The 57,671-nt window shown below is 53.9% G+C and carries 45 protein-coding genes and 1 riboswitch (2 of these 46 only partly in view); of the genes, 26 read left to right on the top strand and 19 right to left on the bottom strand.

Annotation, left to right across the window (positions count from 1 at the left end; all coding sequences use genetic code 11):
• Window positions 1–773: the 3' portion of a threonine synthase gene (gene thrC / locus GC087_RS19410; RefSeq protein ID WP_006117624.1), read on the top strand. Its footprint begins 511 nt before the window's first position; only the last 773 of its 1,284 coding nucleotides appear in the window; its start codon lies beyond the left edge, outside the window; the stop codon is at window positions 771–773.
• A gap of 52 nt (window positions 774–825) precedes the next feature.
• Here thrC and yaaA read toward each other — a convergent pair whose 3' ends face one another.
• A complete protein-coding gene (yaaA, locus tag GC087_RS19405; RefSeq protein ID WP_054634518.1) occupies window positions 826–1,599 on the bottom strand; it encodes a peroxide stress protein YaaA in 774 nt (257 codons plus the stop codon).
• A gap of 207 nt (window positions 1,600–1,806) precedes the next feature.
• Between yaaA and tal the strand changes: the two genes are divergently transcribed.
• The 6 genes from tal (at window position 1,807) to nhaA (ending at window position 9,854) form a co-directional block, all read left to right on the top strand.
• Window positions 1,807–2,760 (top strand): transaldolase, encoded by a 954-nt coding sequence (gene tal, locus GC087_RS19400; RefSeq protein WP_006117626.1) that lies wholly within the window; start codon window positions 1,807–1,809, stop codon window positions 2,758–2,760.
• 116 nt (window positions 2,761–2,876) lie between these two features.
• Window positions 2,877–3,464, top strand: a complete 588-nt coding sequence (gene mog, locus GC087_RS19395) for a molybdopterin adenylyltransferase (protein ID WP_006117627.1) — start codon at window positions 2,877–2,879, stop codon at window positions 3,462–3,464.
• A 104-nt stretch (window positions 3,465–3,568) separates the two neighbouring features.
• Window positions 3,569–4,876 carry an MFS transporter gene (locus GC087_RS19390; RefSeq protein ID WP_058702080.1) on the top strand — a complete coding sequence of 436 codons (1,308 nt, stop codon included), beginning with the start codon at window positions 3,569–3,571 and terminating at the stop codon, window positions 4,874–4,876.
• 407 nt (window positions 4,877–5,283) lie between these two features.
• Entirely contained in the window at window positions 5,284–7,194 is a 1,911-nt protein-coding gene (dnaK, locus tag GC087_RS19385; RefSeq protein ID WP_039338776.1) for a molecular chaperone DnaK, read from the top strand.
• Between the two features lie 102 nt (window positions 7,195–7,296).
• A complete protein-coding gene (gene dnaJ / locus GC087_RS19380) occupies window positions 7,297–8,439 on the top strand; it encodes a molecular chaperone DnaJ (RefSeq protein WP_006117631.1) in 1,143 nt (380 codons plus the stop codon).
• 236 nt (window positions 8,440–8,675) lie between these two features.
• Window positions 8,676–9,854 carry a Na+/H+ antiporter NhaA gene (gene nhaA / locus GC087_RS19375; RefSeq protein ID WP_058702079.1) on the top strand — a complete coding sequence of 393 codons (1,179 nt, stop codon included), beginning with the start codon at window positions 8,676–8,678 and terminating at the stop codon, window positions 9,852–9,854.
• A 344-nt stretch (window positions 9,855–10,198) separates the two neighbouring features.
• Here the strand turns inward: nhaA and rpsT are convergent, their stop codons facing one another.
• Window positions 10,199–10,462 (bottom strand): 30S ribosomal protein S20, encoded by a 264-nt coding sequence (gene rpsT / locus GC087_RS19370; protein WP_006117633.1) that lies wholly within the window; start codon window positions 10,460–10,462, stop codon window positions 10,199–10,201.
• Window positions 10,463–10,779: 317 nt separating this feature from the next.
• On the opposite strand from rpsT, the gene ribF reads away from it, so the two are divergent.
• From ribF to folA, 11 genes are all read left to right on the top strand, one after another.
• Window positions 10,780–11,706: a bifunctional riboflavin kinase/FAD synthetase gene (gene ribF, locus GC087_RS19365; protein ID WP_006117634.1), complete on the top strand. Its 927-nt coding sequence runs from the start codon at window positions 10,780–10,782 to the stop codon at window positions 11,704–11,706.
• A 29-nt stretch (window positions 11,707–11,735) separates the two neighbouring features.
• Window positions 11,736–14,555, top strand: coding sequence for an isoleucine--tRNA ligase (ileS, locus tag GC087_RS19360; RefSeq protein WP_324029083.1), 2,820 nt, complete (start codon window positions 11,736–11,738; stop codon window positions 14,553–14,555).
• Window positions 14,555–15,058 carry a signal peptidase II gene (gene lspA / locus GC087_RS19355; RefSeq protein ID WP_006117636.1) on the top strand — a complete coding sequence of 168 codons (504 nt, stop codon included), beginning with the start codon at window positions 14,555–14,557 and terminating at the stop codon, window positions 15,056–15,058. The genes ileS and lspA overlap by 1 nt, the downstream gene beginning before the upstream one ends.
• Before the next feature lie 3 nt (window positions 15,059–15,061).
• Window positions 15,062–15,532 (top strand): FKBP-type peptidyl-prolyl cis-trans isomerase, encoded by a 471-nt coding sequence (gene fkpB / locus GC087_RS19350; RefSeq protein WP_006117637.1) that lies wholly within the window; start codon window positions 15,062–15,064, stop codon window positions 15,530–15,532.
• Window positions 15,513–16,463: a 4-hydroxy-3-methylbut-2-enyl diphosphate reductase gene (gene ispH / locus GC087_RS19345; protein WP_324029081.1), complete on the top strand. Its 951-nt coding sequence runs from the start codon at window positions 15,513–15,515 to the stop codon at window positions 16,461–16,463. The genes fkpB and ispH overlap by 20 nt, the downstream gene beginning before the upstream one ends.
• 212 nt (window positions 16,464–16,675) lie before the next feature.
• Window positions 16,676–17,491, top strand: a complete 816-nt coding sequence (dapB, locus tag GC087_RS19340) for a 4-hydroxy-tetrahydrodipicolinate reductase (protein ID WP_185199924.1) — start codon at window positions 16,676–16,678, stop codon at window positions 17,489–17,491.
• A 469-nt stretch (window positions 17,492–17,960) separates the two neighbouring features.
• A complete protein-coding gene (carA, locus tag GC087_RS19335) occupies window positions 17,961–19,109 on the top strand; it encodes a glutamine-hydrolyzing carbamoyl-phosphate synthase small subunit (RefSeq protein ID WP_006117640.1) in 1,149 nt (382 codons plus the stop codon).
• 13 nt (window positions 19,110–19,122) lie between these two features.
• On the top strand, window positions 19,123–22,353 hold the full coding sequence (carB, locus tag GC087_RS19330; RefSeq protein ID WP_006117641.1) for a carbamoyl-phosphate synthase large subunit: 3,231 nt from the start codon (window positions 19,123–19,125) through the stop codon (window positions 22,351–22,353).
• A 674-nt stretch (window positions 22,354–23,027) separates the two neighbouring features.
• The gene (locus GC087_RS19325; RefSeq protein ID WP_324029079.1) at window positions 23,028–23,927 is read left to right on the top strand and encodes a GNAT family protein; all 900 of its coding nucleotides are present in this window, start codon (window positions 23,028–23,030) and stop codon (window positions 23,925–23,927) included.
• Between the two features lie 295 nt (window positions 23,928–24,222).
• On the top strand, window positions 24,223–25,362 hold the full coding sequence (locus tag GC087_RS19320; RefSeq protein WP_033740230.1) for a porin: 1,140 nt from the start codon (window positions 24,223–24,225) through the stop codon (window positions 25,360–25,362).
• A gap of 231 nt (window positions 25,363–25,593) precedes the next feature.
• On the top strand, window positions 25,594–26,076 hold the full coding sequence (folA, locus tag GC087_RS19315; RefSeq protein ID WP_006117643.1) for a type 3 dihydrofolate reductase: 483 nt from the start codon (window positions 25,594–25,596) through the stop codon (window positions 26,074–26,076).
• 40 nt (window positions 26,077–26,116) lie between these two features.
• On the opposite strand, the gene apaH is transcribed toward folA, so the two are convergent.
• From apaH to lptD, 6 genes are read right to left on the bottom strand one after another with little or no spacing between them, the layout of a single operon-like run.
• Window positions 26,117–26,989 (bottom strand): bis(5'-nucleosyl)-tetraphosphatase (symmetrical) ApaH, encoded by an 873-nt coding sequence (apaH, locus tag GC087_RS19310; RefSeq protein WP_324029077.1) that lies wholly within the window; start codon window positions 26,987–26,989, stop codon window positions 26,117–26,119.
• A gap of 55 nt (window positions 26,990–27,044) precedes the next feature.
• Window positions 27,045–27,422 carry a Co2+/Mg2+ efflux facilitator ApaG/CorD gene (gene apaG, locus GC087_RS19305; RefSeq protein ID WP_006117645.1) on the bottom strand — a complete coding sequence of 126 codons (378 nt, stop codon included), beginning with the start codon at window positions 27,420–27,422 and terminating at the stop codon, window positions 27,045–27,047.
• A 3-nt stretch (window positions 27,423–27,425) separates the two neighbouring features.
• A complete protein-coding gene (gene rsmA, locus GC087_RS19300) occupies window positions 27,426–28,247 on the bottom strand; it encodes a 16S rRNA (adenine(1518)-N(6)/adenine(1519)-N(6))-dimethyltransferase RsmA (protein ID WP_033740232.1) in 822 nt (273 codons plus the stop codon).
• Window positions 28,240–29,232, bottom strand: a complete 993-nt coding sequence (pdxA, locus tag GC087_RS19295) for a 4-hydroxythreonine-4-phosphate dehydrogenase PdxA (RefSeq protein ID WP_054634510.1) — start codon at window positions 29,230–29,232, stop codon at window positions 28,240–28,242. The genes rsmA and pdxA overlap by 8 nt, the downstream gene beginning before the upstream one ends.
• Window positions 29,222–30,517: a peptidylprolyl isomerase SurA gene (gene surA / locus GC087_RS19290; protein ID WP_324029075.1), complete on the bottom strand. Its 1,296-nt coding sequence runs from the start codon at window positions 30,515–30,517 to the stop codon at window positions 29,222–29,224. The genes pdxA and surA overlap by 11 nt, the downstream gene beginning before the upstream one ends.
• Window positions 30,518–30,571: 54 nt before the next feature.
• Window positions 30,572–32,944, bottom strand: a complete 2,373-nt coding sequence (gene lptD / locus GC087_RS19285; RefSeq protein ID WP_324029073.1) for an LPS assembly protein LptD — start codon at window positions 32,942–32,944, stop codon at window positions 30,572–30,574.
• 182 nt (window positions 32,945–33,126) lie between these two features.
• On the opposite strand from lptD, the gene djlA reads away from it, so the two are divergent.
• Entirely contained in the window at window positions 33,127–33,939 is an 813-nt protein-coding gene (gene djlA / locus GC087_RS19280) for a co-chaperone DjlA (RefSeq protein WP_006117650.1), read from the top strand.
• 55 nt (window positions 33,940–33,994) lie between these two features.
• Here the strand turns inward: djlA and rluA are convergent, their stop codons facing one another.
• The 3 genes from rluA to polB form a co-directional block, all read right to left on the bottom strand.
• On the bottom strand, window positions 33,995–34,648 hold the full coding sequence (gene rluA / locus GC087_RS19275) for a bifunctional tRNA pseudouridine(32) synthase/23S rRNA pseudouridine(746) synthase RluA (RefSeq protein WP_006117651.1): 654 nt from the start codon (window positions 34,646–34,648) through the stop codon (window positions 33,995–33,997).
• Window positions 34,649–34,685: 37 nt separating this feature from the next.
• Window positions 34,686–37,592 carry an RNA polymerase-associated protein RapA gene (gene rapA / locus GC087_RS19270; RefSeq protein WP_324029071.1) on the bottom strand — a complete coding sequence of 969 codons (2,907 nt, stop codon included), beginning with the start codon at window positions 37,590–37,592 and terminating at the stop codon, window positions 34,686–34,688.
• Window positions 37,593–37,747: 155 nt separating this feature from the next.
• Window positions 37,748–40,108 carry a DNA polymerase II gene (gene polB, locus GC087_RS19265; RefSeq protein WP_324029069.1) on the bottom strand — a complete coding sequence of 787 codons (2,361 nt, stop codon included), beginning with the start codon at window positions 40,106–40,108 and terminating at the stop codon, window positions 37,748–37,750.
• A 167-nt stretch (window positions 40,109–40,275) separates the two neighbouring features.
• Here polB and GC087_RS19260 point away from each other — a divergent pair, with 167 nt between their 5' ends.
• Window positions 40,276–41,040, top strand: coding sequence for a DedA family protein (locus GC087_RS19260; protein ID WP_006117654.1), 765 nt, complete (start codon window positions 40,276–40,278; stop codon window positions 41,038–41,040).
• Here the strand turns inward: GC087_RS19260 and thiQ are convergent.
• The 4 genes from thiQ to sgrR all read right to left on the bottom strand — a co-directional run bounded on the left by thiQ (window position 41,037) and on the right by sgrR (window position 46,139).
• Entirely contained in the window at window positions 41,037–41,738 is a 702-nt protein-coding gene (gene thiQ, locus GC087_RS19255) for a thiamine ABC transporter ATP-binding protein ThiQ (RefSeq protein WP_006117655.1), read from the bottom strand. The genes GC087_RS19260 and thiQ overlap by 4 nt on opposite strands.
• The gene (thiP, locus tag GC087_RS19250; protein ID WP_324029067.1) at window positions 41,722–43,332 is read right to left on the bottom strand and encodes a thiamine/thiamine pyrophosphate ABC transporter permease ThiP; all 1,611 of its coding nucleotides are present in this window, start codon (window positions 43,330–43,332) and stop codon (window positions 41,722–41,724) included. Before thiP ends, thiQ begins: the two co-directional genes overlap by 17 nt.
• Window positions 43,308–44,294, bottom strand: a complete 987-nt coding sequence (thiB, locus tag GC087_RS19245) for a thiamine ABC transporter substrate binding subunit (protein ID WP_039339092.1) — start codon at window positions 44,292–44,294, stop codon at window positions 43,308–43,310. The genes thiP and thiB overlap by 25 nt, the downstream gene beginning before the upstream one ends.
• Before the next feature lie 43 nt (window positions 44,295–44,337).
• A riboswitch (TPP riboswitch) is annotated at window positions 44,338–44,442 on the bottom strand.
• A 35-nt stretch (window positions 44,443–44,477) separates the two neighbouring features.
• Entirely contained in the window at window positions 44,478–46,139 is a 1,662-nt protein-coding gene (gene sgrR / locus GC087_RS19240; protein ID WP_324029065.1) for an HTH-type transcriptional regulator SgrR, read from the bottom strand.
• Between the two features lie 253 nt (window positions 46,140–46,392).
• Here sgrR and GC087_RS19235 point away from each other — a divergent pair, with 253 nt between their 5' ends.
• The gene (locus GC087_RS19235) at window positions 46,393–47,571 is read left to right on the top strand and encodes an MFS transporter (protein ID WP_033740244.1); all 1,179 of its coding nucleotides are present in this window, start codon (window positions 46,393–46,395) and stop codon (window positions 47,569–47,571) included.
• A 73-nt stretch (window positions 47,572–47,644) separates the two neighbouring features.
• On the opposite strand, the gene leuD is transcribed toward GC087_RS19235, so the two are convergent.
• From leuD to leuA, 4 genes are read right to left on the bottom strand one after another with little or no spacing between them, the layout of a single operon-like run.
• On the bottom strand, window positions 47,645–48,250 hold the full coding sequence (leuD, locus tag GC087_RS19230) for a 3-isopropylmalate dehydratase small subunit (RefSeq protein ID WP_324029063.1): 606 nt from the start codon (window positions 48,248–48,250) through the stop codon (window positions 47,645–47,647).
• Between the two features lie 10 nt (window positions 48,251–48,260).
• Window positions 48,261–49,658: a 3-isopropylmalate dehydratase large subunit gene (gene leuC, locus GC087_RS19225; protein ID WP_006117660.1), complete on the bottom strand. Its 1,398-nt coding sequence runs from the start codon at window positions 49,656–49,658 to the stop codon at window positions 48,261–48,263.
• Window positions 49,659–49,662: 4 nt separating this feature from the next.
• Window positions 49,663–50,754, bottom strand: coding sequence for a 3-isopropylmalate dehydrogenase (leuB, locus tag GC087_RS19220; protein WP_006117661.1), 1,092 nt, complete (start codon window positions 50,752–50,754; stop codon window positions 49,663–49,665).
• A 2-nt stretch (window positions 50,755–50,756) separates the two neighbouring features.
• On the bottom strand, window positions 50,757–52,319 hold the full coding sequence (gene leuA, locus GC087_RS19215; protein ID WP_006117662.1) for a 2-isopropylmalate synthase: 1,563 nt from the start codon (window positions 52,317–52,319) through the stop codon (window positions 50,757–50,759).
• Window positions 52,320–53,222: 903 nt separating this feature from the next.
• Between leuA and ilvI the strand changes: the two genes are divergently transcribed.
• From ilvI to rsmH, 5 genes are all read left to right on the top strand, one after another.
• Window positions 53,223–54,947, top strand: a complete 1,725-nt coding sequence (ilvI, locus tag GC087_RS19210) for an acetolactate synthase 3 large subunit (RefSeq protein WP_006117663.1) — start codon at window positions 53,223–53,225, stop codon at window positions 54,945–54,947.
• A gap of 2 nt (window positions 54,948–54,949) precedes the next feature.
• A complete protein-coding gene (gene ilvN, locus GC087_RS19205; protein WP_006117664.1) occupies window positions 54,950–55,441 on the top strand; it encodes an acetolactate synthase small subunit in 492 nt (163 codons plus the stop codon).
• Between the two features lie 186 nt (window positions 55,442–55,627).
• Window positions 55,628–56,638: a catabolite repressor/activator gene (gene cra / locus GC087_RS19200; protein WP_006117666.1), complete on the top strand. Its 1,011-nt coding sequence runs from the start codon at window positions 55,628–55,630 to the stop codon at window positions 56,636–56,638.
• A 493-nt stretch (window positions 56,639–57,131) separates the two neighbouring features.
• Window positions 57,132–57,590, top strand: coding sequence for a division/cell wall cluster transcriptional repressor MraZ (gene mraZ / locus GC087_RS19195; RefSeq protein WP_006117668.1), 459 nt, complete (start codon window positions 57,132–57,134; stop codon window positions 57,588–57,590).
• 2 nt (window positions 57,591–57,592) lie between these two features.
• On the top strand, window positions 57,593–57,671 hold the start of the coding sequence (rsmH, locus tag GC087_RS19190; protein WP_324029062.1) for a 16S rRNA (cytosine(1402)-N(4))-methyltransferase RsmH. It continues 863 nt past the right edge of the window; 79 of the gene's 942 nt are visible here — the first part of the coding sequence; its start codon is at window positions 57,593–57,595; the stop codon falls past the right edge of the window.

The following is a 57,671-nucleotide window of genomic DNA, read 5'->3' as shown; positions in this document are numbered from 1 at the left end:
TCTGTACGCTGGGCGGCAACATCGAAACCATTGCGATTGACGGCGATTTTGATGCCTGCCAGGCATTGGTCAAACAGGCCTTTGATGATCAGGAACTGAAGAAAGCTATCGGCCTGAACTCAGCCAACTCCATCAACATCAGCCGTCTGCTGGCGCAGATTTGTTATTACTTTGAAGCCGTCGCGCAGCTGCCGCAGGAAAAACGTAATCAACTGGTCGTCTCTGTACCAAGTGGCAACTTTGGTGATTTGACGGCAGGTCTGCTGGCGAAGTCACTTGGGCTGCCGATCAAGCGGTTTATTGCGGCAACGAATGCCAATGACACGGTGCCGCGCTTTCTTGGCAACGGCGAATGGCAGCCTAACGCGACCGTCGCGACATTGTCGAACGCCATGGATGTGAGCCAGCCGAATAACTGGCCGCGCGTTGAGGAGCTGTTCCGTCGCAAAACCTGGCGCCTGAGTGATTTAGCCTACGGCGCGGTATCCGACGCGGTGACGCGCGAAGCGATGCGTGATCTGGCGAAACTGGGTTACGTATCAGAGCCGCACGCGGCGATTGCCTGGCGCTTGCTGCGTGACCAGTTACAGGACGGCGAGTACGGCTTATTCCTTGGCACGGCGCACCCGGCGAAGTTCCTGGAGAGCGTGGAAAGTATTCTGGAGCAGAAGCTGGCGCTGCCGACTGAACTGGCAGAGCGTGCCGATCTGCCGTTGCTGTCGCATACCATGAAGGCAGATTTTGCCTCACTGCGTGCCTTTTTGCTGAAATAAAAGAAAGGTGGCTCGTGCCACCTTCCTGCATTCCGTCGCGCGTCGGGCAGGTTTACTGTTCGGCGCGTTTAAACACCAGTTCGTTGTCTCTGCTTTCCTCTGCTGCAAACCGATAACCCTCAAGGTCAAACCGGGTTAACTGCTCAGGTTGGGTCAGGCGCTGCTGAATAATAAAGCGGCTCATCAATCCCCGGGCCTTCTTCGCATAGAAACTGATGACTTTATATTTGCCGTTTTTCTCATCCAGAAACACCGGCTTGATCAGGCGCGCCTGCAGCTTTTTCGGTTTGATCGCTTTGAAGTATTCGTCTGACGCCAGATTAATCAATACGTCATCGCCCTGGCGGGCAAGGGCTTCATTCAGTTTTTCAGTGAGCAGGTCGCCCCAGAAGCTGTAAAGATCCTGGCCTGCCGGATTCGCCAGCTTGATGCCCATCTCCAGGCGATACGGCTGCATCAGATCCAGCGGACGCAGTAAACCGTATAAGCCCGACAGCATCCGCAGATGTTGCTGCGCAAAGTCGAAATCGTGTTCGCTAAAGGTTTCAGCCTGCAAACCGGTGTAGACATCGCCTTTGAACGCCAGAATAGCCTGACGGGCATTGTCCAGGCTGAAATCGGGATGCCAGCTATTGAAACGTTCGGCGTTCAGATGGGCCAGTTTATCGCTGATACTCATTAATGACGCGATCTGCGCAGGCGACAGCGTACGCGCAATCTGAATCAACTGTTGTGACTTTTCTAACAGGGCAGGTTGGGTAAAGTGCTGCGTGGCCAGGGGGCTTTCATAATCCAGCGTTTTGGCGGGCGAGATCACCATCAACATCGTCGCGTCCTCAGTAAGTCCCTTTCAGAAAGGGGAGAGCCAGTCATTGTTGCTGCGAGTGTAGCAAAAAAGCCGCAAGGATCGGCAAATCACTCCCATTCGTTCGCGCTATCGTAAACGGCATTCCCCGACCTTGCACCGCCGTTGCCGCGTGATATTATCCCAACAGCCTTTTATCACCCTGACAGTTAACTAAGAGAAAAGAACATGACGGACAAACTGACCTCCCTGCGTCAACTGACCACCGTAGTGGCCGACACCGGTGATATCGCAGCGATGAAGCTGTATCAACCCCAGGATGCCACCACCAACCCTTCTCTGATTCTTAACGCTGCTCAAATCCCTGAATACCGTAAACTGATTGATGAAGCGATCGCGTGGGCACGTCAGCAGAGCAACGATAAAGAGCAACAACTGCAACTGGTCTCTGACAAACTGGCCGTAAACATTGGTCTGGAAATCCTTAAACTGGTCCCGGGCCGCATTTCGACCGAAGTGGATGCGCGTCTTTCTTACGACACAGAAGCCAGCATTGCCAAGGCACGCAGCCTGATCAAACTCTATAACGATGCCGGTATCAGCAACGATCGTATCCTGATCAAACTGGCGTCAACCTGGCAGGGTATTCGTGCAGCAGAACAGCTGGAAAAAGAAGGCATCAACTGTAACCTGACGCTGCTGTTCTCCTTCGCCCAGGCGCGTGCCTGTGCGGAAGCGGGCGTGTATCTGATTTCGCCTTTTGTAGGCCGTATCCTCGACTGGTACAAAGCGAACACCGATAAAAAAGAGTACGCGCCACACGAAGATCCAGGCGTGGTATCCGTCTCTGAAATCTATAACTACTACAAGCAACACGGTTATGAAACGGTGGTTATGGGGGCAAGCTTCCGTAACGTCGGTGAAATCATTGAGCTGGCTGGCTGTGACCGTCTGACCATTTCACCTGCGCTGCTGAAGGAGCTGGCTGAAAGCGAGGGCTCGCTGGAGCGTAAGCTGAGCTACAGCGGTGAAGTGAAAGCGCGTCCGGAGAAAATGACCGAGTCAGAGTTCCTGTGGCAGCACAACCAGGATCCGATGGCGGTGACCAAGCTGGCGGAAGGTATCCGCAACTTTGCCATCGACCAGGGCAAACTTGAGAAGATGCTGGCAGAAATGCTGTAATCGTTCACCGTGGCGGCACCGTCGCCACGGTTTTCCCTTTCCGTCACGGTTTGTTATTCTTTTCACTACGTCCTTTCCTTATCACCGCACTGCGGTAAACCACAGCGAACAACATCATGAACACATTACGTATCGGATTGATCTCGGTTTCCGATCGCGCAGCGAACGGCATTTATCAGGATCAGGGCATTCCGGCTCTGGAAGCCTGGCTGAGCGGTGCGATCAGCACGCCTTTTGAACTGGAAACGCGACTGGTCCCGGATGAGCAGCCCATGATTGAGCAGGCCATTTGCGAGCTGGTGGACGAACGCTTCTGTCATCTGGTGCTGACCACCGGTGGAACCGGCCCGGCCCGTCGTGATGTGACGCCGGATGCGACGTTAGCGGTGGCCGATCGCGAGATGCCAGGATTTGGCGAGCAGATGCGGCAAATCAGCCTGAAGTTTGTGCCGACCGCGATTTTATCGCGCCAGGTGGGCGTGATTCGTAAACAATCCCTGATCCTTAACCTGCCCGGTCAGCCGAAATCCATTAAAGAAACGCTGGAGGGGCTGAAAGACGCGCAGGGCAACGTCCTGGTCCCAGGAATTTTTGCAGCTGTACCTTATTGTTTACAGTTGCTCGACGGACCTTATGTCGAAACCCACGCGGAATGCGTAGCAGCTTTTCGCCCAAAAAGCGCCATACGTGAGATAAATAACTAAATATTCTGCTTTTCAGGAATAAGCTACAGCCTGGCTGGTGTGGTGATAAATTGACGGTATAGTAAGCACAGCTTTACAACCGTTCTCTTTATCTCTGGACGCCTATGACCACACTTGAGACGCCGCGCCTGAAACCTCAGGACTATAAAACGCTGGCACTGGCTGCGCTGGGTGGCGCGCTGGAATTTTACGACTTTATCATCTTCGTTTTTTTCGCCGCCGTTATCGGTGAACTCTTCTTTCCCGCCGATATCCCCGACTGGCTTCGCCAGTTACAGACGTTCGCCATTTTTGCCGCGGGTTATCTGGCGCGTCCGCTTGGTGGCATCATCATGGCGCACTTTGGCGACAAAGTGGGCCGTAAAAAAATGTTCAGCCTGAGCATATTGCTGATGGCCTTACCCACCCTGGCAATGGGCGCGTTGCCCACCTGGTCGTCGATTGGTCTTGCCGCGCCGCTGTTGATGCTGCTTCTGCGCATGCTGCAGGGGGCGGCTATCGGTGGTGAAGTGCCTGGTGCATGGGTGTTTGTGGCGGAGCATGTACCTTACAAACGCATTGGTATTGCCTGCGGCACGCTGACCGCCGGCCTGACGATTGGCATCCTGTTGGGATCGGTGGTGGCAACCTTAATTAATACAACGCTGACGCAGCAGGCGATTCACGATGGTGGCTGGCGCATTCCTTTCTTTCTGGGCGGGGCGTTTGGCTTAGGCGCCATGTATTTACGCCGCTGGCTGCATGAAACGCCGGTTTTCGTGGAGATGCAGCAGCGCAAAACGCTGGCGCAGGAACTGCCGCTGAAAACCGTGGTCATGAAACATCGAAAATCGGTAGCGATTTCAATTCTGCTGACCTGGATGCTGTCGGCCTGTATCGTTGTGGTGATTTTGATGGCACCGGTCTGGTTGCAGAAACAGCATGGAATGGTGCCGGCGCTGACCTTAAAAGCCAACAGCATTGCGATTATTATGCTGTGTGTGGGCTGTATCTTATCCGGACTGCTGGTGGACCGCTTCGGTACCAGCCGGACATTAAGCACAGGAAGCGTATTGCTCGCACTGTGCAGCGGGCTGTTCTATTCGCTGGCACCGCAGCATCCCGATTACCTGTTTTTGCTTTACGGGCTGGCAGGTCTTAGCGTGGGTGTTGTCGGGATTGTGCCCTTTGTCATGGTGCGCGCGTTCCCCGCCGAGGTTCGCTTCACCGGCCTGTCTTTTTCCTACAACCTTTCCTATGCGGTGTTTGGCGGGCTGACGCCGATTTGCGTAACATTGCTAATGAATGTGTCTCCCCTGGCGCCTGGCTGGTATGTCATGGCGCTGGCGCTGGTGGGACTGATCGTCAGCGTCTGGCTGAGACAGGATATCAGCCACGAGCCTTGCCTGAGTGAAGGCATCAATCAGGCCTGAACCCTGTACGCGGAGCCCGGCTCCGCGCTTTCTTTTTCTCTGCCAGCCGCGGCGTGCAGTCTGATGCTCGCCGCCGCGCCCTGCGCCAGATAAAAGCGTACCGTACCCGGACTGCCCATTGTATGGATGAACAGAACCGAAACGTGGACTGTTTCGAGGCGGCATTTTGCCGCACTCTCGTCAGGGAGCGCGTCAGTTTATTATCTTGGTTAAGGTAGCCTGAGCGGCCGTTGAAAATTTTTTTTCATTTAACCCTTGATGCGCTTCTAAGCGACCCCATTTATTTGTCATCGAGCGTTGTGGACGTTGGAAAAAAAGCATGTGAGGTCGGGTTGAATGTCATCAACCTGCCCACATAAAAGGTTCACAACCCAAACTGGCAACGAATTTAAGTGGGAGATGTTTAGATGGGTAAGATTATTGGTATTGACCTGGGTACAACCAACTCTTGTGTTGCGGTCATGGACGGCACCAAAGCGCGTGTGCTTGAGAACGCCGAAGGCGATCGCACCACGCCTTCGATCATCGCTTATACACAGGATGGTGAAACTCTGGTCGGACAACCGGCTAAACGTCAGGCTGTGACCAACCCGCAGAATACCCTGTTTGCGATCAAGCGTCTGATTGGCCGTCGCTTCCAGGACGAAGAAGTACAGCGTGATATCAAAATCATGCCTTACAAAATTGTGGGTGCTGATAACGGCGACGCATGGCTGGAAGTGAAAGGCCAGAAAATGGCACCGCCGCAGATTTCTGCGGAAGTGCTGAAAAAAATGAAGAAAACGGCTGAAGATTTCCTGGGTGAGCCCGTAACTGAAGCGGTTATCACCGTTCCGGCTTACTTCAACGATGCTCAGCGTCAGGCAACCAAAGATGCTGGCCGTATCGCAGGTCTGGAAGTCAAACGTATCATCAACGAACCGACGGCAGCAGCGCTGGCGTACGGCCTGGATAAAGGCCAGGGCAACCGCACCATCGCAGTTTATGACCTGGGTGGCGGTACCTTCGATATCTCTATCATCGAAATCGACGACGTTGATGGCGAAAAGACCTTTGAAGTTCTGGCAACCAACGGTGATACGCACCTGGGTGGTGAAGACTTCGACAGCCGCCTGATCAACTATCTGGTGGCAGAATTTAAGAAAGACCAGGGCATCGATCTGCACAACGATCCACTGGCGATGCAGCGCCTGAAAGAAGCGGCCGAGAAAGCCAAGATCGAGCTGTCTTCTGCGCAGCAGACCGATGTTAACCTGCCGTACATTACGGCGGATGCTACCGGTCCTAAGCACCTGAACATCAAAGTGACCCGTTCTAAACTGGAGTCGCTGGTTGAAGATCTGGTTGCGCGCTCTATCGAGCCGCTGAAAGTCGCACTGCAGGATGCGGGCCTGTCCGTTTCGGACATCAACGACGTTATCCTGGTGGGTGGTCAGACACGTATGCCACTGGTTCAGGCTAAAGTGACTGAGTTCTTTGGCAAAGAGCCACGTAAAGACGTGAACCCGGATGAAGCGGTTGCGGTCGGTGCTGCGGTACAGGGCGGTGTGTTAGGTGGCGACGTGAAAGACGTTCTGCTGCTGGACGTAACTCCGCTGTCACTGGGTATCGAAACCATGGGCGGCGTGATGACTTCGCTGATCAGCAAGAACACCACCATCCCAACCAAGCACAGCCAGGTGTTCTCGACGGCAGAAGACAACCAGTCTGCGGTAACGATTCACGTGCTGCAGGGTGAGCGTAAGCGTGCCAGCGACAACAAGTCACTGGGCCAGTTTAACCTGGACGGCATTCAGCCTGCGCCACGCGGTATGCCGCAGATCGAAGTGACCTTCGACATCGATGCGGATGGTATCCTGCACGTATCAGCGAAGGACAAAAACAGCGGTAAAGAGCAGAAGATCACCATTAAAGCGTCTTCCGGCCTGAACGAGGACGAGATTGCGAAAATGGTGCGTGATGCTGAAGCGAACGCGGAATCTGACCGTAAGTTCGAAGAGCTGGTGCAGACCCGCAACCAGGGTGACCAGATCGCTCACAGCACACGTAAGCAGCTGGATGAAGCGGGCGACAAACTGTCAGCGGATGACAAAGCCCCAATCGAAGCGGCGCTGAGCGCGCTGGAAACGGCGCTGAAAGGCGAAGATAAAGCAGAGATCGATGCCAAAATGCAGGCGCTGATGGAAGTTTCCAGCAAACTGATGGAAGCCGCACAGCAGTCTCAGGCGGGTGCAGCGGATGCCCACGATGCGTCAGCGAAGAAAGATGACGATGTGGTCGATGCTGAATTCGAAGAAGTAAAAGACAATAAGAAATAATTGCCCCTGACCGGGCGCGACGGTTGCCCTGACAGCCGTTGAAACCAGCACGGGCGTAGGAGTTTTCTCCACGCCCGTGCGATCATGTTAAGGGCTAAATAAATGGCGAAGAGTGATTACTACGAGATTTTAGGCGTCGCCAAATCTGCAGACGAGCGTGAAATCAAAAAGGCGTACAAACGCCTGGCGATGAAATATCACCCGGACCGTAATCCAGGCGATAAAGACGCCGAAACCAAGTTTAAAGAAGCAAAAGAAGCCTACGAAATCTTAACGGACGCCCAGAAGCGCGCGGCCTACGATCAGTACGGTCATGCCGCCTTTGAACAAGGCGGTATGGGCGGAGGGGGATTCGGCGGCGGCTTTGGCGGCGGCGGTGCAGATTTCAGCGATATCTTTGGCGACGTTTTCGGTGACATCTTTGGTGGTGGCCGCCGTCAGCGCGCAGCCCGTGGTTCAGATTTGCGCTACAACATGGAGCTGACGCTGGAAGAAGCGGTTCGCGGCGTGACCAAAGAGATCCGTATTCCGACGTTAGAAGAGTGCGATGTCTGCCACGGCAGCGGTGCCAAAGCGGGGACCAAACCGCAAACCTGTTCGACCTGTCATGGTGCAGGCCAGGTGCAAATGCGTCAGGGCTTCTTCACCGTGCAGCAGGCCTGTCCAACCTGTCATGGCCGGGGGTCGGTGATCAAAGATCCGTGCAACGCCTGTCATGGTCATGGCCGCGTCGAGAAATCCAAAACGCTGTCGGTGAAAATTCCGGCGGGCGTCGACACGGGTGACCGTATTCGGTTGAGCGGTGAAGGTGAAGCCGGTGAGCAGGGCGCACCCGCGGGCGATCTGTACGTTCAGGTGACGGTGAAAAAACACCCAATCTTTGAACGTGAAGAGAACAACCTCTACTGCGAAGTGCCGATCAACTTTGCCATGGCGGCGCTGGGCGGTGAGATTGAAGTGCCTACCCTGGACGGACGCGTGAAGCTGAAGGTACCGGCAGAAACCCAGACCGGTAAGCTGTTCCGTATGCGCGGTCGCGGTGTGAAATCGGTGCGCGGTGGTGCGGTAGGTGACCTGCTGTGCCGTGTTGTGGTGGAAACCCCAGTCAGCCTGAATGACAAGCAAAAAGCGCTGCTGCGTGAGCTGGAAGAGAGCTTTGGTGGACCCAGCGGCGAGCACAACAGCCCGCGTTCCAAAAGCTTCTTTGACGGCGTGAAAAAGTTTTTTGACGATTTAACCCGCTAATCGCACGGACGTATGTCACTAAAGCGGAGAGAACATTCTCCGCTTTTTTTATGCCAGCATCAGGGCGGAGGTACGCCGTTACTTAGGGCCCTGTCTTATCTTGCCTGTTTTCCTTCTTCTCTTTGCTGTCGCCAAAATGTCGACATTACGTAAAAGCGGATAAATTAGCTTTTTATCAGGTTCAGTGAATCGTTACACTGCTCAGCATTGTGTTTTCCGCTCAGGAGGAGTGCATTTTGTCAAAACCTCGTCGTATCAGGCATTTAATTAAAAGTTTTATTGAGAGTGATGCCAGCAACGGTATGGTGTTAATTCTGGCTGCCGTGGTGGCGATGGTTCTCGCGAACAGTGCGTCAACCGCTCAGGGCTACCAGGCGCTACTGGAGACACCGGTGCAGATTCGCTTCGGTGAGCTGGATATCAGCAAAAATCTGTTGTTATGGATCAATGACGCCCTGATGGCGCTGTTCTTCCTGCTGATTGGTCTGGAGGTGAAGCGTGAACTCATCTCGGGTGAACTGGCCAGCCGCGATCGGGCCGTCTTCCCGGTTATTGCCGCCTTAGGGGGAATGGCGGCACCTGCCATCCTGTTTTTACTGTTTAATCACGGTGATGAGATCGCCCGCAATGGCTGGGCCATTCCCACCGCGACGGATATCGCTTTTGCGCTGGGCGTGCTGGCCCTGCTGGGCAGCCGTGTCCCGACGGCCCTGAAAGTTTTTTTGATGGCGCTGGCAATTATCGATGACCTGGGGGCGATTATCATTATCGCGCTGTTCTATACCAGCGATCTCTCAGTCACGTCCCTCAGCGTGGCGGTAGGAGCCATTGTCGTGCTGGCCATCCTGAACCGGTGTAATGTGCGTAATATCGCCGTTTATGTGCTGGTCGGGCTGGTGCTGTGGACTGCGGTACTGAAGTCCGGCGTCCATGCAACGCTTGCGGGCGTCGTCGTCGGCTTCTTTGTCCCGCTGGAAGAGAAAGACGGTCACTCGCCGGCTGAACATCTGGCGCATGGCTTGATGCCCTGGGTGAACTGGCTGATTCTGCCGCTGTTTGCCTTCGCCAACGCCGGGATTTCCCTGACAGGGATTACCTTTGGCGATGTGCTGTCACCCGAGCCGCTGGGCATCATCCTTGGCCTGCTGATCGGTAAGCCATTAGGGATTACCCTGTTCTGTTGGCTGGCGGTGACGCTGAGGCTGGCGGTGCTGCCCAATGGCACGACGCTGCGCGATATCATGGCGATTGGCGTACTGTGCGGCATTGGTTTTACGATGTCGATCTTTATCAGCTCGCTGGCTTTTGATGCGGCTCATGAACAGCTGGTGACATTCTCGAAGCTGGGGATTCTGAGCGGTTCACTGCTCTCGGCTGTGCTGGGTTACACGTTATTGCGATATAAACTGCGGTAAACGAAAGGAGGCGCACGCCTCCTTTTGCCTTCCCCGACGCGGTTATGCAGCCAGGGCGAACATAACAGATTACGTTTTTGCGTACGGGGATAACGCGAAAAGGGCAGATATCGGATCGGGGCGGCACAGGCTGAATCATGGGCACCTACCGCTTATGCCTGATAGCGTTTTCCCGTCGTCCGTGGGCTATCCGTTGTCACAGAAAGGCGAGCTTTGAAGCGGTTCGCCATCTGCGCGGGCTGTCTGGCAAGGAAGCGGGAAAGAGGAAGGTCGGCAGTGAATCGCAGACATAAAAAAACCGGCTCAGAGCCGGTTCTTTCAACAAAGCGATAAACAAAAGGCGATTAAGCCAGTTTGTTGATCTGTGCAGTCAGGTTTGCTTTATAACGTGCAGCTTTGTTTTTGTGGATCAGACCTTTAGCAGCCTGACGGTCCACGATTGGTTGCATTTCATTAAATGCATTCTGCGCAGCAGCTTTGTCGCCTGAAGCGATCGCCGCGTATACTTTCTTAACGAAGGTACGCATCATAGAGCGACGGCTTGCGTTATGCTTGCGACGTTTCTCAGATGTTACGGCACGTTTCTTAGCTGATTTGATATTAGCCAAGGTCCAACTCCCAAATATGTTCGATAGAGACAAATCAAAGGCCGAGGACTATGCCTTTTGGACCTTCTGTTGTCAATGGATTTGTGCAAATAAGCGTCGTTCACAAGTGATAACCTGCACGACACTCGGTTACGTATTTGATGGCGCAAGATTCTACCAGCTTCTGTGTCCTGAATACAGTATTTCGCAACAAAATTCTCTTTGTGGCTCTGCGTGCCGGTAAATACGGCCTGTTACGCATGAAAGGCGTGTTCACGGGTTAACCTCGGCGGCTTTCGAGGGTATAATCCGCCGATTTCCACCGGTTTGAGTCAGCCATGAAGTTTATCCGCGGTATTCATAATCTTAATGCGCAGCATCACGGCTGCGTTCTGACCATTGGTAATTTCGATGGTGTGCACCGCGGCCATCAGGCGCTGATGGGGCGGTTGATGGAAGAAGGCCGGAAGCGTCAATTGCCGGTCATGGTGATGGTATTTGAACCTCAGCCGCTGGAACTGTTTGCCGGTGGCAATGCCCCTGCCAGACTGACCCGCCTGCGCGAAAAACTCAGGTACCTGGCAGAAATCGGCGTGGATTATGTGCTGTGCGTGCGGTTCGATCATCGCTTCGCCGCACTCTCGGCGCAAAGTTTTATCAGCGAATTGCTGGTGAGCAAACTGGGCGTGAACTACCTGGCCGTTGGGGATGATTTCCGCTTTGGCGCTGGTCGGCAGGGGGATTTCCTGCTATTACAGAAAGCCGGAGTAGAATACGGTTTCGACGTCGTCAGCACAGAAACGTTTTGCGACGGCGGTAAACGCATCAGCAGCACGGCGGTGCGTCAGGCGCTGGCTGAGGACAATCTGGCGCTGGCGCAGTCGCTGTTGGGCCATCCTTTCAGTATCTCAGGGCGCGTGGTGCACGGTGATGCACTGGGACGCACGCTGGGATTCCCTACTGCCAATCTCCCTTTACGCCGCTGCGTCTCGCCGGTCAAAGGCGTGTATGCGGTAGAAGTCGAGGGCCTGGGGCCGAAACCCCTGCCCGGCGTCGCCAACATTGGCACGCGCCCGACAGTAAAAGGTTTACGCCAACAGCTTGAAGTTCACCTGTTGGACATCAATATGGATCTCTATGGTCGCCACATTGATGTGGTATTGAAGCAGAAAATACGAAACGAGCAGCGCTTTGCTTCACTGGACGCGTTGAAAGAGCAAATTGCGAAAGACACGGTAACGGCCCGACAATTTTTTGGCCTGTAACCTGAGCAAAAAACGGAATCGAGAATCTGATGAGTGACTATAAATCTACCCTGAATTTGCCGGAAACGGGGTTCCCCATGCGTGGCGATCTGGCCAAACGCGAACCGGGAATGCTGCAGCGTTGGTATGATGACAATCTTTACGGCATCATCCGCGAAGCCAAAAAAGGGAAAAAAACCTTTATCCTGCATGATGGCCCTCCTTATGCGAACGGCAGCATTCATATTGGTCACTCTGTTAACAAGATTCTGAAAGACATTATCGTCAAGTCGAAAGGCATGGCGGGCTACGATTCACCGTATGTGCCGGGCTGGGACTGTCACGGTTTGCCTATCGAGCACAAAGTTGAGCAGATGATCGGTAAGCCGGGCGAGAAAGTCACCGCCGCCGAATTCCGCGAAGCCTGCCGTAAATACGCGGCCGAACAGGTTGAAGGACAGAAAGCCGACTTCATTCGTCTGGGCGTGCTGGGCGACTGGGATCGTCCTTACCTGACGATGGATTTCACGACCGAAGCGAATATCATTCGTGCGCTGGGCAAAATCATCGGTAATAGCCACCTGCACAAAGGCGCCAAGCCGGTGCACTGGTGCATGGATTGCCGCTCTGCGCTGGCGGAAGCGGAAGTTGAGTATTATGACAAAACGTCGCCTTCCATCGATGTCATGTTTAATGCCGTGGATGCGGATGCCGTGCGTGCGGCATTTGGGGTAACGGCCTCAGAAGGCCCCGTTTCGCTGGTCATCTGGACAACCACGCCGTGGACCATGCCTGCTAACCGCGGCATCTCTCTGCACCCCGAATTTGACTATCAGCTGTTGCAGATTGAGGGCCGCACCCTAATCCTGGCGAAGGATCTGGTTGAGAGCGTCATGAAACGCGCGGGCGTCAGCGACTGGACTGTGCTGAGCACCTGCCAGGGCGCAGCACTGGAGCTTCAACTGTTCCAGCACCCTTTCCTGGCGCAGATCCAGTCGAAGGTGGTTCTGGGCGATCACGTGACGCTGGATGCCGGTACCGGTGCGGTTCACACAGCACCGGGTCACGGTCCGGATGACTATGTGATCGGTCAGAAATACGGTCTGGAAACGGCGAATCCGGTTGGGCCTGATGGCGCTTACCTGCCCGGTACCTATCCCGGGCTTGACGGCATTAACGTCTTTAAAGCTAACGAGTTGATCGTTGAACTGCTGAAAGAGAAGGGCGCGTTGCTGCATGTTGAAAAACTGCTGCACAGCTACCCGCACTGCTGGCGCCATAAAACCCCGATCATCTTCCGTGCTACCCCGCAGTGGTTTATCAGCATGGATCAGAAAGGCCTGCGCGCGCAGTCCCTGAAAGAGATTAAAGGCGTTCAGTGGATCCCGGACTGGGGTCAGGCGCGTATTGAATCCATGGTCGCCAACCGTCCTGACTGGTGTATTTCCCGTCAGCGTACCTGGGGCGTCCCAATGGCGCTTTTCGTCCATAAAGAGACCGAAGAACTGCACCCGGACACCCTGTCGTTGATGGAAAAAGTGGCGCAGCGCGTTGAGCAGGACGGTATTCAGGCATGGTGGGATCTCGATCCCCGCGATCTGATGGGCGATGATGCCGACAACTATGTGAAGGTGCCGGATACGCTGGACGTCTGGTTCGATTCAGGATCGACCAGCTATTCCGTCGTGGATGCGCGCCCGGAATTTGGCGGTAATACGCCGGATATGTATCTGGAAGGATCGGATCAGCACCGTGGCTGGTTTATGTCCTCGCTCATGATCTCGACAGCGATGAAAGGCAAAGCGCCTTATCGTCAGGTGCTGACGCATGGCTTTACCGTTGATGGTCAGGGCCGCAAGATGTCCAAATCCATTGGTAATACCGTTGCGCCGCAGGATGTGATGGATAAGCTCGGGGCAGACATTCTGCGCCTGTGGGTTGCTTCGACCGATTACTCGGGCGAAATGGCCGTTTCTGACGAAATCCTGAAGCGCTCTGCCGATGCCTATCGTCGTATCCGTAACACGGCGCGTTTCCTGTTAGCGAACCTGAGCGGCTTTAATCCGGCCACCGATCTGGTTAAACCGGAAGAGATGGTGGTGGTCGATCGCTGGGCGGTAGGACGTGCGCAGGCGGCGCAGGCGGATATCGTGGCTTCCTACGAGCACTACGATTTTCACGAAGTGATTCAGCGCCTGATGCAGTTCTGCTCCATTGAGATGGGCTCCTTCTATCTGGATATCATCAAAGACCGTCAGTACACCGCGAAAGGTGACAGCCTGGCGCGCCGTAGCTGTCAGTCTGCGCTGTGGCACATTGTGGAAGCGCTGGTGCGCTGGATGGCGCCGATCATGTCTTTCACAGCTGATGAGATCTGGGGCTATTTGCCGGGCGAGCGCGCGAAGTATGTGTTCACTGAAGAGTGGTACACCGGCCTGTTTGGTCTGCCTGAAAACGAAGCGCTGAACGATGCGTACTGGGCTGAACTGCTTAAAGTGCGCGGTGAAGTGAACAAGGTGATTGAGCAGGCACGTAGCGATAAACGCATTGGTGGCGCGCTGGAAGCCTCTGTCACGCTGTATGCTGATGCCGAGCTGGCGGCGAAGCTGAAGGCGCTGGGTAATGAGCTGCGCTTTGTGCTGCTGACCTCCGGTGCTGAGGTTGCCGACTACGCTCAGGCTGACGCTGATGCGCAGCAAAGTGAACTGGTAAAAGGTCTGAAAATCGGCCTGCACAAAGCCGAAGGCGAGAAATGTCCGCGCTGCTGGCACTACACTACTGACGTCGGTCAGAACCCTGAGCACGCTGCGGTGTGCGGTCGCTGTTACACTAACGTAGCCGGAAACGGTGAAGAGCGTAAGTTTGCCTGATGAGTAGACCTGTTTTCTCCACCGGATTGCGCTGGCTGTGGCTGGTGCTGGTTGTTATCGTTGTTGATTTTGTCAGCAAGCAGTGGGTAATGAACAACATGATGCTGCATGAAACGCAGCCGCTGATGCCGTTCCTTAACCTGTTTTACGCGCACAATTACGGCGCGGCGTTCAGTTTCCTCGCGGATAAAGGCGGCTGGCAGCGCTGGTTCTTCGCCGGTATTGCGCTGGCGATTGTGGTGTCGCTGCTGGTGATGATGTATCGCAACAGCGCCCAACAGAAGATCGCCAACAGTGCTTATGCGCTCATTATCGGCGGCGCTGTCGGTAATCTGTTTGATCGTGCGTATCATGGCTTCGTGGTGGATTTTATCGATTTCTATATCGGTAACTGGCACTTTGCTACATTTAATATCGCTGACTGCGGCATCTGTATCGGTGCGGCGTTGGTGGTGCTGGAGGGGTTTTTTAATCCGTCCAGCAAGCAGGTTAAAAAAGGGTAAACCATGTCTGAGTCTGTACAGCGCGACAGCGCGGTGTTGTTGCATTTCGTTCTGAAGCTGGAAGATGGCTCAGTGGCGGAATCCACCCGCGCCAGCGGTAAACCTGCGCTGTTTCGTCTGGGTGACGGTAGCCTGTCCGGCGCGCTGGAACAGGCACTGCTGGGCTTAAAAGCCGGGGATAAACATCAGTTCTCACTGGCACCGGAAGAGGCGTTTGGCGGTGTCAGTCCTGATCTGATCCAGTACTTTTCGCGTCGCGACTTTAATGAAGCGGGCGAGCCTGAGATTGGGGCTATTATGCTGTTTACCGGCATGGGCGGCAGTGAAATGCCGGGCGTGATTCGCGAAATCAATGGTGATTCGATCACCGTTGATTTTAACCATCCGCTGGCAGGCCATCGCGTTCAGTTTGACATTGAGGTGCTGGAAATCGATCCGGTACTGGAGGCGAACCATGCAAATTCTGCTGGCTAATCCACGTGGTTTTTGTGCTGGCGTCGATCGCGCCATCAGCATTGTTGAAAACGCACTGACGCTGTTTGGTGCGCCGGTCTATGTGCGTCATGAAGTGGTACATAACCGCTACGTGGTGGACAGCCTGCGTCAGCGCGGCGCAATTTTTATTGAGCAAATCAGCGAAGTGCCGGATGGTGCTATCCTGATTTTCTCTGCCCATGGCGTTTCTCAGGCGGTACGTAACGAAGCGAAAAGCCGTGATCTCACGGTCTTTGATGCGACCTGCCCCCTGGTGACCAAGGTGCACATGGAAGTCGCGCGCGCCAGCCGCCGGGGCGAAGAGTCGGTGCTGATTGGTCACGCCGGGCACCCGGAAGTCGAAGGCACCATGGGGCAGTACAATAACCCCAAGGGCGGCATGTATCTGGTGGAGTCCCCGGATGACGTCTGGAAACTGGACGTTAAAGATGATGACCGGCTGTCTTTCATGACGCAAACCACGCTGTCGATCGATGATACCTCTGAAGTGATTGATGCGTTGCGTGCCCGTTTCCCGAAAATTGTCGGCCCACGTAAAGATGATATCTGCTATGCCACGACAAACCGGCAGGAAGCGGTAAGGGCACTCGCTGAAGAGGCGGATGTCGTGCTGGTAGTCGGATCTAAAAACTCGTCAAACTCTAACCGTCTGGCCGAACTGGCGCAGCGCATGGGTAAAGCGGCTTATCTGATCGACGATGCAGAGGATATCCAGCCCGAATGGATCGCCACGGCCCGCTGTGTTGGCGTCACCGCGGGTGCATCGGCACCGGATATTCTGGTGCAGAATGTCATCAGCCGTCTGCAGGCGTTAGGTGGCGGCGAAGCCAGAGTCCTGGAAGGGCGGGAAGAAAATATCGTGTTTGAAGTCCCCAAAGAGTTGCGGGTTGATGTCCGCAACGTGCAGTGACAACAAACCTGTAGTAGCAAAAAGGCCGACTCTGTTCGGCCTTTTTGCTATCCGCCGCCCGGCCAACGACGAGGTGAAATTGCTTTTACTGATAATCGCCTTCGCCTGGCATAAAAATTCTTATTATCCCCGAGAAAAAGTGGCGCAGTTGTTATCTCATGGTTAACCTGATTGCGCTTGCATGCATAGTTTTGTTTTAGGAATGAATAAATATGAAGAATATCCGCATTGCCATCGTGGGTGCGCCGGGACGCATGGGCCGTAACCTGATTCAGGCAGTCGTTCACGCCAACGGCGTGGATCTGGGCGCGGCACTGGCACGTCCGGGCTCGTCATTAATCGGCACCGATGCTGGTGAACTGGCGGGCGTGGGCAAACTGGACGTTCCCGTTGTCGATGATCTGCGTGCTGTGATGGATGATTTTGACGTCTTAATCGATTTCACCCGTCCCGAAGGGACGCTGGCCTACCTGGCACTGTGCCGTGAACACCGCAAGGCAATGATTATTGGTACGACCGGATTTGACGAAGCCGGTAAGGCGGCGATTCGTGATGCGGCAACAGAGACGGGGATTGTCTTTGCGGCGAACTTCAGCGTTGGCGTCAATCTGGTTCTGAAGCTGCTGGAGAAAGCCGCTACCGTGATGGGCGATTATGCGGATATTGAGATTATCGAAGCGCATCATCGTCACAAAGTGGACGCTCCTTCAGGAACGGCGCTGGCCATGGGGGAAGCCATTGCCGACGCCATGGACTGGAAACTGGCTGATCATGCCGTTTACAGTCGCGAAGGGCACACCGGCGAACGTAAGGCTCAAACCATTGGTTTTGCAACAGTGCGAGCCGGTGACATTGTCGGCGAACACACGGCCATGTTTGCAGACGAGGGAGAGCGTGTAGAGATTACTCATAAGGCGTCAAGCCGTATGACGTTTGCTAATGGCGCGGTTAAAGCGGCATTATGGGTAAGTGCGAAGAAAAAAGGGCTTTATGATATGCGTGATGTCCTTGATTTAGCCAGTTTGTAATGGGTTTTACCTGTGTGATGTGGTGATTTCAATCGCTAATTCATTGATTGAAAAAGGGCAATAATATTATTGCCCTTAATTTTGTAAAAAAATAAGCCTCTTGTTTATTTTTTCTGTATAAATGCTCATAAACTTATTTCTTCTCTCTTCATCTTAACGGTAAACCTGTTAATTTTGACCATTTGGTCAAAATTCATAGCCTTCTCAGGCAGAATAATGCTTCTCCACGATGAGCAAACGATTATTCGATGATGTTTGTCCCTGTTTTTGTCCCTTATCCTCTTTTTTTCCGCTCTGAGCCTGAAAAGATGTTAAAAAAGTGGCTTCAGGGTGGACAAGTAGCAGAGCGATCATTAGAATGCGCGCAATTTGCCAAAAATTGACCACTCAGGCCGTTTTTGCATTGATTCAGATCATCATTATGAATTAATATGCAGATATTGTGACTGTTTATTCCCTGGAGGATGTTTTGATTAAGTCAGCGCTCTTGGTTCTGGAAGACGGAACCCAATTCCACGGTCGGGCCATCGGGGCTACAGGGTCGGCAGTGGGGGAAGTCGTTTTCAATACGTCAATGACTGGTTATCAAGAAATCCTCACTGATCCTTCCTATTCTCGTCAAATCGTTACTCTCACTTATCCCCATATCGGCAACGTTGGTGCCAACCCCGCCGATGAAGAATCCAGTCAGATTCACGCTCAGGGGCTTGTCATTCGCGACCTGCCACTTATTGCCAGCAACTACCGCAGCGAAGAGAGCCTGTCAGCCTATCTGCAGCGCAATAACATTGTTGCTATTGCCGATATTGATACACGTAAGCTGACACGTCTGCTGCGCGAGAAAGGCGCACAGAATGGCTGCATTATCGCGGGCGACAATCCGGATGCCGCTCTGGCCTTACAGAAAGCGCAGGCGTTTCCGGGGTTGAAAGGGATGGATCTGGCGAAGGAAGTGACAACGGCAGAAACCTATACCTGGCTGCAGGGGAGCTGGACGCTGGAAGGGGATTTACCTGCGCAGACGTCAGCAGAAGCGCTGCCCTACCATGTTGTGGCTTACGATTATGGTGCTAAGCGCAATATTCTGCGCATGCTGGTCGACCGCGGCTGCCGTCTGACGGTTGTCCCGGCTAAAACGCCCGCCGAAACCGTTCTGGCGATGAATCCGGATGGCATCTTCCTGTCAAACGGTCCGGGTGATCCGGAGCCCTGCGATTACGCCATTGAGGCGATTGAAGCCTTTCTGAAAACCGACATTCCGGTGTTTGGCATTTGCCTTGGCCACCAGTTGCTGGCACTGGCCAGCGGCGCAAAAACCGTAAAAATGAAGCTGGGTCACCACGGTGGTAACCACCCGGTGAAAGATCTCGATAACAATCGCGTCATGATTACGGCACAGAACCACGGCTTTGCGGTGGATGAAACCCATCTGCCCGCCAATCTGCGGGTAACGCATATTTCGCTGTTTGATAAAACCGTGCAGGGTATCCATCGCACCGACAAGCCTGCGTTCAGCTTCCAGGGCCATCCTGAAGCCAGTCCGGGGCCGGGTGATGCCGCACCGTTATTTGACCACTTTATCGAGTTGATTGACGCATTCCGTTCGAAAGCAAAGTAATCAGGAGCTAATCATGCCAAAACGTACAGATATAAAATCCATCCTGATTCTTGGTGCCGGTCCGATTGTGATCGGTCAGGCCTGCGAATTCGACTATTCCGGTGCCCAGGCCTGTAAAGCCCTGCGCGAAGAGGGTTACCGCGTCATTCTGGTGAACTCGAACCCGGCGACCATTATGACCGACCCGGAAATGGCCGATGCAACCTACATCGAGCCGATTCACTGGGAAGTGGTACGTAAGATTATTGAGAAAGAGCGCCCGGATGCGGTGTTGCCAACCATGGGCGGCCAGACGGCGCTGAACTGTGCGCTGGAGCTGGAACGTCAGGGCGTTCTTGACGAGTTTGGCGTAACCATGATCGGTGCCACGGCCGATGCGATCGATAAAGCGGAAGACCGCCGCCGCTTCGACGTGGCGATGAAAAGCATTGGTCTGGATACGGCGCGCTCCGGTATCGCACATACGATGGAAGAAGCGCTGGCGGTGGCTGCCGATGTCGGCTTCCCCTGCATTATTCGTCCGTCGTTCACTATGGGCGGCACCGGTGGCGGTATCGCGTATAACCGCGAAGAGTTTGAAGAGATCTGCGAACGCGGACTCGATCTTTCGCCTACCAACGAGCTGTTAATCGACGAATCGCTGATTGGCTGGAAAGAGTATGAGATGGAAGTTGTGCGTGACAAAAACGACAACTGCATCATTGTCTGCTCTATCGAAAACTTTGACGCCATGGGCATTCACACCGGTGACTCCATTACGGTGGCGCCCGCACAGACGCTGACCGACAAAGAGTACCAGATCATGCGTAACGCCTCGCTGGCGGTACTGCGTGAGATCGGCGTGGAAACCGGTGGCTCCAACGTCCAGTTCGCGGTGAACCCGAAAAATGGCCGTCTGATCGTCATCGAGATGAACCCGCGTGTGTCACGCTCTTCAGCGCTGGCATCGAAGGCCACCGGATTCCCGATTGCCAAAGTGGCCGCGAAACTGGCGGTAGGCTTTACGCTGGATGAACTGATGAACGATATCACTGGGGGACGCACACCAGCCTCGTTCGAGCCGTCTATCGATTATGTCGTGACAAAAATTCCTCGCTTCAACTTTGAAAAATTTGCCGGTGCGAATGACCGTCTGACCACCCAGATGAAATCGGTGGGTGAAGTCATGGCGATTGGCCGTACTTTCCAGGAGTCGGTGCAGAAAGCACTGCGTGGTCTGGAAGTGGGAGCTAATGGTTTTGACCCGAAAGTGCATCTGGATGATGCGGAAGCGTTGACCCGCATTCGTCGTGAGCTGAAAGATGCCGGTTCGGATCGTATCTGGTACATCGCGGACGCGTTCCGTGCAGGCATGTCGGTCGATGGCGTATTTAATCTTACCAATATTGATCGCTGGTTCCTGGTGCAGATTGAAGAGCTGGTTCGCCTGGAAGAGCAGGTAGCGCGTGAAGGTATCAATGGCCTTAACGCGGATTTCCTGCGCGCGCTGAAGCGCAAAGGTTTTGCCGACGCACGTCTGGCAGCCCTGGCGGGCGTCGCGGAAGGCGAGATTCGTAAACTGCGTCAGCAGCATCATCTTCACCCAGTCTATAAGCGCGTGGATACCTGTGCGGCGGAATTTGCAACAGACACCGCTTATATGTACTCCACCTATGAAGAAGAGTGCGAAGCTCATCCTAATCAGGATCGCGACAAGATTATGGTGCTGGGTGGCGGACCAAACCGTATTGGTCAGGGCATTGAGTTTGACTACTGCTGTGTCCACGCAGCACTGGCGCTGCGTGAAGATGGCTATGAAACCATCATGGTCAACTGTAACCCGGAAACCGTGTCCACCGATTACGACACTTCTGACCGCCTCTACTTTGAACCTGTCACGCTGGAAGACGTGCTGGAAATCGTGCGCATCGAAAAACCGAAAGGCGTTATCGTGCAGTACGGTGGACAAACGCCACTGAAACTGGCTCGCGCGCTGGAAGCGGCAGGTGTGCCGGTCATTGGCACCAGCCCGGATGCCATCGATCGCGCAGAAGACCGTGAACGTTTTCAGCAGGCGGTTGACCGTCTGAGTCTGAAGCAGCCAGCTAACGCCACCGTTACCACGCTGGAGCAGGCGGTTGAAAAAGCGGCGGGCATTGGTTATCCGCTGGTGGTCCGCCCGTCTTATGTCCTGGGCGGACGCGCCATGGAAATTGTCTACGACGAAATCGACCTGAAACGCTATTTCCAGACGGCGGTGTCAGTGTCCAACGATGCGCCGGTCTTGCTGGATCGCTTTCTGGATGATGCCGTCGAAGTCGATGTGGATGCTATCTGCGACGGTGAGCGCGTGCTGATCGGCGGTATAATGGAACATATCGAGCAGGCTGGCGTTCACTCGGGTGACTCGGCCTGTTCTCTGCCGGCCTACACTTTGAGTCAGGATATTCAGAATGTCATGCGTCAGCAGGTTGAAAAACTGGCGTTTGAGCTGAATGTGCGTGGCCTGATGAACGTACAGTTTGCGGTCAAAGACAACGAAGTTTACCTGATTGAAGTTAACCCGCGTGCGGCGCGTACCGTCCCGTTCGTGTCAAAAGCAACCGGCGTTCCGCTGGCAAAAGTGGCAGCCCGCGTAATGGCAGGCAAAACGCTGGCGGAGCAGGGCGTCACCAAAGAGGTGATTCCACCTTACTACTCTGTCAAAGAAGTGGTGCTGCCGTTTAACAAATTCCAGGGCGTTGATCCAATTCTGGGACCTGAAATGCGTTCAACCGGGGAAGTCATGGGCGTGGGCCGTACCTTTGCCGAGGCGTTTGCCAAGGCGATGCTGGGTGCGCAAAGCAACATGAAGAAAACCGGACGTGCGCTGCTGTCCGTTCGTGAAGGCGACAAGAAACGTATCGTTGATCTCGCGGCGAAGTTGCAGAAGTTTGGTTTTGAACTGGATGCGACGCACGGTACGGCTGTGGTACTGGGCGAGGCCGGTATTAACCCGCGCCTGGTGAATAAGGTTCACGAAGGCCGCCCGCACATTCAGGACCGCCTGAAAAACGGTGAGTACGCCTATATCGTAAATACCACAGCAGGTCGTCAGGCGATTGAAGACTCCAAGCTGATTCGTCGCAGCGCACTGCAATATAAGGTGCATTACGACACGACGCTGAACGGTGGCTTCGCAACGGCAATGGCGCTAAATGCCGATCCAACCGAAAAAGTCATTTCGGTGCAGGAGATGCATGCGCAAATCCTTGCGCATAAATAGCGCAGACTGAGCGCTCAGGCCCCTGTCTGGAGCATCTGCCATAAGCAGAGCGCTTCTGGCAGGGGCTTTTTTTGCAGTACGTCCAGTTCACATCGCATGTGTTTACACGATGTGCCTGTAAAGCTGATGCAGAGAGTGTTGTATTGCAACAGCCTGACCAGCGTGCCTTTTCTGTCTTACGCCACCATTCGCACCCCGTCTAAATGCGGCTGTGGCTCTCGGCCATGCGTCATCACTGGCCAGGGCCGCCCCACAGCCCGCAGGTTTAAACGGCGCTGTAATATTCCAGATATGCTCTGAATCAGATGAAAAGTTTATTCTATAAAAAATAAGAATGCTGTGTTGCCAATGGATCATCCGTTTAAAAAAGATTAATTATAAGTTAATTTGTTTTTCATATTTAATTGGTTTTATCTAGCTATTCATCAAATTGTTTATTTTTCTCGTTACTCTTGTTTTTAATATTACTCGTCAGGTTTCGCCCTGTTATTTTAAACCATTGCCAAAAAATCAACGAAATCTAAACGGGAGGCCATTATTATATAAAGTCGCGAATAACAAACTGTTCTGTTGTTGTGCTTAACTTTACAATGCGGAATTGGTTAAGGCCATGCTGTTCCGGAGTGCCGACAGGTACTGTAAACCTTTTTCGCTAATATAAGTGCGTATTTACCATGTTGATCCCCAGGTTTTTCAGATGGGAGCAGTGCTCTTTTAACGACTATAAAAAAGCGTGTGATGATTTTGGGTACAACTGTGAGTCAGCGCCGGAATTTATCGCTTTCCGGATGCGCCATCAGCAGCCTTTCACGTTTTATGCCTATAAGGTGAAAGGGGCTATGGTAGGGAGCGTTTGCGTTGAAAAAGGCTGGCTCGCCAACGATGGTAAAAACCCTCAGCGTTCGCTTCCTGCGCTACTGACCCCATCAACATCCGTTTATATACCCTTTTGTCGCGACACCAAAACAAAGGTCCTTTTGCCCTTTCGTTGTAAGTCGTTGCATCATCTGCACGGTAATACGTTTCTTAATGCGTCTTATCGTTTGTTGAGCAAGAATAAAGCAGCATTGACGAAAAATCCTGCTGTCGACTTCTCACGAAAAACTGTCTCAACCCGCGAACGCGAATTAAGAAAATTCCTCGCTGATGGCGGAAGTTTGCTTAATGTAAATCATCTTGAGGGTGAGCATATTTTTGAGGTTTTCGAAGCGTTATATCGCGCGAGACGGGAGCAGCCAATTGCTGAAAGAGACATCAATAAAGCCTTTTTCCGTGAGTTCCAGCACTGCTTCAAAGGGCATATGATGTTCCTGAACAATGAGCCAATCGGGCTGCAATTACTGGTCTCTGTAAATAGCCAGGTTGGCATGTTTGTGGACTTTATCAATATTGGCTACCGGATGGACAGCAATGCGGGCGCAGTGGGGACGATGCTGATGTGGAAGAATCTTACCTCTTTGCATCAGGAGGCGTCTGATAAACAGGTTCCTCTCTATTATTCCTATGGTTCGATGTCAGGAGAGTACAAAAACAGATGGTGCCATGCTGTGCCTAATGGACGCGTCATTATCTGAAGTCAGTGCGTTGTGAGAACGCGTCTTATCTTCAATAACAGTTACCAGGCGGGCCTGTTTCTCTTACCGTTTTTCAGGAAATGACTGAGGCAAAAAAGCCGCACGATGTCTGATACGATTCCGGCAAAAGAGAGAGGTGGGTAAACAATTTAAGAAATTTGATTTAATTATTATCAAATCATGCCTGATTCGCTTTTTCGCACGAATTTATAATACAAAGTACTACCAACTCATGCATGGCCAATGTAATATCCTGCCCGCTCATGAAGAGAGCGTAAACAGGATATTTATAACAATGAAAGCGCGTAATTTTGCACTGAGTGCAGTGGCTGCACTGTTGGCTCTGGTCACGTTTTCCAGCCAGGCTGAAATCACTCTTCTTAAACAAGACCCACAAGCAGGCGATCCCCTTAGCCGTCTCGATTTCAAATTTGGTGGCAGCATTCGCCCCCAGTTTAATCATCAAACCGGCGTCAACGATAAATCTTACAAGCGTAATGGCTTTGACGGCGGATCCCGTTTCCGTTTCAGCGCCGACTACTACCTGTTCGATGATATTAGCTGGACCAGCTACTATGAACTGGGCGTTAACATTCCGGCCGTGTTCAACTGGGATAATCACTACGCTGAAGGTGCGCACGAGACTACTCGCCGCCAGCTTTATACCGGCCTGAAAAGTAAAACCTGGGGCCAGTTAACCTTTGGTCAGCAGAACAGCGTTTATTACGATGTTGTGGGTGCCAAGACGGATATCTGGGATTACGACATGCTGGCCCAGGCACCGGGCAACGGCATTAACGGTGATTACGATGGTTCCTACCGTTCTCGTAAGCAGCTGAAATACAAAAACAGTTATGGGGCGGTCGATCTTTACGCCTCTTACCTGTTTAGCGATAACGAGTATCTGCCGGGCAACGGGCTGCGCTATAAGCGCCAGGGCGGTGGCTCGCTGGGTGTGAATTACAATATTACGCCTACCCTGGCATGGGGTACGGCCTGGAACTACACCCGCGCCAGCATGCGTAATCCTGCTACTGGCAACAGTAAAGATTACGACCAAAACATTTTTGGAACAGCATTGAGCTGGACGCCAGGTAACTGGACCCTGTCAGCAGGGGGTGGCTGGTACCAAAACTTCCTGACCACCAAACAGCGCAACGTGAATAACTATTTTGCGGATGATGCCTGGGGCATCGAATATTACGCCGGATATAAAATCCCGGTGGCGCAATATGGTGTCAAAGCCGTTCAGCCTTATGTCATGGGTGACCGTTTAGAATATGCGAATGGCCGTAACTACCAGCGCATCGACAATGGTCTGGGCGTAACGCTGTTCCTTGACTATGGTTTCCGTGTGGATTACGAACATGTCTTCACGTCCAGCACGGATAATCAGGGCGACATGAATCTGGTTCGCTTCCGCTACGATTTCTGATAATCCCAACGGCTCCGTCTGGAGCCGTTTTATTCTCTGTGTTTATCACGCACTCACGTCATTATCTGGCGATTTAAGGGTTATAACCGCGATTTTTGCGGAGTAAAACCCTGTACAAACTCTGAAAGGCGGTGTCTATGCCGCTTTATTTAAGAAGCCCGTTCCTGCTATCGACGAAGGTTTAACCTTTACGTATCATGGCGCCTGTTTTTTTTCAGCGAGCTTTTTAACATGATTAGTCTTATCGCGGCATTAGCAGCAGATCGCATTATTGGAATGGAAAACGCCATGCCGTGGGACCTGCCTGCAGATCTGGCGTGGTTTAAGCGCAACACACTGAAAAAGCCCGTCATTATGGGCAGGCTGACTTTTGAATCGATCGGCCGGCCTTTACCGGGCCGGTTGAATATTGTGGTCAGCAGTAAACCCGGTCACGCAGAAGGCGTTACCTGGGTAACGTCGCTGGATGACGCAGTAAATGCTGCGGGCGAAGCTGAAGAGATCATGGTCATTGGCGGCGGCCGCATTTATGAACAGATGTTAGCCCGCGCTGACCGCCTTTATCTGACGCATATTGATGCTGAAGTAGAAGGGGATACCCAGTTCCCGGACTACGAACCGGATGAATGGCATTCTACCTTTAGCGAATTCCATGACGCTGACGAGCAGAATTCGCACAGCTACTGCTTCGAGATCCTCGAACGACGTCGTTAATGGAGATCGAAAAACGCCTTGTTGTTGGGACAAGGCGTTTTTATGGCGGTGGATCAGCTGGCTGAGACTGTTGGGGTGACAGATCGTCTGGTACAGAAAGCTGGCGGTTGGAAGGCTGAACATAATAACGCTGCGTTTCCCAATGCAGCAGGGTCAGATTCCCACCCCAGCAGCAACCGGTATCCAGACCGATAATGCCCTCTGGTGTCCCTTTGCCTTCCAGTGATGCCCAGTGCCCAAACACAATGGTGTGATCGCGGGCAACGGGCCCTTCAATCGTAAACCAGGGTTTAAGCGGTGGCGGCGCTGATTCAGGCGCATCCTTACAAATCATATCGAGCTGTCCGTTTGGGAAGCAAAAACGCATACGGGTCAGCGCGTTAGTAGAGAAACGTAGCCGCGCCAGGCCGGACAGGGATTCGCTCCAGTTATTCGGCATGTCGCCATACATGGCATCAAGGAACAGCGGATAGCTGTCACTGGCCAGGACGGCTTCGACTTCACGCGCGCAGCGTTGCGCCGTCTCCAGATCCCACTGCGGCGTAATGCCCGCATGGCCCATCACCAGCTTCTTTTCTTCATCAACCTGCAGCAGAGGCTGCCGACGTAGCCAGTTGATCAATTCATCTGCGTCTTCCGCTTCCAGCAGTGGCGTCAGGCGATCTTTAGGTTTATTGCGGCTGATGCCGGCATAAACGGCCAGCAAATGCAGATCGTGATTGCCCAGAACCAGGCGAACGCTGTCTCCCAGCGATTTGACATAGCGTAGTACCTCCAGCGAGCCGGGCCCACGTGCGACCAGATCACCTGTCAGCCACAAGGTATCCTGACCAGGATCATAGTTCACCTGGTTTAGCAGAGCACGTAATTCATCATAACAACCGTGAACGTCGCCAATCAGGTAAGTATTCATTGTGAATTATCCAACTAAAAACAGTCGCCCGTTAGTCGGGCGAAAGGCATCAGGTTCAGTGAATATGGCTTTCAACAGCCAGGCGGAAAACGGGGATGTCGACGTGAAACGTATCGCCTTGCTCATCCACCATCACATAGTGGCCCTGCATCGTGCCCATAGGCGTTTCAAGCACCGCGCCACTGGTATATTGGTATTCACTACCGGACGCAATGTGTGGTTGTTCACCGATTACGCCTTCACCCTGAACTTCTGTTTCACGTCCATTGCCGTTGGTGATCAACCAGTAGCGCCCGAGCAGTTGCACAGAGGAGCGGCCTAAATTGCGGATCGTAACGGTATAAGCAAAAACATAACGCTCTTCTTCCGGTGAGGATTGCGAGGCGACATAAAGGCTTTGGACGTGGATCGATACGCGGGCCGGTTCACTCATAGGTTACTCCTGCGGTTTATCCAGATGGTCTGCCAACCAGTTTGCTAACTGACAGTATTGCGCAACCGACACGTTTTCTGCACGCAGGCCCGTATCGATCGACAAGTCTTCCAGCGCGCCCGCAGTCACCATATGGCTCAGGCTGTTACGCAGCGTTTTACGACGTTGGCCGAACGCTTCCGTGGTAATACGGCTTAAAATACGCACGTCTTTTACCGGATGCGGTGGCGTCATAAAAGGCACCAAACGTACTACCGCTGAATCCACCTTAGGAGGCGGCGTAAAAGCGTGCGGTGGCACTTCCAGCACCGGGATGACCTGGCAGTAATACTGCGCCATGACGCTCAGGCGACCATATGCTTTGCTGCCCGGACCGGCCACCAGGCGATTAACCACTTCTTTCTGCAGCATGAAGTGCATATCTTTAATCGAACCAGTATAGCTGAACAGATGAAACATCAGCGGGGTCGAAATGTTGTAGGGCAGATTACCAAAGACGCGTAGCGGCTGGCCTTTCTCTTTAGCCAGCGCGGCAAAATCAAAGGTCATGGCATCCTGCTGATAAATCGTCAGCTTAGGACCTAAAAACGGATGTGTCTGCAGGCGGGCTGCCAGATCGCGGTCAAGCTCCACAACCGTTAAGCTGTCGAGACGTTCGCCGACCGGTTCTGTCAGGGCACCGAGGCCCGGCCCAATCTCGACTAACGCTTCGTCGCGTTGCGGATGAATGGCGGAGACAATGCTGTCGATAATGTATTGATCGTTCAGGAAGTTCTGCCCGAAACGTTTACGGGCGTAGTGCCCCTGATGGACGCGATTATTCATTACTGCTCTTGATCATAGTGATGGCGAGATTAAGCGCCGTGATAAAGCTGCCCGCGTCAGCCTGACCCAGCCCGGCTAGTTCAAGCGCGGTGCCGTGATCGACTGAGGTACGGATAAACGGCAGGCCGAGGGTAATATTCACCGCGCGACCAAATCCCTGAAATTTGAGAACCGGTAAGCCCTGATCGTGATACATCGCCAGCACCGCATCGGCATGTTGCAGATATTTGGGCTGGAAAAGTGTGTCCGCGGGCAATGGGCCAGTCAGCTGAATACCCTGTTGGCGGAGTTCATTCAGGGCCGGGATAATCGTGTCTATCTCTTCCCGACCCATGTGGCCGCCTTCACCCGCATGAGGATTCAGCCCACAAACAAAAATATGCGGCTGGGCGATCGCGAATTTCTCTTTGAGATCCTGATGCAGGATCGTGATCACTTCATGCAGGCAATCCCGGGTGACGGCGTCAGCGACCGCTTTTAACGGCAGGTGCGTGGTCGCAAGCGCGACGCGTAACTGCTCTGTTGCCAGCATCATGACCACGCGGTGCGCGCCTGCACGCTCGGCAAAGAATTCGGTATGGCCTGTAAACGGTATCCCCGCGTCATTGATCACGCCCTTATGCACAGGGCCGGTAATCAATGCAGCAAACTCACCGGACAAGCAGCCGTCGCAGGCGCGAGCCAGCGTTTCCAGTACATAGTGACCGTTGTCGACACAAAGCGTACCGGGTGTGACGGGCTGCGGGAGTTCAACGGGAAGGACGGTGAGTGTACCGGCCTGCTGGGGCACTGGAGGCTCGGCAGAATCGTAAAGACGAAGGGTCAGAGGCAAACCCAGCAATGCGGCGCGCTGCAGCAAGAGCTGGGGAGACGCACAAACGACCAGCTCAACAGGCCAGGCCTGTTGAGCCAGTTGCACAGCCAGATCGGGACCAATCCCGGCGGGTTCGCCGGGCGTAATCACCACACGACAATCACTGCGCATTGTTATCCAGAATTTTCACGTAAGCCCCTGCACGTTGCTCCTGCATCCAGGTCTGCGCTTCTTCCGCGAACTTGCGGTTGAACAGCATGCGGTAAGCACGCTCTTTCTGGGCTGCATCCGTTTTATCAACCTGACGCGTGTCCAGCAACTGAATCAAATGCCAGCCGAAAGAGGAATGAACGGGCTGGCTAATTTCCCCTTTTTTCAGGCGTAGCAGCGCATCGCGGAACGCCGGGTCAAAGACTTCAGGCGAGGTCCATCCCAGATCGCCGCCCTGGTTAGCCGAGCCCGGATCGTCAGAGAATTGTTTTGCGGCGGCTGCAAAGATGGTTTTACCGCTGCGGATATCGGCGGCAATTTGTTCCAGCTTCGCGCGGGCCTGATCGTCAGTCATGATCGGTGACGGCTTCAGCAGAATATGGCGTGCATGCACCTCGGTGACAGAGATGTTTTTGCTTTCGCCACGCAAATCGTTCACTTTCAGAATATGGAAGCCCACACCGGAACGAATCGGACCAACGATATCGCCTTTTTTCGCCGTGGCCAGAGCCTGAGCAAACAGCGTCGGCAGCTCTTCAATTTTTGACCAGCCCATATTGCCGCCTTTCAGGGCCTGAGAGTCAGCGGAGTAGGTAACAGCCAGTTTGCCGAAATCAGCACCGCCCTTCAGTTCGCTCACCAGCTGTTTTGCCAGTTTTTCCTGGTCGTCAACCTGCTGTTGTGTCGGGTTTTCAGGCAGCGGCAGAAGAATGGTACTGATATTCATCTCAGTCCCTTGAGTATTCTGCGCACCCACCTGTTTTGCCAGCGTATCCACTTCCTGCGGCAGGATGGTGACGCGACGGCGGACTTCGTTATTACGGACTTCAGAGATCAGCATCTCTTTACGAATCTGCGACCGATACGTGTTGTAGTCCATACCGTCATAGGCCAGACGACTGCGCAGTTGATCGAGGGTCATGTGGTTTTGAGCGGCAATATTCTGAATGGCCTGATCCAGCTGCTGATCGCTGATTTGCAAACCGGCTTTATCGCCTAACTGCAGAATGATCGCGTCCATAATCTCACGCTCAAGGATCTGATGGCGTAAGGTTTTATCGTCCGGTAGCTGCTGGCCGGCCTGTTTCGCCTGAGATTTAACGGTGTTCATCATGCTGTCCACGTCACTCTCAAGGACCACGCCGTTATTAACCACAGCTGCAACTTTATCAACCACTTGTGGTGCTGCGAACACGGTGTTGGCAGTGATCGCCACACCAAGAATCAGCATTCTCCAGTTCTTCATACTTTATCCATTATTGGTTCCGCACTGCGGGATTGCCTGTCAAACATCACAACATCAGAATGCACGCTGGTAAGGGATGATCCCCTGACTCAGCATCTGGCCAGTGCCCAGGCCATAATTCGAGCTCAGGCCACGTAACTCAATGTTGAATGAGATTTGGTTGTCGTACTTACTGTCGTTGTTTTCCCAACCGTTGATTTTACGTTCATATCCCAGACGAATCGCGTAGCAACACGAGCTGTACTGCAAGCCAACCAGCTGTGATGCCGGGCGATTATTGCGCGTATCGTAGTAATACGCGCCAACCACCGACCAGGCATCATGAATTGGCCAACTTGCCGTGGTGCCAACCTGTGAAATCCCGTTTTTATAAATCGGGTTATTCACCAGTGAGCTGTCGTTAAGCGCAGAAGCAACATACTCCGGGCTGCTGTAACGGTAGCTCAACTGCACCATACGGTCAGCATCACGACGGTATTCCAGCACGGTATTGCCCTGCGCCACGTTATTCAGGCGGGTATCGTATTGCAGCCCGCCACGCACGCCCCAGCGTTCGCTGATCTTCCAGTACGTATCCCCGGCCCAAAGAAGACTGCCGGTATCGTCATCTTTATTGGTCTGGTTAACGCCTGTACGCGAAGGCGTGAACGAATAGATTTGACCCACAGAAACGTTAAAACGTTCAACCAGATCATTATCATAAATTCGTGTAGTCACACCGGTCGCGACCTGGTTCGCTGAGGCGATGCGATCCAGACCGCTGTAAGAGCGATCGCGGAACAGGCCGGTGTAGTCCGTTTGCAGCAGCGTGGAGTCGTAGGGATAGATGTCGCTCTGGTCCCGATACGGGATATACAGGTACTGAACCCTTGGCTCCAGCGTTTGGGTGTAACCCTGTGCCCAGTCCATATCACGATCAAATACCATGCGCCCATCAACTTTAAACTGCGGTAATGTGCGGTTGACGGAGTCTTTCAGGACACCGCTGGTAGTGCTGGTGGGGGCAAAGTTAGCGTTGTAGTAATCAACATCTTTTTGCTGATAGTGCGTGGCCAGAAATTTGGCTTCAGTATCCAGGCTGGCCCAGCTGTTTGATAACGGCAGATCGAGCGTAGGTTCAACATGTAAACGCGTGGTTTCAGGGAACTTGCTGTTTACATTGACAAATTTCACAGCCTGAGCATAGACCCGCGTGTCGAACGGACCGACATCGTTCTGGTACCAGTTCAGGTCAAGTTGCGGGAAGGCACGATAGACATTGCTGTTACTGGTATTACCAAAAATCTGGAAATCTTTGGTCGACAGGGTTGCGTCCCAGTTAGTATCCGCATAACCGACGCTGAATTTCTGTGAGGCATAGCCGTCGGTGGACGTGTAATAGGGTGACGTCAAATCGTTGAAATAGAATGGATCGCTGACTTTGGTATAGTCGGCGTTAAAGCGCCAGTGCTGGTCATATACACCGGCATGACGCCAGTAAAACAACCAGCGATCAGAACTGTCGTTCTGCGCGATTTGACGTAACGCTTTATCATTGTCGTACTGCTTATCCGACGCCAGGTAATCAAATTCGACCAGACCTGCGCCCGCTTCTGTGAGGTAACGGAATTCGTTCTGCAATTGCAGACCACGTTTACTCATATAGTGCGGCGTAATGGTGGCATCGGCCTGAGGCGCGATGTTCCAGTAGTAAGGCAGAATAAACTCGAAACCATTATTGCTGCCGTATTTGGCATTAGGGATCAGGAAGCCTGAGCGGCGACGGTCGCCCAGCGGCAACTGCAGATACGGGCTGTAGAATACCGGGACGGAACCGAGTTTAAAGCGCGCATTCCAAATCTCTGCCACTTCTTCCTGGCGATCCTGAATGATTTCGGACCCCGCCACGCTCCAGCTGTTACTGCCGGGCAGACAGGACGTGAAGGTGCCGTTTTCCATGATGGTGTAACGGTTTTGTCCACGCAGCTTCATTTGATCGCCCGTACCCCGCCCCTGGCGGCCGACCATCTGATAATCACCGTCCCAGACGTTAGTATCTTTGGTGTTAAGATTCGACCAGGCTTTCGGACCTTTCAGGATGACCTGATTATCGTCGTAGTGCACATTACCTAGCGCATCGACGGTCCGGACGGGCGTCGTCTGACCTTCTGGCTGGCGTTGATGAAGTTGCACCTCATCAGCCAGCATGCGGCTGTTGCCCTGGCTGACGTCTACATCACCTCTGAAAATGGCATCATCAGGATAGTTGCCTTTCACGGAATCCGAGTGAATAGTAACGGGCAACTGATTGGGATCGCCATTGACCAGAGGGCGATTATAACTCGGCACGCCTAACATACACTGCGACATTAAATCGTCGGCGAAGGCTTGCTGGCTAATGGCTGCGCCGATCAGGGTGGCCAGCAGAGTAGGTATACGTTTTTTCATACGCGGTATCGAGAATTCCATGAAAACTGGCATCATGCCGACAATCGGGTCAGAGACTAACGCACTGCCTGGCGTTGCGCCAGTGTTAATCCTTTTCTGTCCGCGCTGCCGTTAGGCGCTGAGATAAATGACAGGTATGATAATGCAATTTTCAGCCGTAAGCATGGCGAATTGAGGAGTTTATGCGCTACTGGGGAAAAGTTATAGGTCTGGTGCTGGGATTATTGTCTGGCGCGGGCTTTTGGGGAATTGTAATCGGCCTGATCATTGGGCATGGATTTGACAAGGTTCGCGGCGCACAAAGCAAGGCGTACTTTTCAAACACCCAGACCCGACAGTCACTGTTTTTCAGCACCACGTTTCAGGTGATGGGGCATTTAACCAAATCGAAAGGGCGCGTAACGGAAGCGGACATCCAGATTGCGTCTCTGTTTATGGACCGCATGCAGCTTCACGGTGAGGCGCGTACTGCCGCACAACGTGCTTTTCGTGAGGGCAAACAGGGTGAATATCCGTTGCGGACCAAACTGCGCGAATTACGCAGTGCCTGCTTTGGTCGTTTTGACCTGATTCGGATGTTTCTGGAAATTCAGATTCAGGCCGCGTTTGCCGACGGCACACTGCATCCCAACGAACGTCAGGTCCTGTACGTTATTGGTGAAGAGTTGGGCATTTCACACAGCCAGTTCGATCAGTTTCTGCGCATGATGGAAGGCGGCCAGCAGTTTGGCGGCGGCCGCAGTTATTCTCAAGGCGGTTTCCAGCAGGCACAACGCGGTCCTACGCTGGACGATGCCTGTAATGTACTGGGCGTGAAAAGCAGTGATGATGCCACTACCATCAAGCGAGCCTATCGCAAACTGATGAGTGAGCACCATCCCGATAAGCTGGTGGCAAAAGGGTTACCGCCAGAAATGATGGAAATGGCCAAACAGAAAGCGCAGGACATTCAGTCGGCTTACGATCTGATTCGCAAAGAAAAAGGCTTTAAGTAAGCGGCGTGCGCCCCGGGGATTCATCCGCGGGGCGCGCGAGTCATAAACGGGCCGGTCAGAAATCGGCGGGCTGCTTGAAGGTCATCGCACTGCCAAAGGCAGGATGCGTGATGGTCAGCGATTCGGCATGCAGCAGAAGCCGGCTTGCCATTGCCCTGGCTTCCGGGTGAGCATAAAACCCGTCCCCAAGTATCGGATGGCCCAGCGCCAGCATATGCACGCGCAACTGGTGCGAACGGCCGGTAATAGGCTTCAACGTGACGCGTGCGCTGTTATCGTCCCGATATTCCACCACCTGATACTCGGTTTGTGCCGACTTACCCGTCTCAAAACACACTTTCTGTTTTGGCCGGTTTGGCCAGTCACAAATCAAGGGCAAATCCACCAGGCCTTTTTCCTCTGCCGGATGTCCCCAGACCTGAGCGACATAGGTTTTGGCGGGCTCGCGCTCGCGAAACTGACGTTTTAGTTCACGCTCAGCGGCTTTCGTCAGTGCGACGACAATCACGCCGCTGGTGGCCATATCCAGCCGATGCACCGATTCGGCTTCAGGATAATCCCGCTGGATCCGCGTCATCACGCTGTCTTTGTGCGCCTCAAGTCGACCCGGCACGGAAAGCAGGCCACTGGGCTTATTCACCACCATGATGTGCGCATCCTGATAGAGAATGTGCAGCCAGGGCTCAAGCGGCGGATTATAGGGTTCCATACATTATTCCAAAAAAGAGGGCCTTGCGGCCCTGAACTTACTGATGCGTAACCACAATCAGACGCAGCGCATCCAGGCGCCAGGTGGCTTCATCCAGACTTTCCAGCACCTGCTCGCGATTGCTTTCCAGCGCGTCAACTTCATCGTCACGAATATTGGGGTTGACGGCTTTCAGGGCTTCCAGACGCGATAACTCGGCCCCCAGCTTTTCACTCGCTTCGCGCCGTGCCGTATCGATTATGGCACGTGCTTCGCTGACGACTTCTTTTTCCGCCAGGGTAAGAATAGCGTGAACATCCTGCTGAACGGCGTTCACCAGCTTACTGCCTGTATGGCGGTTGACCGCATTCAACTGACGGTTGAAGCTCTCGAACTCCACTTTACCTGCCAGGTTAGTGCCCTTGCGATCTAACAGCAAACGCACAGGCGTTGGCGGCAGGAAACGGGTTAACTGCAGATGCTTAGGTGCCTGAGATTCCACCACGTAAATCAGTTCTACCAGCAGCGTGCCGACAGGCAATGCCTTATTCTTCAGCAGCGACAGCGCACAACTGCCCGTGTCGCCCGACAGGATCAGATCCAGGCCGTTACGGATCAGCGGATGTTCCCAGGTAATAAACTGGGTATCTTCACGCGACAGGGCCTGATCGCGGTTGAACGTGATGGTGCAACCGTCTTCAGGTAAGCCCGGGAAATCCGGGACTAACATATGATCTGACGGCGTCAGCACAATCAGGTTATCGCTACGATCTTCCTGATTGATGCCCACGATATCAAACAGATTCAGGGCAAAGTTGACCAGCTCGGTGTCGTTATCCTGCTCGGCAATGGTATTCGCCAGCATCTGCGCGGCGTCGCCGCCGTTCGAGTTCAACTCCAGTAACCGATCCCGACCTTGTTCAAGCTGAGATTTCAGCGCGTCATGCTGTTTACGGCAGGCGTCGATAAAGTCATCAAAGCCTTCACTGTTTTCCGGCGCAGCCAGATAATTAATCAGTTCAGCGTGCACGCTGTCATAGAGGGTTCTGCCGGTCGGACAGGTGTGCTCAAAGGCATCCAGCCCTTCGTGATACCAGCGCAGCAGGACCGCCTGAGCGGTTTTTTCCAGCCATGGCACCAGAATCTGAATGTCATGCGCCTGACCGATACGATCCAGACGACCGATGCGCTGCTCCAGCAGGTCCGGGTTAAACGGCAGATCGAACATGACCAGGCGGCTGGCGAACTGGAAGTTACGGCCTTCAGAGCCGATTTCTGAACACAGCAGAACCTGTGCGCCGTTTTCTTCTGAGGCAAACCAGGCCGCAGCCCGATCGCGTTCAATAATCGACAGCCCTTCGTGGAACACGGCGGCACGGATACCTTCACGCTCGCGTAATACCTGCTCCAGTTGCAGAGCGGTTGCGGCCTGCGCGCAAATCACCAGCACCTTCTCTTTACGGTTGCTGGTCAGATAGCCCATAAGCCATTCTACACGTGGATCGAAGTTCCACCAGGTGCCGGTGTCGCCTTCAAACTCTTGATAAATCTGCTCCGGATAGAGCAGGTCGCGCGCGCGTTCTTCGGCGCTTTTACGCGCGCCCATGATGCTGGAAACTTTGATGGCCGTCTGGTACTGAGCCGGCAACGGCAGGCGAATGGTATGCAATTCCCGTTTCGGGAAGCCCTTCACGCCGTTACGGGTGTTACGGAACAACACGCGGCTGGTGCCGTGGCGATCCATCAGCATGGAAATGAGTTCCTGGCGCGCCTCTTGTTTGCCCTCGCGGTCACTGTTGGCGACCTGTAGCAGCGGTTCGATATCCTGCTCGCCAGCCAGCTCATTAATCATATTCATCTCGTCTTGCGAGATGGGATTATCCGCCAGCAGGGAGGTGACCGCATCGGCAATCGGACGGAAATGCTGTTGCTCTTCGACGAAGGCGGCGAAGTCGTGGAAACGATCGGGATCGAGCAGGCGCAGGCGTGCGAAGTGGCTTTCCATGCCCAGTTGTTCTGGCGTGGCGGTCAGTAGCAGGACGCCTGGTGTGTTTTCGGCCAGCTTTTCAATGACCTGATATTCACGACTTGGCTCACCTTCAGACCAGGCCAGGTGATGCGCTTCATCGACCACCAGGAGATCCCAGTCCGCGTCGGCCAGCTTATCAAGACGCAGCTTATTGCGACGGACAAAGTCCAGCGAACAGATAATCAGTTGTTCCGTGTCGAAGGCATTGTCGCTGTCGTGCTGGGCTTCAGCGTAACGATCGTCATCGAACAGCGCAAAGCGCAGGTTGAAGCGGCGCAGCATTTCAACCAGCCACTGATGTTGCAGCGTTTCTGGTACCACAATCAGTACGCGCTCAGCGCGGCCAGCCAACAGCTGCTGCTGAATGATCATACCGGCTTCGATGGTTTTACCCAGACCCACTTCATCCGCCAGCAGAACGCGCGGTGCATGGCGACGGCCCACATCATGGGCGATATGCAACTGGTGGGGAATCAGGTTGGTACGCATCCCACGCAGGCCACTGACGGGCAGGCGGTACTGTTCACTTTGATATTTACGCGCACGAAAACGCAGGGCGAAGCGATCCATGCGATCGAGCTGGCCAGCGAACAGACGATCCTGGGGCTTGCTGAACACCAGTTTGCTGTCGAGCATGACTTCACGCAGCATCACGTTGGTTTCTTCAGTATCCAGGCGCGTACCGATATAGGTTATCAGGTCATTGTCATTACGGACTTCATCCACCCGCATTTGCCAGCCCTCATGGCTGGTCACGGTATCGCCCGGGTTAAAAATCACGCGGGTGACGGGCGAGTCGCTGCGAGCGTAGAGGCGATTTTCCCCTGTGGCCGGGAAGAGCAGCGTGATCATGCGAGTATCGATCGCCACCACGGTACCTAATCCCAGTTCACTTTCTGTATCACTAATCCAACGCTGACCTAATGTAAAAACCATATAATTTTTGCTCGAATTTTTAACGTTTTTGAAGGTGTTCCCCATTCTCAGGCAATAGCATGTCAACCAGGCAAAAGGGGCCTGGTGCGTATGTCAGAGCGGTGAGTTTTGAGGAAGGGCGTTATGGTACTGGATGGCAGGGCATTCGTCACCTGTCAAAAAAGCCCCAGTTGCCCGGTAATCAGTGTAGCAAAGTCACCCTCGACGAAAGGCAAAATGCCTTCGGCAACAGGTTGCAGCTGTTTCGTGACGTAGTGATCGTAGTCGAGCGGCGTGGTCCGGGCTTCAACGGGTTCGGGGCCACCCGTCGCTATCACATAGCGAATACGGCCACCGGTCTGATATTGCAGCGGCCGACCCAGTTTACGGTTGTGTTCATCCGCCAGACGGGCGGCGCGCACGTGAGGCGGCACATTGCGTTCATACTCCTTCAGCGGACGACGCAGGCGTTTCTTATAAATGAGCTGATCGTCCAGTTCGCCCGCCAGCAGCTGTGTTACGGTTGTGCGGACGTACTCTTCCCAGGGCTGACGATGAAATATCCGGCTGTAGAGTTCCTGCTGAAACTGCTGCGCCAGTGGCGTCCAGTCGGTCCGGACGGACTCCAGCCCTTTAAATACCATACGTTCACTGTCGCCTTCACGAATTAATCCCGCGTAGCGTTTCTTACTGCCCTGTTCGGCACCGCGAATGGTCGGCATCAGGAAACGGCAAAAGTGATTTTCATATTCCAGTTCGAGTGCGCTTGTCAGGCCATATTGCTGCTGGAGATGTTCACGCCACCAGTCATTGACCTTCGCGGCCAGTGCGCGGCCTGTTGCTTCCGCCTCGGCTTCATCCCGGGCGGACTTGAGCCAGACAAAGGTAGAATCCGTATCGCCATAGATCACATCATAGCCTTCGGCTTCAATAAGCTCGCGGGTTTGCTGCATGATGGCATGACCGCGCAGCGTAATCGACGAGGCCAGGCGAGGATCAAAAAAGCGGCAGGCGCTGGTGCCCAGCACGCCATAAAACGCATTCATAATGATTTTCAGGGCCTGCGACAGGGGCTTATTGCCCTGTTTTTTCGCGGTTTCGCGCCCCTGCCAAATCTGTTCCACAATCGCGGGCAGGCAATGCGTTTCGCGTGAGAAGCGCGCCTCACGAAAGCCGGGCACCGAATCCGCATCCGTTGGGTGCGCCAGCCCTTCGATGAGGCCGACGGGATCGATCAGAAAGGTGCGGATAATCGAGGGATAAAGACTTTTGTAATCCAGCACCAATACGGAATCATACAGGCCTGGCCGGGAATCCATCACATAGCCGCCGGGGCTGGCTTCCGGCGCAACATCGCCGAGATTGGGGGCGACAAAACCAACCCGATGCATGCGGGGGATATACAGATGGCTGAAGGCCGCCACAGAGCCGCCGTGGCGATCGACCGCCAGCCCGTTAACGGCGGCGCGCTCCAGCAAAAACGGCATGATCTCGGTTTTATGGAAGATGCGTGTGACCAGCTCGCAGTCCTTCAGGTTATAGCGTGCCAGCGCCGGTTTATCGTTGGCAAAACGCCAGTTTATCTCTTCCATGCGCTGCCACGGGTTATCAATAGCTTTGCCTTCGCCGAGCAGTTGTTGTGAAACCGACTCCAGACTAAAAGAGGGGAAATCCCAGAAGGCGGATTTCAGCGCATCAATACCATCAATGATCAGCCGACCTGGCGCCTGGGCAAAAAACACGCCGGGTTTAAAACCGTGCTCACGCCATTCCAGTACAGCCTGCTGGCGGCCCAGGCGTAACGGAATGCCATAGCGGTCGGCATGTTTCTGCAGAACGCGCAGGTCAAACTGCACCACGTTCCAGCCGATCACCACATCGGGGTCGTGGTCGGCAAACCAGCGATTGAGCGCCTCCAGCAGTTGAGGGCGGGTTTCCAGGTAAATGAGTTCGAAATCCAGTGCGCTGGCATCGCCGTTAGGCGGTCCCAGCATGTAAACCTGACGCTGGCCGCAGCCTTCAAGGCCGATGCAGTAAAGCTCGCCATGCTGGGTGGTTTCGATATCCAGTGAGACCCATTTCAGCGGTGGGCGGTAGTCAGGATGCGGTTTGAGCCGGGCGTTAACCAGCGCATCGCCCTGCGCGTCACCATCGAACCACACGGGCGCGGTGATAAACCGTTCCATCAGATAGCGTTCAGGCGGACGAATATCGGATTCGTAAAGGGGAATGCCGTTTTCGCGCAGTTTCTTTTCAATCCACTGAAGCTGGCGATGCTGGCGGCAGTAAAGGCCAAATACCGGCCGGCGGCGAAAATCGGTTAACTGGAGAGGCTGCATGCGCACCTGGCGCTCGTCCTGTAGCAGCGTTTCGACCTGCGCCTGGTACTCGCAGGGAATAAACGTCACCGATTCCTGCACAGGCAGCACGACGCGCTGAGCACCGTCATTGGTGGCCAGCCAGAGCGTAATTTCGGTGCCTTGCGGCGTATCGCGCCAGTGACGGCTCAGCAGAAACCCTGCGCGGGGCTTATTCACGTATTCTCCAGGCTGATAGCGAATCGGACATGCGGTTAAAAAGTATAACATGGATATTTATACAGTGTCTCCCGGTGCGTTTTGTCAATATTGGCCTACAATTCTTGCCTTGACGCTGTGATGTCTGCTCTGGACAATCCAGCCTTCTGCTTTTTCTGAGGATTGATATGGAAGCCTGGGTTCAACACCTGATTACACAGTCGCTGGAGTGGGCGCTGTTTGCCGTGGCGCTGGTGACGTTTCTGGAGTCACTGGCGTTTGTGGGGCTGCTGCTCCCCGGCACCGTGATGATGGCGAGCCTTGGCGCGCTGGTGGGCAGTGGGCAGATCGGTTTGTATCCCGCCTGGGCCGCTGGCTTCGTCGGTTGTCTGCTTGGCGACTGGGTTTCTTACGGGATTGGCTGGAAATTTCAGGGGCCGCTTCATCGCTGGAAATACCTGCAAAAATACAAAGGGCTGCTGGATAAAACCGAACATGCGCTGTATCAGCACAGCATGTTTACCATTCTGGTCGGCCGTTTTGTGGGCCCCACTCGCCCGCTGATCCCGCTGGCGGCAGGTATGCTGGAATTGCCGGTACGCAAGTTTCTGCCCCCCAATCTGATCGGCTGTATTTTATGGCCCCCGCTTTATCTGTTGCCGGGGATTCTGGCAGGCGTGGCGATTGATGTCCCGAAAGAAGCCCAGGGCGGTCACTTTATCTGGCTGCTGGTTGCCGTTGCCCTTGTGGTGTGGCTGGGATGCTGGCTGTGCTGGCGCTGGTGGCGCGGTGAAAAGACCCGCGACTGGGCCACCGCGTATTTGCCGCCTGAACGACTGCGCTGGCTCGCGCCACTGGGCCTGGTCGTGGCCGTTGCGGCCTTCGTCGGTATTCAGTTTCACCCGATGATGCCAGTTTTCCGCCACCTGCTGTGGCAGGTCTTTATCGGTTAACGACGTGGGATGCCGAGCACATCGGCTTCCCGCACGTCCCCTGACAGCAGCCGGTCCGTTGCGCCATCCCAGTAAACCCGTCCATCTACCACCACCACGCTGCGTGGCGCAATCTGCTGCGCATCTTCAAGACTGTGCGACACCATAAGTAATGTGATTTCACGGGCTTCGCAGACGGTACGCACCAGGTTGAGCATCTCGCCACGCAGTGCCGGATCAAGCGCCGAGAAAGGTTCATCCAGCAGTAATACCGGCCGCTCGCGCAGCAGGCAGCGTGCCAGCGCTACGCGCTGACGTTGTCCACCTGAGAGCTGGCCTGGCAGGCGCGACAGCATCTCACTGAGCCCGACCTGCTGTGCAATGGTGGCGACCTGCTGACGCTGATCCGCAGTCAGCCTGAGCCCGGGGTGTAAGCCCAGCCCCAGATTCTGTTCCACGCTGAGATGCGGAAACAGGTTGTTTTCCTGAAACAGCATCGATACCGGGCGCTGAGCGGGCACGCTGTGGGTATGATCGACGCCATCCATTATCAGACTGCCCTGGCTGACGGGCAGAAAGCCGGCAATCAGATTTAACAACGTACTCTTACCCGCGCCGCTTGGACCAAGAATCGCCAGCCGTTCGCCGCGCCCGGCGTGAAGGGAAAAACGCATCGGCAAATGCTGATAAAGGTAAGTCAGATTATTCAGTGTCAGCATGGCGCCCCGGTAATTTTTCCATCAGAGTAAACAGAGACAGGCAGAGCACCAGCAACAGTAATGCGGTAACGGCTCCGTCGGCCCCGCGATAGGCACCAATCTGCTGATAGAGGTAGAACGGCAGCGTACGGAAATCGGCGTTACCGAACAGCGCCACGACGCCAAAGTCTCCAATTGACAGTACGCAGGCAAACGCCAGCGCCTGTGCCAGTGGCCGCTTCAGTGCACGGAGTTCTATCAGCGTCAGGCGGTTCCATCCGCTGATCCCTAATGCGCCGCACAGGTGGTTGTAGCGTTCTGCGATATCCCGCATCGGGTTTTCCAGCACTTTCAGGGCATAGGGAATGGCGATCAGTGCATTGGCGAACATCACTACGCCATCCGCCGCATCGGGCAGCCCTGTTGTGGCATTCAGCAGCAGGAAAAAGCCGGTTGCCAGCACGATACCCGGCATGGCCAGAATCAGCATGCCGCTGGTGTCCATAAATTGTGCGGCGAGTTTACGCTGGCGCAGGCGCAGTTCGCGGCTGCTCCAGAGCAGCATGGTCGTCAGTAACACGCACAGCACGCCAGCGCCCAGGGCGATGCGCAGTGAGGTGAATGTTGCCTGCCACAACGCCGGTTGTTGCAAGGCGCCGCGCAGTCCGCCGTCCAGGCCATTAATAATCACTGCGATCAGGGGCGGTAGCAGTAACAGCAAGGCTAAACCGATGAGAGCAATGTCACTGATGCGCGCCAGCACGGAATCCTGCGGATCGCGCCAGCCCTGGCGCTGCGTGTTGCCAGCGGGAATGGCGTGACTGAAGCGCTGACTGAGAAGCACCAATACCAGGCAGCAGCAAAGCTGAATCAACGCGAGGAGTGCGGCGCGTCCCGGATAGTAGTCGTAACTTAAAGCCTGAAAAATGGCCAGTTCGATAGTGGTGGCCCGCGGCCCGCCACCCAGTGAAAGAACCGTGGCAAAACTGGCGAAGCAGAGCATGAAAATCAACGCACCGGTAGGCAGTAACTGGCGACGTAGCCACGGCCATTCAAGGAGCCGAAAGTGATGCCAGCCACGGATATTCAGCTGTGCAGCAAGCTGACGCTGTTCGGCCGGAATGCTTTCCAGCGCCTGCAGCATCAGGCGCGTGGCCAGCGGCAGGTTGAAAAAAACATGGGCCAGCAAAATGCCCTGAAGCCCGTAAGGCGAGAAGTGATAGTCCACGCCAAGCCAGGCGCAAAGCCGGGCCAGCCAGCCCATCCGACCATAGACAGTGAGCAGACCAAATACCGCGACCAGCACCGGCAAGACCAGCGTCATGGCGCACAGGCGTAATAATCCCTGACGGCCAGGAAAACGGCGTCGATAGAGAGCCCGGGACAGCGGAATGGCCGGCAGCAAAGAGAGCAGGGCGGAGAGCAGCGCCTGCGTAAATGAAAAGCCAATCACATGATGCAGATAGGTATCCTGCAGAACCGCGCGCCAGTCGGTCGCCGGGGCCGCCATCCACAGTGCAGCAAAAGCTGACAACGCCACGCTGCAAAGCAGCAACGTGGCGAGTGAACCCGGAATCAGCCAGAAGGGGATCAGCGACTCACGGCGCGTTGCCATTGGCTGACCCATTGTGAACGGTGGCTGGCGACGGCTTCAGGCGAAAACTGTAATGCCGTTTTCGGCACGCTGAGTGAAGCAAAGCCTGCAGGCAGGTCGGTTTTGATCACCGGGTACATCCAGTTGCCGGTTGGAATCGTATTCTGGAAAGCGGGCGTGACCATGAACTGCATAAACTGCTCTGCCAGTTTTGGTTGTTTGCTGTTAGCCAGGCGGGCTGCCACTTCCACCTGCAGATAGTTGCCTTCGGCAAACGGTGCCGCGGCATAGTTATCCTTCTTCTCTTCAATAATGTGATAAGCCGGCGACGTGGTATAGCTCAACACCAGATCGCTCTCGCCTTTCAGAAACAGACCGTAGGCTTCACTCCACCCTTTGGTCACCGTGACGGTTTTCTTTGCCAGCTTTTGCCAGGCTTCAGGCGCCTTGTCTCCGTAGACTTTTTGCATCCACAGCAGCAGGCCAAGGCCCGGCGTGCTGGTGCGGGGATCTTCATAAATCACGCGCCATTTTTCGGGGCTTTCGACCAGTTCTTTCAGGCTCTTTGGTGGATTTTTCAGCGTGTTTTTGTTATAGACGAACGCGAAGTAGCCGTAATCGAAGGGCACAAAGGTGGTGTCCTTCCAGCCGCCGGGAACCTGCAATTTACCGGTATCAACGTCGCTTTTGGCAAACAGCCCGGTTTGTTGCGCGGCCTGCAGGAGGTTGTTATCCAGCCCTAAGACCACATCGGCCTTGCTGTTCTTGCCTTCCAGACGGACGCGATTCAGCAGCGAAACCCCGTCTTCCAGGGCCACATATTTCAGTTCGCAACCGCACTGGGTTTCAAAGGCTTTTTTAACGGCCGGACCGGGTCCCCAGTCAGCGGAAAACGAATCATAGGTGTAAACCGTCAGGACAGGTTTGGCCGCGAAGACCGGGGCAGAGAGTAACAGCAGCACGGGCAGGACGTTTTTTAACACTTTGCGCTCCTATAGCGGCAGGGTTGAGTCGCAAAGGATCTGAGCAAAGTTGCCTCTCAAATCCCTACGTCGGCATTAACCGATTCAGGTTCGACGGGTATATCTCAGCGCTCTGACATGATGGAAAGAGGCACCCCGTTGAGAACGTCACATTCTAGTCATTTAATGCCCGCCGGGAAAGGATCACAGCGTGGGCGGTGCAAACCAGGCGGATTTAAAGTCAAACCACCCCAGCGTATTCATCCGTACCCCGCGCATACTGCGCTGGCCTTCCAGCAGCAGCCAGTGATGAAACAACGGATGAAGCCAGTTGCTTTCAACCAGCTGTTTCGCCCATTCAGCAAGGGGGAGCGTTTTCTTACGCCAGCGCGCAGCATCCTGCTGCCAGTTCACCGGCAGGCAGTGCTGCAACAACGGGACTTCGTATAACAGCGCAAACAGAGAATAGTCCAGGGGCAGGGTAAAGTTGACGCTGCCGAGCCAGATATCGCTTTCACCTGTGCCCTGATGCCAGGATTCATAACTGACCTCACGCACGTCCAGCGTCACGTCGTGTTGCGCCAGTAGTGGACGCAAGGCATCGGTGATACTGACGTGCTCAATGTGCTGGTTATAAACGGTCAGCGTCAGGTGTGTCAGGCCTGCGGGTTTTTCTACCGGTGTCAAATCACGCCGGTGGTGCCAGCGGGGCAGCAGGCCGTAAGCAGGAAACCAGTAACGCTGGTAGCCCAGATCCGCATTGTTCAGTAAGGCAATGGGGTTAAGCAGGAAGCTAAGCCAGCGTCGAATGCCCGGTTCGCCTGCCTTCGCGGAGCGCTGGTCAAACAGTAAAAAGTAGCAGCCCTCTTCAAGCCGACTCTCTTCCTGTTTCTCATCGGCCTGTTCGCCCTGCAGGCGAACACCGGCATAAACCACTTCGTCACTGATCTCGGGCAGCACCCATACCGACACGTCATCGATCAAGGCGCGATAGCCAAAGTAGTCGTCGAAGGCTTCGATCTTCAGCTGACTTTGCTGATTGCGGATGACCCGATAGGGCCCTGTCCCTATGGGCTGACGGGCAAAATCGCGCATATCGGGCCACTCGCGCGGCAGAATCATGGCGCTGACGCTGCCCAACAGCCAGGGTAGCCAGCTGTCGGGCTGATCTAAATAGATATCCAGCGTCCAGGGGGCAGGGGAGTCAAGTCGCTGAAGATGGCAAAACAGCGGATGCTGGCGCAGGCGCTCAAGGCTGGCAATCACATCGTCCATGTCGAGTTCCCGGCCATGATGGAAACGGATAGCCGGACGTAAATAAAAGCGCCAGTGTCGATCCGAATGTTGCTGCCAGTGATGAGCGATATCGGCTTCGATTTCCCCCTTTTCCTCATTTATGCGTGTCAGACCGCTAAAAATCTGGCGAGCGATATGGGTTTCTGACCGACGCAGGGGCGATCCAGGCAGCAGATTGAGCAGAGGGCGGTAGTAGAGGACGCGAAGAATATGTTTTCCCTGCCGGAAACTGCGGCCCAGATGCGCGCTGATCATCTGTCTGACCTGATCTTTATCGCCGACAAGCTGCACCAGTTGATCAATACGATCCTGTTCCAGCAGGTCTTCAGCGCGCTGCTGCTGCAGGGTTAGTCCGGTGTAGCAGAAGGTGAGCACGGATCGCTTGCCCCGTCCGGCCTCCGCCTGCCAGGTGAGCCAGCCGGCTTCCTGCATCCTGTTAAGCAGGTTCCGCATATGGCGACGTGAACAGTGCAGGGCGTCGGCCAGCTCACCCAGGGTGGTTTCCTGCGATTGCCCCTGACAGCTCTGCCACAGACGAATGAACTGCTGCTTCAGACGTGATGACGACATAAAAGAGGAACTCCCTCTGAAACCTGCTCTGTTTTTCCTGCCCTATTTTAGAGGCAAACTTTCTCGCATTGGAAGAGCGGGAGGCATTCAGCGATGGATGGCGCTCTGACATGGACGGCAGCGATGCCCGTCCCTTCTGAGTAGTGTGCTACGATTTTGCCAGCAGAGTTATTCTGCTGGTTTTTTTTACGTTGCAGGTTATGGTCGGGGGACACGCTTCCCGTTTCTATTGTTGTTCTGTCAGGGATAAGGCATGAAATCTTTGTTAGCATTCTCGCGCCGTTTCAATCCAGTGTTTTTCGCTTTTATGGTGACCGCCTTTATCCTCGGCGTAGCGGGCGCGCTTCAGGCACCGACGCTGAGCCTGTTTTTATCGCGAGAAGTGCAGGTGCCGCCGCTGTGGGTTGGGCTGTTTTTTACCCTCAATGCCGTTGCCGGGATTGTGGTGAGCATGATGATCGCAAAACGTTCCGACCGGGTCGGCGATCGCCGCAATATCATCTTGCTGTGCTGCATGCTGGCATTGGCAAACGCGCTCCTGTTCGCCTTTACCCGCCATTATCTGACGCTGATAACGCTGGGCGTACTGCTGTCGTCGCTGGCGAATGTCGCCATGCCGCAGCTTTTTGCCCTGGCGCGTGAATATGCCGACAGTGCTTCGCGCGAAGTGGTGATGTTCAGCTCTGTCATGCGTGCTCAGGTCTCGCTGGCCTGGGTGATTGGCCCGCCATTGTCATTTGCGCTGGCGCTGAATTTTGGCTTTGTCACGTTGTTCAGCGTGGCCGCCGGGCTGTTTTTTCTCTGTTTTCTGCTGATCTGGTTCACGGTGCCCTCGGTGCCGCGCACCGCGTCCCTGATGCAGTCAGGCGGAATTCCGCTGAGTGGCTGGCGTATTCGTGATGTGCGTATTTTGTTTGCCGCATCGACGCTGATGTGGACCTGCAACACCATGTATATCATCGACATGCCGTTATGGATCAGTACGGATCTGGGCTTACCTGAAAATCTGGCCGGAATCTTAATGGGTACGGCTGCCGGGCTGGAGATCCCGGTCATGATCGTGGCGGGCTTTTACGCCAAACGATGGGGCAAGCGGAATATGATGGCCGCCGCCGTGGCTGCTGCCGTCGTGTTCTACAGCGGCCTTATCCTGTTTCACAGCCATCTGGCGCTGCTGATCCTGCAGGTGTTTAACGCCCTGTTTATCGGCGTGGTCGCAGGCATTGGCATGTTGTGGTTTCAGGATCTGATGCCTGGACGGGCGGGCGCGGCCACCACCCTGTTTACTAACAGCATTTCGACCGGGATTATCCTGGCGGGGCTATGTCAGGGTGCGCTGGTTGAACATTTTGGGCACGGCAGTGTGTACTGGGTGATTGCAGCGATTTCGCTGGTTACGTTGGTGATGATCAGAAGAGTCAAAGAGGCGTGATCCGCGCCTGTGAGATGCGCAGGGCAAAAAAAAAGCCCGGTCAGCAGACCGGGCCGTACGGTGATAACGAAGCTTAGCGCATAAAGGCGGGCTGGTTATTTTCGTAAGCTGAAATCGCGCTTTCGTGCTGCAGCGTCAGGCCGATGCTGTCCAGCCCGTTCAGCATGCAGTGGCGACGGAAATCATCAATCTTAAAGCTGTAGGTCTTGTCGCAGGCTTTAACCACCTGCGCTTCCAGATCCACTTCGAAGCGGATGCCCGGACGGGCTTTTACCAGGGTAAACAATTCGTCTACCTGCTCCTCAGTCAACGTGACCGGCAGCAGTTGGTTATTAAAGCTGTTGCCATAAAAAATATCGGCAAAGCTCGGCGCGATGACGACTTTAAAACCGTAATCGGTCAGTGCCCATGGCGCATGCTCACGTGACGAACCACAGCCAAAGTTTTCACGTGCCAGCAGGATGGATGCCCCTTTGTACTCCGGGAAGTTGAGCACGAAATCCGGATTAGGCTCCAGGCCGTGATCGTCCAGGAAACGCCAGTCGTTAAACAGATGCGCACCGAAACCAACACGCGTCACTTTCTGCAAAAACTGCTTTGGAATGATGGCGTCGGTGTCGACGTTAGCGGCATCCAGTGGCACCACCAAACCCGTATGTTGCGTAAATTTTTCTGCCATGATGGAGTCCTTATGTCAGGCTGCGAATATCAGCGAAATGGCCATTAACGGCAGCAGCAGCGGCCATCGCCGGGCTGACCAAATGTGTCCGTCCGCCACGGCCCTGGCGGCCTTCGAAGTTACGGTTACTGGTTGAAGCACAACGCTCGCCGGGATTCAGGCGGTCGTTATTCATCGCCAGACACATGGAGCAGCCAGGCAGGCGCCATTCAAATCCGGCCTCAATAAAGATCTTATCCAGCCCTTCGGCTTCGGCCTGGGCTTTAACCGGGCCTGAACCTGGCACCACCAGAGCCTGAACGCCCGGCGCAACTTTACGCCCTTTGGCAATCGCGGCGGCGGCGCGCAGATCTTCGATGCGCGAGTTAGTGCAGGAACCAATAAAGACTTTATCGATGCTGACGTCGGTCAGTTTGATACCGGGTTGCAGGTTCATATAAGCCAGCGCCTTCTCTGCGGATGCCCGCTCCACGGGATCCGCAAACGAGGCCGGGTCGGGAATCTGCGCATCCACCGCGATAACCTGCCCAGGGTTCGTTCCCCAGGTAACCTGCGGGGCGATCTCTTCTGCACGCAGCGTCACGACGCGGTCAAATTTCGCGTCCGGATCGGACTTCAGCGTGCGCCAGTATTCAACGGCCTGCGCCCATTTCTCACCTTCCGGTGAAAACTGACGTCCTTTCAGGTAGGCGAAGGTGGTTTCATCGGGGGCTACCAGACCGGCTTTTGCGCCCATCTCGATAGCCATGTTACACAGCGTCATGCGGCCTTCCATGCTCAGCGCTTCGATCGCGGAACCACAGAATTCGACAACATGGCCGGTACCGCCCGCGCTGCCGGTTTTGCCGATAATGGCCAGCACGATATCTTTCGCCGTAATGCCCGGGGCAACCGTACCTGTCACTTCAATCTTCATGGTTTTAGCACGGCCCTGTTTCAGGGTTTGGGTGGCAAAAACATGCTCGACTTCAGAGGTACCGATACCGAAGGCCAGCGAGCCAAAAGCGCCGTGTGTAGCCGTGTGCGAGTCACCGCAGACAATGGTCATGCCCGGTAAGGTCATGCCTTGTTCCGGACCGATGACGTGCACGATGCCCTGGAACGGGTGATTCAGGTCATATAACTGCACGCCAAATTCCGCACAGTTCTTGATCAGCTCCTGCATCTGAATACGGGCCATTTCACCCGAGGCATGAATATCTTTGGTCTGGGTAGAAACGTTGTGATCCATGGTGGCGAAGGTTTTCGACGGCTGGCGCACTTTACGACCGTGCGCCCGCAAGCCATCAAACGCCTGCGGTGAGGTCACCTCATGAATCAGGTGACGGTCAATATAGAGCAGCGGCGTTTCATTCGGCGCTTCGTGAACGACATGTGCATCAAATAACTTCTGGTATAAAGTTTTCATTTTATTATTTTTCCTCGGCGACAAAGCGAGCAATGATGCTGCCCATCTCATCGGTGCTAATCGCAGGGCCATCACCGGCTAAATCTTTGGTGCGGTAACCTTCGGCTAACGCACGGCTGATGGCGCGTTCAATACTGGCAGCGGCCTCATCGGCGTTCAGGCTGTAGCGCAGCAGCAGTGACAGCGACAAAATCTGAGCAATCGGGTTGGCAATGTTCTGCCCGGCGATATCCGGTGCGGAGCCGCCAGCCGGTTCGTAGAGGCCAAAGCCGTCTTCGCTCAGGCTGGCTGAGGGCAGCATGCCCATAGAACCGGTGATCATCGCGCACTCGTCTGACAGAATGTCGCCAAACAGGTTTGAGCACAGCAGCACGTCGAACTGAGAAGGATCTTTAATCAGCTGCATGGTGGCATTGTCGATGTACATATGGCTCAACTGCACATCGGGATAATCTTTCGCAATCTCGTTGACGATCTCGCGCCACATGACCGAGGTTTGCAGTACGTTGGCTTTATCCACGGAGGTCACTTTGTTGCGGCGCTTGCGGGCGGACTCGAAAGCCTGACGTGCAATACGTTCGATTTCAAAGCGATGGTAGACTTCGGTATCAAACGCGCGTTCATGCGGACCGCTGCCTTCACGTCCTTTCGGCTGACCAAAATAGATGCCGCCGGTCAGTTCACGGACACACAGAATGTCGAAACCGCGTGCCGCGATATCGCTGCGCAGTGGACAAAACGCTTCGAGACCGCTGTACAGCGCCGCCGGGCGCAGGTTACTGAACAGTTTAAAATGCTTACGCAGGGGAAGCAGCGCGCCACGTTCGGGCTGGGAAGCCGGGGGCAGGTGTTCCCATTTTGGCCCGCCCACGGAACCGAAAAGAATCGCATTAGCCTGCTCACAACCGGCTACAGTGGCCGGGGGGAGCGGTTCACCATGGCGGTCAATCGCGATGCCGCCCACATCGTATTCGCTGGTGGTAATACGCAGATTAAAGCGCTGACGAACGGCATCTAATACCTTGATAGCCTGCGCCATCACTTCCGGGCCGATACCGTCGCCCGCCAGTACTGCGATATGTGAAGAGTTTGACATGATTACACCGTTTCCTTCTGATCTTTAGACTTGCGCTGTAACTCTTTCTCGACCTGTTTGGCTCGCCAGATGTTGTTTAAGGCGTTCACCATCGCTTTGGCAGACGATTCGACGATATCTGTTGCCAGACCAACGCCGTGGAATTTGCGGTTGTTGTAGCTCACCACAATATCGACCTGGCCCAGGGCATTTTCGCCGTGGCCTTTTGCCGTCAGCTTGTAATTAACCAGCTCGGCATTGAACTGGGTAATTCGGTTAATGGCCTGATAAACCGCATCAACCGGACCGTTCCCGGTCGCCGCTTCTGATTTCGTCTGTTCGCCACAACCCAGATTGACCGACGCGGTCGCCGTAATACTGGAGCCTGACTGCACAGTGAAATCATTCAGTTGGAAAAATTCAGGCTCTTCGTTTTGTTTGTCGATGAAAGCCAGCGCTTCCAGGTCGTAGTCAAAAACCTGACCTTTCTTGTCCGCCAGTTTCAGGAAAGCGTCATACAGGGAATCCAGATTGTATTCGCTCTCTGTGTAGCCCATCTCTTCCATGCGATGTTTTACCGCTGCACGACCGGAACGGGATGTCAGATTAAGCTGAATTTTATGCAGGCCAATGGATTCTGGCGTCAGGATTTCATAGTTTTCACGATTCTTAATCACGCCGTCCTGATGAATGCCCGACGAGTGGGCAAACGCGTTCGATCCGACAACCGCTTTGTTGGCCGGAATCGGCATATTGCAGATCTGGCTTATCATCTGGCTGGTACGATAAATTTCATGATGGTGAATGTTGGTATGGACATTCATGATCTGCTGGCGGGTTTTAATCGCCATGATCACTTCTTCCAGCGCACAGTTACCGGCACGTTCGCCCAGGCCGTTCAATGTCCCTTCCACCTGACGCGCCCCGGCCTGCACCGCTGCAATCGCATTGCCGGTGGCCATGCCTAAATCGTCGTGTGTGTGCACAGACAGAATCGCTTTGTCGATATTCGGTACGCGGTTGATTAACTGGCTGATAATGTTGGCGTATTCATTCGGCAGGGTATAGCCAACGGTATCAGGGATATTGATGGTGGTTGCGCCCGCATTTATGGCGGCTTCGACCATGCGGCACAGGTCGTCAATGGGCGTACGACCACCGTCTTCACAGGAGAATTCAACATCGTCCGTATAGTTACGGGCACGTTTTACCATGCGCACCGCCCGCTCAATTACCTCGGGTAAGGTGCTGCGCAGTTTCGTGGCGATATGCATCGGCGAGGTGGCAATAAAGGTATGGATTCGGAAGGCCTCGGCAACCCGCAATGATTCGTAGGCGGCATCAATGTCCTGCTCAACGCAGCGCGCCAGGCCGCAAACCCGACTGTTTTTAATAGTACGCGCAATGGTTTGTACGGATTCAAAATCACCTGGTGACGAGACGGGGAAGCCGACTTCCATCACATCAACGCCCATACGTTCCAGCGCTAACGCAATCTGCAGTTTTTCTTTCACACTCAGGCTGGCCTGTAAGGCCTGTTCACCATCACGCAGAGTGGTATCGAAAATAATAACTTGCTGGCTCATCGTGTTCATCCTTTTGCGTTTCTTGCCTTGCAACGAGCATAAAAAAACCCGCGACAGGCGCGGGTTTTTTACTTTTAGCAGGTTCGAATCAGTGTTTGATTTCGCCCACAAGTCTACCGCGCAGAGAATTTGCGATAAGTAGTAGACCTGATAGACGAAAAGAACGTGACATGTTTCAAACCCCGTGAATTTTTTGCTGCATCTATTGGTACTGGAATCAACAATCGATGTCAACCATAAGCGAAGGGTTATTTTCAGCCGCCACAAAGAAAAATGTTCTGACATTTTTGACGCTCACAGAGTATTAAACGAGGCGGACAGAACCCATGACGTTCATTACTGCTGATACGGGGTTACAGAAGAAAGGCTGCTTTTTAAGGTGATGAAATATAATGACAAATTAATATTCCAGTATCGCTTTATCCATAATCAGGCCATCTCAGGCAGCATAATCTCATGCGCTTTAAATTTTTATAAGATAATTACGCCATAAAAACGCATGAGGAAAAGATGGCTGGCTGAGTCCGTTCGTCATAGGTTTTTTTTATTTCTTAGATATGGCTACAAAAAATATCATTCACAGCATTTTCCTCTGCCATTATTGAACGTATTTAGTTTAATAATCGCAGGCAAAAGTTGGCGGGCAGAGGCTTTGAATCCCGCCGCCTTTCATCAAATGCGTTTGGCGTTTGCCAGCCCGTTTTTCTACGGTTATGGTAATCGACCTACTCTTAGAAAAATTAACCCAGCAGAATTCTCTGTATCTGGATCGCAGAAATGAGTTCTGCGGTCTTAGCAAAAACATAAGGTTTTGATTTTAATTGGCGAAACAGGGCAGGATACATATGGCTAGCGGAAAAGCCGTCGCCAGTGGATTCAGTTCCTCAAGCCGGGAGGCAGAAAATGGAGATGTTGTCAGGAGCCGAAATGGTCGTCCGGTCGTTGATCGACCAGGGCGTGAAGCAAGTGTTCGGTTATCCGGGTGGCGCAGTACTCGATATCTATGATGCACTGCAAACTGTGGGGGGCATCGACCATGTTCTGGTCCGCCACGAGCAGGGTGCGGTCCACATGGCCGATGGTCTGGCACGCGCAACCGGTGAAGTCGGTGTGGTGCTGGTGACGTCCGGGCCGGGTGCAACCAATGCGATCACCGGTATCGCGACCGCCTATATGGATTCTATTCCGTTAGTCATTCTGTCGGGTCAGGTGCCGTCTTCGCTGATTGGTTATGATGCCTTCCAGGAATGTGACATGGTGGGGATTTCCCGCCCGGTGGTGAAACACAGTTTTCTGGTGAAAAACACCGAAGAGATCCCGACGGTACTGAAAAAAGCGTTCTGGCTGGCATCCAGCGGTCGCCCGGGACCGGTGGTTATCGATCTGCCAAAAGATATCCTTAATCCTGCGAATAAGCTGCCTTATCACTATCCGCAGGAAGTGAGCATGCGCTCGTATAATCCGACAATTCAGGGCCATAAAGGCCAGATTAAGCGTGCGTTACAAACCTTACTGGCGGCGCATAAGCCGGTTATCTATGCCGGCGGCGGTGCCATTACGTCGTCGTGTGAAGCCGAGCTGTTGCAGCTGGCTGAGCGTCTGAATATTCCGGTCACGACTTCACTGATGGGGCTGGGCGCGTTCCCTGGCAGCCATCGCCAGTGCGTAGGTATGCTCGGTATGCACGGCACCTACGAAGCGAATATGACGATGCACAATGCCGATTTGATCTTCGGCGTTGGTGTACGTTTTGACGATCGCACCACCAACAATCTGGCAAAATACTGCCCGAACGCCACCGTGATGCATATTGATATCGATCCGACGTCGATTTCCAAAACGGTCTCCGCGGATATTCCGATTGTGGGCGATGCAAAACAGACGTTACAGCAGATGCTGGAACTGCTTGATCACACGGAGGCGAAGCAGCAGTTAGACAGTCTGCGTGACTGGTGGCAGTCGATTGAGACCTGGCGCGGACGTCAGTGCCTTGCCTACGATCGTACCAGTGACAAAATCAAACCCCAGGCCGTGATCGAAACCATCTGCCGTCTTACTAATGGTGATGCTTACGTGACATCGGACGTAGGGCAGCATCAGATGTTTGCCGCGCTCTACTACACCTTTGATAAACCCCGTCGCTGGATTAACTCTGGTGGCCTCGGCACCATGGGCTTCGGCCTGCCTGCCGCGCTGGGTGTCAAAATGGCGCTGCCTGACGAAACGGTGATTTGCGTGACGGGCGATGGCAGTATTCAGATGAACATTCAGGAGCTTTCGACCGCGCTCCAGTATGATCTGCCGGTATTAGTGCTGAACCTGAACAACCGTTTCCTGGGCATGGTGAAACAGTGGCAGGACATGATTTACTCTGGCCGCCATTCTCAGTCTTATATGGAATCATTGCCTGATTTCGTTCGCCTGGCGGAGGCCTATGGTCACGTAGGCATTGCCATCAGTCATCCTGCGGAGCTGGAAGAGAAGCTGACGCTGGCACTGGAAACTCTGGCAAAAGGACGACTGGTGTTTGTTGATGTTAACGTTGACGGCAGTGAGCATGTTTACCCGATGCAGATTCGCGGTGGCAGTATGGATGAGATGTGGTTGAGCAAAACGGAGAGGACTTAATTATGCGTCGCATTTTATCGGTTTTGCTGGAAAACGAATCCGGCGCATTGTCTCGTGTTGTTGGCCTGTTTTCACAGCGTGGCTACAACATTGAGAGCCTGACGGTTGCACCCACGGACGATCCTACGCTGTCACGCATGACGATTCAGACTGTTGGCGACCAGAAAGTCCTGGAGCAGATTGAGAAACAGCTGCACAAGCTGGTCGATGTTTTGCGTGTGACCGAGTTAGGGCAGGGCGCTTACGTCGAACGTGAAATTATGCTGGTGAAAATTCAGGCGACAGGTTATGGCCGCGAAGAGGTAAAGCGCAGCGCAGAAATTTTCCGGGGCCAGATTATTGATGTGACGCCTTCGCTTTACACGGTTCAGCTGGCAGGCACCAGTGATAAGCTGGATGCATTCTTAAGCACGGTACGCGAAGTGGCTGAAATTGTAGAAGTCGCGCGCTCCGGCATCGTCGGTGTTTCACGTGGCGAACGGATAATGCGTTAATCACGCGCCGTAACGATCTAAAACGAATGTAACCCGGCGAAATGCCGGGTTTTTTCTTTTTTGTGCAGAACAAGGTTCACCATCAGAAAAGCGGTTGCTCCGCGCACTTTTCTGCTGTTAGATGTGATAAAAGAATGTCCATAGCTTATCTGCGGGTTATCAGACCCGCTTAACGGTGGGGTTACAGTGAAACTGGATGAAATTGCGCGCCTGGCGGGTGTATCGCGCACCACGGCCAGTTACGTCATTAATGGAAAGGCACGGCAGTATCGTGTCAGCGATAAAACCGTTGAGAAAGTCATGGCGGTGGTCCGCGAGCATAACTATCATCCTAATGCTGTGGCGGCAGGGCTGCGCGCCGGGCGCACGCGCTCGATCGGTCTGGTGATTCCCGATCTGGAAAACACCAGTTATACACGTATTGCTAACTATCTTGAGCGTCAGGCCCGCCAGCGTGGCTACCAGTTATTGATCGCCTGTTCTGAAGATCAGCCTGACAATGAAATGCGCTGTATTGAGCATCTGCTGCAACGCCAGGTGGACGCCATTATCGTATCCACTTCACTTCCTCCTGAGCATCCTTTTTATCAGCGCTGGATTAACAATCCCCTGCCCATCATCGCACTGGACCGCGCGCTGGATCGTGAACACTTTACCAGCGTGGTCGGTGCTGACCAGGACGATGCTTATGCCCTGGCGGCTGAACTGCGTCAGCTTAAGGTCAGCAACGTTCTGTTCATGGGCGCGTTACCAGAATTATCGGTCAGCTTTCTGCGTGAACTGGGATTCAGAGAAGCCTGGAAAGGGGATGAGCGTCCCATCGACTTCCTCTATTGCAATAGTTTTGAGCGCACGGCGTCGGCCGCCGTGTTCGAAAAGTATTTGCAGGATCACTCAATGCCAGACGCGCTGTTCACCACGTCATTCGGCCTGTTACAGGGCGTGATGGATGTGACTCTGAAGCGTAACGGCCGCCTGCCGTCCAATCTGGCGATCGCCACCTTTGGCGATCATGAGCTGCTGGACTTCCTGGAGTGCCCGGTGTTATCGGTAGGCCAGCGTCATCGTGATGTAGCCGAACGGGTACTGGAATTGGTATTAGCGTCTCTCGATGAACCGCGTAAACCCAAGCCTGGATTAACGCGTATTCGCCGCAATTTATTACGTCGCGGACAATTAAGCAGAATTTCTAATTAATAATACGGGCAGCGATTTGTCTGCCCCGATGTTTAAATGCTGTTTTTAAACTCTTTCTTATCCAAAGTAAAAAAGCGTAAGCTTTTAACATTCATTCTAACAAATTAAGTTAACAGACCATTCTTGTTTACTTACAACTTAACGCTGGTTTAGCCCCTTAACATCAGGCGAGTGGCTAGGCTTCCGTTAAGAAATCCCCTAAAATGCGTCCCCTGTCTCAAAACGGCATCGGATTATTCAACCGTAATAAACGTGTTAATTTTCGCCGTTTTTTTTCAGAGCTGAATTTTTTATTCAATTATTCATTAGTTTAATTTTGATTAATCATCTTCCGGCGTTTTGAAACCTTTTCAGTGTTAATTCCCGCCTCGGTAAATAATCATATTCTACTGCCGCTCCGGCTTGACAATGATTTCCTACGATCCTTAAACTCGTTTTGTGGTAAAAAGTGGGATAAAGTGGTGCAAATGGGTAACTGAGGGGTGAGACTGACATGTTCCGTGGAGCAACGTTAGTCAATCTCGACAGCAAAGGACGACTGGCGGTACCAACCCGTTACCGTAATTTGCTGAACGAGGAATCGCAGGGGCAGATGGTTTGTACCATCGACCTCCATCAGCCATGCCTGTTGCTTTACACCTTACCCGCATGGGAAATCATTGAGAAAAAACTGGCGAGTCTGTCCAGCATGAATCCGATGGAGCGCCGCGTGCAGCGTTTACTGTTGGGACATGCCAGTGAGTGTCAGATGGATAATGCGGGCCGCTTATTGCTGGCGAATACCCTTCGCCAGCATGCAAATTTAAGCAAAGAAGTGATGCTGGTTGGGCAGTTCAACAAGTTTGAACTGTGGGATGAACAGACTTGGTATCAACAAGTCAGGGATGATATTGACGCAGAACAGTCAGCTCAGTCGCCTTTATCTGAGCGGTTGCAGGATTTATCGCTATAGCTATGCAGGAAAATTATAAACACACCACCGTGCTGTTGGATGAGGCAGTGAATGGCCTCAACATCAAGGAAGACGGAATCT

The organism is Pantoea sp. JZ2 (assembly GCF_035191405.1).
Lineage (GTDB): Bacteria > Pseudomonadota > Gammaproteobacteria > Enterobacterales > Enterobacteriaceae > Pantoea > Pantoea stewartii.
This window is presented reverse-complemented; position numbering and strand designations above follow the sequence as displayed.

Bases quoted from the DNA above. Each gene is read 5' to 3' on its own strand.
- yaaA (WP_054634518.1), bottom strand. From the start codon at position 1,599: ATGTTGATGGTGATCTCGCCCGCCAAAACGCTGGATTATGAAAGCCCC.
- tal (WP_006117626.1), top strand. From the start codon at position 1,807: ATGACGGACAAACTGACCTCCCTGCGTCAACTGACCACCGTAGTGGCC.
- mog (WP_006117627.1), top strand. From the start codon at position 2,877: ATGAACACATTACGTATCGGATTGATCTCGGTTTCCGATCGCGCAGCG.
- GC087_RS19390 (WP_058702080.1), top strand. From the start codon at position 3,569: ATGACCACACTTGAGACGCCGCGCCTGAAACCTCAGGACTATAAAACG.
- dnaK (WP_039338776.1), top strand. From the start codon at position 5,284: ATGGGTAAGATTATTGGTATTGACCTGGGTACAACCAACTCTTGTGTT.
- dnaJ (WP_006117631.1), top strand. From the start codon at position 7,297: ATGGCGAAGAGTGATTACTACGAGATTTTAGGCGTCGCCAAATCTGCA.
- ribF (WP_006117634.1), top strand. From the start codon at position 10,780: ATGAAGTTTATCCGCGGTATTCATAATCTTAATGCGCAGCATCACGGC.
- ileS (WP_324029083.1), top strand. From the start codon at position 11,736: ATGAGTGACTATAAATCTACCCTGAATTTGCCGGAAACGGGGTTCCCC.
- lspA (WP_006117636.1), top strand. From the start codon at position 14,555: ATGAGTAGACCTGTTTTCTCCACCGGATTGCGCTGGCTGTGGCTGGTG.
- fkpB (WP_006117637.1), top strand. From the start codon at position 15,062: ATGTCTGAGTCTGTACAGCGCGACAGCGCGGTGTTGTTGCATTTCGTT.
- ispH (WP_324029081.1), top strand. From the start codon at position 15,513: ATGCAAATTCTGCTGGCTAATCCACGTGGTTTTTGTGCTGGCGTCGAT.
- dapB (WP_185199924.1), top strand. From the start codon at position 16,676: ATGAAGAATATCCGCATTGCCATCGTGGGTGCGCCGGGACGCATGGGC.
- carB (WP_006117641.1), top strand. From the start codon at position 19,123: ATGCCAAAACGTACAGATATAAAATCCATCCTGATTCTTGGTGCCGGT.
- GC087_RS19325 (WP_324029079.1), top strand. From the start codon at position 23,028: ATGTTGATCCCCAGGTTTTTCAGATGGGAGCAGTGCTCTTTTAACGAC.
- GC087_RS19320 (WP_033740230.1), top strand. From the start codon at position 24,223: ATGAAAGCGCGTAATTTTGCACTGAGTGCAGTGGCTGCACTGTTGGCT.
- folA (WP_006117643.1), top strand. From the start codon at position 25,594: ATGATTAGTCTTATCGCGGCATTAGCAGCAGATCGCATTATTGGAATG.
- apaH (WP_324029077.1), bottom strand. From the start codon at position 26,989: ATGAATACTTACCTGATTGGCGACGTTCACGGTTGTTATGATGAATTA.
- apaG (WP_006117645.1), bottom strand. From the start codon at position 27,422: ATGAGTGAACCGGCCCGCGTATCGATCCACGTCCAAAGCCTTTATGTC.
- rsmA (WP_033740232.1), bottom strand. From the start codon at position 28,247: ATGAATAATCGCGTCCATCAGGGGCACTACGCCCGTAAACGTTTCGGG.
- pdxA (WP_054634510.1), bottom strand. From the start codon at position 29,232: ATGCGCAGTGATTGTCGTGTGGTGATTACGCCCGGCGAACCCGCCGGG.
- surA (WP_324029075.1), bottom strand. From the start codon at position 30,517: ATGAAGAACTGGAGAATGCTGATTCTTGGTGTGGCGATCACTGCCAAC.
- lptD (WP_324029073.1), bottom strand. From the start codon at position 32,944: ATGAAAAAACGTATACCTACTCTGCTGGCCACCCTGATCGGCGCAGCC.
- djlA (WP_006117650.1), top strand. From the start codon at position 33,127: ATGCGCTACTGGGGAAAAGTTATAGGTCTGGTGCTGGGATTATTGTCT.
- rluA (WP_006117651.1), bottom strand. From the start codon at position 34,648: ATGGAACCCTATAATCCGCCGCTTGAGCCCTGGCTGCACATTCTCTAT.
- rapA (WP_324029071.1), bottom strand. From the start codon at position 37,592: ATGGTTTTTACATTAGGTCAGCGTTGGATTAGTGATACAGAAAGTGAA.
- GC087_RS19260 (WP_006117654.1), top strand. From the start codon at position 40,276: ATGGAAGCCTGGGTTCAACACCTGATTACACAGTCGCTGGAGTGGGCG.
- thiQ (WP_006117655.1), bottom strand. From the start codon at position 41,738: ATGCTGACACTGAATAATCTGACTTACCTTTATCAGCATTTGCCGATG.
- thiP (WP_324029067.1), bottom strand. From the start codon at position 43,332: ATGGCAACGCGCCGTGAGTCGCTGATCCCCTTCTGGCTGATTCCGGGT.
- sgrR (WP_324029065.1), bottom strand. From the start codon at position 46,139: ATGTCGTCATCACGTCTGAAGCAGCAGTTCATTCGTCTGTGGCAGAGC.
- GC087_RS19235 (WP_033740244.1), top strand. From the start codon at position 46,393: ATGAAATCTTTGTTAGCATTCTCGCGCCGTTTCAATCCAGTGTTTTTC.
- leuD (WP_324029063.1), bottom strand. From the start codon at position 48,250: ATGGCAGAAAAATTTACGCAACATACGGGTTTGGTGGTGCCACTGGAT.
- leuC (WP_006117660.1), bottom strand. From the start codon at position 49,658: ATGAAAACTTTATACCAGAAGTTATTTGATGCACATGTCGTTCACGAA.
- leuB (WP_006117661.1), bottom strand. From the start codon at position 50,754: ATGTCAAACTCTTCACATATCGCAGTACTGGCGGGCGACGGTATCGGC.
- leuA (WP_006117662.1), bottom strand. From the start codon at position 52,319: ATGAGCCAGCAAGTTATTATTTTCGATACCACTCTGCGTGATGGTGAA.
- ilvI (WP_006117663.1), top strand. From the start codon at position 53,223: ATGGAGATGTTGTCAGGAGCCGAAATGGTCGTCCGGTCGTTGATCGAC.
- ilvN (WP_006117664.1), top strand. From the start codon at position 54,950: ATGCGTCGCATTTTATCGGTTTTGCTGGAAAACGAATCCGGCGCATTG.
- mraZ (WP_006117668.1), top strand. From the start codon at position 57,132: ATGTTCCGTGGAGCAACGTTAGTCAATCTCGACAGCAAAGGACGACTG.